The 57,671-nt window shown below is 51.1% G+C and carries 38 protein-coding genes (1 of these 38 running past the window's edge); 16 read left to right on the top strand and 22 right to left on the bottom strand.

Annotated features, from left to right (window positions below; all coding sequences use genetic code 11):
- Together ACFSW8_RS07675 and ACFSW8_RS07670 are read right to left on the bottom strand one after the other, a co-directional pair.
- A protein-coding gene (locus ACFSW8_RS07675) for a cadherin domain-containing protein (protein ID WP_377088213.1) crosses the window boundary here: on the bottom strand, positions 1 to 9,433 show its 5' portion. It extends 1,319 nt beyond the left edge of the window; only the first 9,433 of its 10,752 coding nucleotides appear in the window; the start codon lies at positions 9,431 to 9,433; its stop codon lies off the left edge, out of view.
- Between the two features lie 644 nt (positions 9,434 to 10,077).
- Positions 10,078 to 11,358 (bottom strand): dipeptidase, encoded by a 1,281-nt coding sequence (locus tag ACFSW8_RS07670; RefSeq protein WP_377177879.1) that lies wholly within the window; start codon positions 11,356 to 11,358, stop codon positions 10,078 to 10,080.
- A 159-nt stretch (positions 11,359 to 11,517) separates the two neighbouring features.
- On the opposite strand from ACFSW8_RS07670, the gene ACFSW8_RS07665 reads away from it, so the two are divergent.
- Complete coding sequence (locus tag ACFSW8_RS07665; protein WP_377088212.1) at positions 11,518 to 13,014, top strand: DUF1254 domain-containing protein; 1,497 nt, start codon at positions 11,518 to 11,520, stop codon at positions 13,012 to 13,014.
- 26 nt (positions 13,015 to 13,040) lie between these two features.
- Positions 13,041 to 14,546: a DUF1254 domain-containing protein gene (locus tag ACFSW8_RS07660; protein ID WP_377088211.1), complete on the top strand. Its 1,506-nt coding sequence runs from the start codon at positions 13,041 to 13,043 to the stop codon at positions 14,544 to 14,546.
- 19 nt (positions 14,547 to 14,565) lie between these two features.
- Here ACFSW8_RS07660 and ACFSW8_RS07655 read toward each other — a convergent pair whose 3' ends face one another.
- From ACFSW8_RS07655 to ACFSW8_RS07645, 3 genes are all read right to left on the bottom strand, one after another.
- Positions 14,566 to 15,786 carry a carbohydrate porin gene (locus tag ACFSW8_RS07655; RefSeq protein ID WP_377088210.1) on the bottom strand — a complete coding sequence of 407 codons (1,221 nt, stop codon included), beginning with the start codon at positions 15,784 to 15,786 and terminating at the stop codon, positions 14,566 to 14,568.
- A gap of 137 nt (positions 15,787 to 15,923) precedes the next feature.
- Positions 15,924 to 17,318: a metal-dependent hydrolase family protein gene (locus ACFSW8_RS07650; RefSeq protein ID WP_377091418.1), complete on the bottom strand. Its 1,395-nt coding sequence runs from the start codon at positions 17,316 to 17,318 to the stop codon at positions 15,924 to 15,926.
- Between the two features lie 140 nt (positions 17,319 to 17,458).
- A complete protein-coding gene (locus tag ACFSW8_RS07645) occupies positions 17,459 to 18,397 on the bottom strand; it encodes a L,D-transpeptidase family protein (protein ID WP_417750630.1) in 939 nt (312 codons plus the stop codon).
- Positions 18,398 to 18,568: 171 nt separating this feature from the next.
- Here ACFSW8_RS07645 and ACFSW8_RS07640 point away from each other — a divergent pair, with 171 nt between their 5' ends.
- On the top strand, positions 18,569 to 19,375 hold the full coding sequence (locus ACFSW8_RS07640; RefSeq protein WP_377177875.1) for a PEP-CTERM sorting domain-containing protein: 807 nt from the start codon (positions 18,569 to 18,571) through the stop codon (positions 19,373 to 19,375).
- A gap of 49 nt (positions 19,376 to 19,424) precedes the next feature.
- Positions 19,425 to 20,414 (top strand): L,D-transpeptidase family protein, encoded by a 990-nt coding sequence (locus tag ACFSW8_RS07635; RefSeq protein WP_377177873.1) that lies wholly within the window; start codon positions 19,425 to 19,427, stop codon positions 20,412 to 20,414.
- 83 nt (positions 20,415 to 20,497) lie between these two features.
- Here ACFSW8_RS07635 and ACFSW8_RS07630 read toward each other — a convergent pair whose 3' ends face one another.
- Positions 20,498 to 21,847, bottom strand: coding sequence for a sulfatase-like hydrolase/transferase (locus ACFSW8_RS07630; RefSeq protein WP_377177871.1), 1,350 nt, complete (start codon positions 21,845 to 21,847; stop codon positions 20,498 to 20,500).
- Positions 21,848 to 22,021: 174 nt separating this feature from the next.
- Here ACFSW8_RS07630 and ACFSW8_RS07625 point away from each other — a divergent pair, with 174 nt between their 5' ends.
- Complete coding sequence (locus tag ACFSW8_RS07625) at positions 22,022 to 23,368, top strand: sulfatase family protein (RefSeq protein WP_377088198.1); 1,347 nt, start codon at positions 22,022 to 22,024, stop codon at positions 23,366 to 23,368.
- A gap of 270 nt (positions 23,369 to 23,638) precedes the next feature.
- On the opposite strand, the gene ACFSW8_RS07620 is transcribed toward ACFSW8_RS07625, so the two are convergent.
- Positions 23,639 to 24,799 carry a 5-(carboxyamino)imidazole ribonucleotide synthase gene (locus ACFSW8_RS07620; RefSeq protein ID WP_377088194.1) on the bottom strand — a complete coding sequence of 387 codons (1,161 nt, stop codon included), beginning with the start codon at positions 24,797 to 24,799 and terminating at the stop codon, positions 23,639 to 23,641.
- Positions 24,800 to 24,819: 20 nt separating this feature from the next.
- Positions 24,820 to 25,308, bottom strand: coding sequence for a 5-(carboxyamino)imidazole ribonucleotide mutase (purE, locus tag ACFSW8_RS07615; protein ID WP_377088192.1), 489 nt, complete (start codon positions 25,306 to 25,308; stop codon positions 24,820 to 24,822).
- Between the two features lie 166 nt (positions 25,309 to 25,474).
- Here purE and ACFSW8_RS07610 point away from each other — a divergent pair, with 166 nt between their 5' ends.
- The 10 genes from ACFSW8_RS07610 to ACFSW8_RS07565 all read left to right on the top strand — a co-directional run bounded on the left by ACFSW8_RS07610 (position 25,475) and on the right by ACFSW8_RS07565 (position 45,069).
- Positions 25,475 to 25,903: an RNA-binding S4 domain-containing protein gene (locus ACFSW8_RS07610; protein ID WP_377088188.1), complete on the top strand. Its 429-nt coding sequence runs from the start codon at positions 25,475 to 25,477 to the stop codon at positions 25,901 to 25,903.
- A 178-nt stretch (positions 25,904 to 26,081) separates the two neighbouring features.
- Positions 26,082 to 34,799 (top strand): tetratricopeptide repeat protein, encoded by an 8,718-nt coding sequence (locus ACFSW8_RS07605; protein WP_377088185.1) that lies wholly within the window; start codon positions 26,082 to 26,084, stop codon positions 34,797 to 34,799.
- 36 nt (positions 34,800 to 34,835) lie between these two features.
- Positions 34,836 to 36,056 (top strand): UbiA prenyltransferase family protein, encoded by a 1,221-nt coding sequence (locus tag ACFSW8_RS07600; protein ID WP_377088183.1) that lies wholly within the window; start codon positions 34,836 to 34,838, stop codon positions 36,054 to 36,056.
- Positions 36,057 to 36,068: 12 nt separating this feature from the next.
- Positions 36,069 to 36,425 carry a hypothetical protein gene (locus tag ACFSW8_RS07595; protein WP_377088181.1) on the top strand — a complete coding sequence of 119 codons (357 nt, stop codon included), beginning with the start codon at positions 36,069 to 36,071 and terminating at the stop codon, positions 36,423 to 36,425.
- 20 nt (positions 36,426 to 36,445) lie between these two features.
- Positions 36,446 to 37,435: an AAA family ATPase gene (locus ACFSW8_RS07590; protein ID WP_377088179.1), complete on the top strand. Its 990-nt coding sequence runs from the start codon at positions 36,446 to 36,448 to the stop codon at positions 37,433 to 37,435.
- Between the two features lie 222 nt (positions 37,436 to 37,657).
- Positions 37,658 to 38,542: a DUF58 domain-containing protein gene (locus ACFSW8_RS07585; protein WP_377088178.1), complete on the top strand. Its 885-nt coding sequence runs from the start codon at positions 37,658 to 37,660 to the stop codon at positions 38,540 to 38,542.
- A complete protein-coding gene (locus ACFSW8_RS07580) occupies positions 38,539 to 40,326 on the top strand; it encodes a VWA domain-containing protein (RefSeq protein ID WP_377088177.1) in 1,788 nt (595 codons plus the stop codon). The genes ACFSW8_RS07585 and ACFSW8_RS07580 overlap by 4 nt, the downstream gene beginning before the upstream one ends.
- A gap of 12 nt (positions 40,327 to 40,338) precedes the next feature.
- On the top strand, positions 40,339 to 42,846 hold the full coding sequence (locus ACFSW8_RS07575; RefSeq protein WP_377088175.1) for a VWA domain-containing protein: 2,508 nt from the start codon (positions 40,339 to 40,341) through the stop codon (positions 42,844 to 42,846).
- On the top strand, positions 42,843 to 43,565 hold the full coding sequence (locus ACFSW8_RS07570; protein ID WP_377177869.1) for a phosphatase PAP2 family protein: 723 nt from the start codon (positions 42,843 to 42,845) through the stop codon (positions 43,563 to 43,565). The genes ACFSW8_RS07575 and ACFSW8_RS07570 overlap by 4 nt, the downstream gene beginning before the upstream one ends.
- 49 nt (positions 43,566 to 43,614) lie before the next feature.
- Positions 43,615 to 45,069 (top strand): sulfatase family protein, encoded by a 1,455-nt coding sequence (locus ACFSW8_RS07565; RefSeq protein ID WP_377088172.1) that lies wholly within the window; start codon positions 43,615 to 43,617, stop codon positions 45,067 to 45,069.
- Here the strand turns inward: ACFSW8_RS07565 and ACFSW8_RS07560 are convergent.
- From ACFSW8_RS07560 to ACFSW8_RS07530, 7 genes are all read right to left on the bottom strand, one after another.
- On the bottom strand, positions 45,066 to 46,232 hold the full coding sequence (locus ACFSW8_RS07560; protein WP_377177867.1) for a S16 family serine protease: 1,167 nt from the start codon (positions 46,230 to 46,232) through the stop codon (positions 45,066 to 45,068). The genes ACFSW8_RS07565 and ACFSW8_RS07560 overlap by 4 nt on opposite strands.
- Positions 46,233 to 46,438: 206 nt before the next feature.
- Complete coding sequence (locus ACFSW8_RS07555) at positions 46,439 to 46,813, bottom strand: hypothetical protein (protein ID WP_377177865.1); 375 nt, start codon at positions 46,811 to 46,813, stop codon at positions 46,439 to 46,441.
- Positions 46,814 to 46,890: 77 nt separating this feature from the next.
- On the bottom strand, positions 46,891 to 47,583 hold the full coding sequence (locus ACFSW8_RS07550; protein ID WP_377177863.1) for a DUF3299 domain-containing protein: 693 nt from the start codon (positions 47,581 to 47,583) through the stop codon (positions 46,891 to 46,893).
- Positions 47,580 to 48,863 (bottom strand): ABC transporter permease, encoded by a 1,284-nt coding sequence (locus tag ACFSW8_RS07545; RefSeq protein WP_377088161.1) that lies wholly within the window; start codon positions 48,861 to 48,863, stop codon positions 47,580 to 47,582. Before ACFSW8_RS07545 ends, ACFSW8_RS07550 begins: the two co-directional genes overlap by 4 nt.
- A gap of 26 nt (positions 48,864 to 48,889) precedes the next feature.
- Positions 48,890 to 49,564: an ABC transporter ATP-binding protein gene (locus ACFSW8_RS07540; protein ID WP_377088160.1), complete on the bottom strand. Its 675-nt coding sequence runs from the start codon at positions 49,562 to 49,564 to the stop codon at positions 48,890 to 48,892.
- 79 nt (positions 49,565 to 49,643) lie between these two features.
- On the bottom strand, positions 49,644 to 50,360 hold the full coding sequence (locus ACFSW8_RS07535; RefSeq protein WP_377088158.1) for an alpha/beta hydrolase family protein: 717 nt from the start codon (positions 50,358 to 50,360) through the stop codon (positions 49,644 to 49,646).
- A complete protein-coding gene (locus tag ACFSW8_RS07530; RefSeq protein ID WP_377177861.1) occupies positions 50,360 to 51,244 on the bottom strand; it encodes an NAD(P)-dependent oxidoreductase in 885 nt (294 codons plus the stop codon). The genes ACFSW8_RS07535 and ACFSW8_RS07530 overlap by 1 nt, the downstream gene beginning before the upstream one ends.
- An 86-nt stretch (positions 51,245 to 51,330) precedes the next feature.
- Here ACFSW8_RS07530 and ACFSW8_RS07525 point away from each other — a divergent pair, with 86 nt between their 5' ends.
- Positions 51,331 to 51,891, top strand: a complete 561-nt coding sequence (locus ACFSW8_RS07525; protein WP_377088156.1) for a DNA-3-methyladenine glycosylase I — start codon at positions 51,331 to 51,333, stop codon at positions 51,889 to 51,891.
- A 3-nt stretch (positions 51,892 to 51,894) separates the two neighbouring features.
- Here the strand turns inward: ACFSW8_RS07525 and ACFSW8_RS07520 are convergent, their stop codons facing one another.
- The 7 genes from ACFSW8_RS07520 to ACFSW8_RS07490 all read right to left on the bottom strand — a co-directional run bounded on the left by ACFSW8_RS07520 (position 51,895) and on the right by ACFSW8_RS07490 (position 57,550).
- The gene (locus ACFSW8_RS07520) at positions 51,895 to 52,479 is read right to left on the bottom strand and encodes an NAD(P)H-dependent oxidoreductase (RefSeq protein WP_377088155.1); all 585 of its coding nucleotides are present in this window, start codon (positions 52,477 to 52,479) and stop codon (positions 51,895 to 51,897) included.
- Positions 52,480 to 52,579: 100 nt separating this feature from the next.
- Positions 52,580 to 53,797, bottom strand: coding sequence for a BatD family protein (locus ACFSW8_RS07515; RefSeq protein ID WP_377177859.1), 1,218 nt, complete (start codon positions 53,795 to 53,797; stop codon positions 52,580 to 52,582).
- A 140-nt stretch (positions 53,798 to 53,937) separates the two neighbouring features.
- Positions 53,938 to 54,405: a tetratricopeptide repeat protein gene (locus ACFSW8_RS07510; RefSeq protein ID WP_377177857.1), complete on the bottom strand. Its 468-nt coding sequence runs from the start codon at positions 54,403 to 54,405 to the stop codon at positions 53,938 to 53,940.
- 74 nt (positions 54,406 to 54,479) lie between these two features.
- The gene (locus ACFSW8_RS07505; RefSeq protein ID WP_377088146.1) at positions 54,480 to 55,385 is read right to left on the bottom strand and encodes a vWA domain-containing protein; all 906 of its coding nucleotides are present in this window, start codon (positions 55,383 to 55,385) and stop codon (positions 54,480 to 54,482) included.
- On the bottom strand, positions 55,378 to 56,358 hold the full coding sequence (locus ACFSW8_RS07500; RefSeq protein WP_377088144.1) for a VWA domain-containing protein: 981 nt from the start codon (positions 56,356 to 56,358) through the stop codon (positions 55,378 to 55,380). The genes ACFSW8_RS07505 and ACFSW8_RS07500 overlap by 8 nt, the downstream gene beginning before the upstream one ends.
- Positions 56,352 to 56,774, bottom strand: a complete 423-nt coding sequence (locus ACFSW8_RS07495; protein WP_377088142.1) for a DUF4381 domain-containing protein — start codon at positions 56,772 to 56,774, stop codon at positions 56,352 to 56,354. The genes ACFSW8_RS07500 and ACFSW8_RS07495 overlap by 7 nt, the downstream gene beginning before the upstream one ends.
- Before the next feature lie 11 nt (positions 56,775 to 56,785).
- Positions 56,786 to 57,550 (bottom strand): DUF58 domain-containing protein, encoded by a 765-nt coding sequence (locus ACFSW8_RS07490; RefSeq protein ID WP_465269591.1) that lies wholly within the window; start codon positions 57,548 to 57,550, stop codon positions 56,786 to 56,788.
- Positions 57,551 to 57,671: the final 121 nt, after the last annotated feature.

Raw genomic sequence — 57,671 nt, 5'->3', positions numbered from 1 at the left:
TGCCCGCTGTGATTGCGTAGCTGAGGCTATCGCCAGCATCAGGATCGCTCGCACTCACTGTCGCCACAGTAGTACCAAGCGTAGCATCTTCTGCCACACTTCCACTCGTGTCATTGGCAGTTGGCCCTTCATTCACATTCGTGACATTGATCGTGATAGTAGCCGAATCATTGAGTGATGGTACACCATCGTCAGTAACGGTCACAGTCAGAACATATTGGCTAACACTCTCGTAATCCAATGCCGCTGCAGTCGTGATTTCACCACTATTCGCATCAATAGCGAAGTCATTGCTCTCATTGCCCGCCGTTATAGCATAGCTCAGCGTGTCCCCCGCATTCGGATCCGTCGCTGTGACAGTACCGACGCTGGCACCAGAACTCACATCTTCGGAAACCAACAATGTAGCATCGTCAACTACTGGATCAGCATTGGTCGGCTCAACAAATTCACGAATCTTCAACCATTGACCTTGTTCAGCAGTCGCACGGAGACGTACAAACTTCACAGCTGATGCCAAAGTCGCTTGGGCTTCACCACCACTGAAAGTAGCGACGCTAGTCCAATTCGTCCCATCATCAGAGGTTTCCATCACACCGCTAGATAGCGCATCTCCACCATTACTCGGATCTCCAGTGAGTATCTCAAAGACTCCAGGTCCAACAGGCTCAGCATACTCTACAGTGAAGTGGTCATCTACTAGAGCACGTCGACTTGTCCACGCAAAGACAGCTGGGTCGTCATCCAGCGCCCTATCCCATGCAAAGTTAGACCAATAACTCGGGAAGCTCGTGGTAATGCGATAAGCTAAAACATCGATATTTAAGGTAGCACTTGCAGTTCCACCATTGCCGTCATCGACACCCACCGTGAAGGTGTTTGTGCCTATATCACTGCTGCTTGGTGTGCCACTCAGACTACCGTCCGATCCCACAACCAGCCAAGCTGGCCCAGAGATCTTCGAGTAGCTGAGCGTGGTATTCTGATCTACATCACTAGCTGCTCCTGCAAGTGTCTCACCAGAATACGCCTCATTTGCTAACAATGCGCTGCGAGTCATCGGGTCTGATACGAATTCAGGCTCCTCATTGAGGTCGTTCACATCAATCGTGACAATCGCAGTGTCCGTGAGTGATCCATCGCTCACCTCCACGCTTAAGACAAACTGACTCGAAGTTTCGAAGTCTAACTCAGCTGTGCTTGTGATGGCCCCACTTGCCGAATCAAGAGCAAAAAGCCCCGCTTCATTTCCAGCAGTGATGCTATAACTCAAACTTGCCCCAGCATCCGGATCAGTAGCTGAGAGTGTCGTCACCGCTGTTCCAGCAACACCATTTTCATCTACATTCACCACGCTATCAACAAGTACAGGATCCTCATTTACGTCCGTAACATCCACTGTCACCTGAGCCGAATCGCTAAGAGTACCGTCACTCACCGTCACAGTGAGAACATGCTGGCTAACATCTTCATAGTCGAGCTCGTCAGTCGTGCTGACAGCCCCACTGCCGTCAATGGCAAAGAGCCCAGAGCCATTGCCTGCTGTAATCGAGTACGTCAAGCTTGCTCCTGCATCAGGATCACTCGCTCCCACCACTGCAACGACGCTACCAGCTGAACTATTTTCAGCCAAAGAGCCGACAACATCATTCGCAACGGGTGCCTCGTTCACATCCGTAACATTCACTGTTACCTGCGCTGAGTCACTCAAGGCCCCATCAGACACAGTAACCGTAAGAACGTGCTGGCCAGCTGATTCGAAGTCGAGAACTCCCGTGCTCGTCACCTCACCATTGGCTCCAATAGCAAACAAACCAGAGCCATTCCCTGCAGTGATACTAAATCCTAACAACGATCCTGCATCTGGGTCGCTTGCTGCTACAGTAGCAATAAGCTGGCCGCCTGAGAGATTCTCAGCAAGGTCTCCCACTGCATCACTTGCCACAGGCGCTTCATTCACATCTGCCACGTTGACCGTAACACTAGCTTGGTCACTCAACGTCCCATCACTCACTTCCACCGTCAGTACATGCTGACTCGCAGATTCGTGATCCAGTGCACTCGTCGTTGTCAGAGCTCCAGTAGACGCGTCTAAACTGAATGACCCAGAGGCATTGCCACCAACAATCGTGTAGCTCAGCACATCTCCCGCATCTGGGTCAGTTGCAACAAGCGTGCCTACGCTCGCATTCACTGCTCCATTCTCCGCAATTCCAAATGTAACATCATCTAGCTGTGGAGCTGAGTTTGGAGATACGACTTCTAACACTGCTGCATTCAGGATCGACCAGCCACCCGCGCTCGAAACGCTGAGTTCGATCTGGCCACTACCGTCGGTCTGCAAACCACTGAAAACCAAACCTGCATCTTCCAAACTTGCTGCCGCCCAGATATTTCCGCGCGTCTCCACAGTCTGTTGGGTTCCAGCACCATCTGTAACAGTGATGGTTTCTACCACTGCATCTTGCCCACTGAGGAAGTCATAGACTCTCAAGTTGTAGCGTAAGCTGTCATCAAGCCCGCTGAATGTAAGACTAATTGGGTTTGGACTATAGGCGATATCGTCAGCTGCTGTCACATAGTAGCTGTCCGCTGCCGTTCCACCCCAGCTCCCCGCAGCAGGGTCGTCATTCAAGCCATTGACCACTGAGAGCGTGACACTCACTCCATCGCGAGCCTGACCGTCATTGTAATCTAACACATTGCTCACACTTCCAGCAGAGGCCGCAATCGTGTTAAAGTTCGCTGCGGACCCCCCTGAAGTACTCAAGTCTACTGCTATGACATCACCAGCTGCTAGATTAGTAAGGTTCGTGACATCCACTGTCACAGTGGCGGTGTCAGTGAGAGAACCATCACTCACTTCCACCGTAAGTACATGCTGCGCAGCACTCTCATAATCGAGCGGACCAGTAGTGGTGATAACTCCAGTTGCCGGGTCTACAGCAAAAAGACCGGCTCCATTGCCAGCTGTAATGCTGTAGCTGAGGCTAGCTGATTGGTCTGGATCTGTCGCTACTAAGCTAGCAACAACCTGTCCCGCAGCAAGACCCTCGCCTACCACGACTGTCTGACCTGATAAGGCTGGAGCATCATTCGCGTCAGTCACCATGACTGTGACTGTGACACTCGTGGTCAACGACCCGTCGCTTACATCAACTGTCAGTGTGTGCTGCGATGTACTCTCGTAATCTAAACCACCATTCGCAGTTAATGCACCCGTCACAGAATCAATCGCAAACAAGCCACTTTCATTGCCTGCCACTATCGCATAACTCAAGGTATCACCATTGTCATAGTCGAGACCTAACAAGCTCCCTAACGAGCTTCCAGCACCACTATCCTCAGCGATGTTCACCTGGATGTTCTGCGCCACTGGAGCCACATTACCGAGCCAAGCACCGTGGTTCGCAATGATCGTGTTAGCACTTAATGCCGAATCATATGCGGCAAAGGCGTAGACACCATTCTCTGCATCATCCCTGAGGTTGCTTGAGCCCAAAGTCACATTCGCCCCTGCAAAGGCTGGCACCTGCCCTAGTGTCCCCACATGCACTCCGTTGTAGTACAGTCGAGTCTGCCCTTGCTGGCTATCAACCACTGCAACTACATGCGTTAAGGCTCCATATGGAGTGGCGACACTTTGACCAACCTCCGCTGAGAAGGACCAATCGGAATAACCAAAGCGCGTGATTCCCATCACCCCGCGGTTGTTCCATTGCTCAAACTTCAGCCCCCAGCCATTGCCTGCGAGTAAGTCGACACCACTCTGCCCAAGGTCTTCTCCATTCACGAAGAACTCGAGCGTGTAATCACCACTCAGACCAGTCAAATCAACACCGCGTGTCGCATTCCCCGCAAGAGGCTGAATACTACTATGGTCAAGACTGGCATGGCCTGCGATAGCTTGCTGCCACGCTTGCGCTCGTCCTGAAATCAGCGGGTGAGTGTGCACTAACAATTCCTGAGCATTAGTCAGACCATCCTGGTCCGTATCCTCACTGCCCACAGCTGCTAGGTTGCCAATGTAGGTTTGCTCCCACCAGTCTTCAAGACCGTCAGCATCACTGTCATCAAGCGGCTCGAAATATTCACTCGCTATCAGAGTCTTGTCTAACCCACCAGGTCCAGACCAGCCCATCGCCAAGTGATCGCCTCCGCCTCCCTCTTTATGTAGAGCTTCAAAATAATATTTTTGCCCAGCAATGAGGCTCACAGCCGCACTGCTCGTTGCATTGAAGTTCAACTCAGAGGTATACCCATTAAGCTGCACAATACTCACCGCATTCGCTGCATCGGTATCCGTACTCAGTAAAAACTGACCATGGTCATCCGATGCGATGTGGAAGACATAGTCACCATCCTCAGGTACGGTAAGATAACCTCGAACTCGACGACCAAACTCATTTCCGTTACTTGGGAAATGGAAACCATTGCTCGCCACCAAACTCCGCGATGTTGGACTGTCAGGGTAGTTTGCGGACCCTGTTAAATCGGCGATCGTGTTTCCTGGAATTTCAGCAAAGTAATCTTCCGCTAAAATCCCCTGTAGACCAACATTGATCGTGATCGTCGTACTAGCAGACTTCGCTGGAGTACCATTATCGGTAGCCTGCAGCACAAGACTGTAGGACGCTTGACGCTGAGCATCCATCACGACATTCGGGCTCAATGCCCCACTAGCAGGGTCAATGCTCCAATCACCAGATGTATTACCACTGAGGATTTCCCATGTGTAAGACTCATTCGGGTCGTTACTCGCTCCCAAACTTGGCTGATAGAAGCTGGCTCCCACAACTGCCGTCTCACTAATCGCAACCGTTTCAGCAACTAAATCTGGCGCGCGATTTTCATCCTCTAAGGTCAATTGCACTGAGAACTTCTGGATGTGATTCACCCCATCACTGACTTCAATGATCAAAGTTCCCGCAGAGTACTGGCTATCCACCACTGGCAAATCGCCAATGATGCTGAGCTTCCCATCCGAGGCTAGACTTAAGCTGCTCGCATACCGTCGATTGATCAGATCATCGTGAACGGTGAAGGTGAGAGCATCTCCATCTACATCAGTCACATACTGAGCAAGATCAGCCACCACTGTATTCGCTGGTGTCAACTCAGGCACAACCACCTCTAGAACTCCAGGAACCTCAGGTGCTCTGTTAGCAACATCCACTTGGAAACTAATGTCCGTGCTATTGCCATTCCCATCAGTCGCCCGCACAGTCACCACAGAGCTACCACTCGCGCCAGCAAGTGTGCTCAAACTGAAGTTTGCAGGGTCAGCAATCGCACCAGTCTGATCACCGTCGAAGATCGCAGCGTTAGAAACAGAAACAACCTCATAGCTCATCGCATTGTCAGCCGTCTCGCCATCTTGGAAAGCTGCATAGAGGTCAACACTCTGCCCGCCTCCAGCTGTACCAAGATCCAGATCTGCAATACCGTAGCCCTCAGGCCCAGTACTTCCAGAGTCATAGTCGACCACAAAATCGCGTACCGTCTTGTTCCAGCCATCATCACTTGTCAGACGCAATACATAACTGCCATTGCTCGCTAAGGTCACATTGGTGTGCAACGCCGATGCATCCGCAAAACTCGCCGCACCTGGACCTGAGACCTGAGACCAAGCCGTTTGCGTACTATGATCCTTTTCTCCCCATACCCAACATTCATTAATGCGTACCGCCTTGTCACCAGAGGCATTCGTCAAGCCCGCTGGCAATGCCACACGCACACGCTTGGCTAGTGTGTTAGCCGGAATCGCATCAAATAAATGCGCCGTGTTGCCATCTAAACTCACCTGCCAAGTCTGGGTCCCCGCAGCATCATATGCCGTCACGGTACCGCCACTCATGGCTGTCTCTAAATGCAACCTCACCTGAGAGAGTGGTGTCTCTTGATCTAAGGTCAACTCCCACCAATTCCCATCAGTAGTCGTGTCAGTACGCGACCCATTGATCCCACCACGCAGCTTATCTATCGCTTTGTAGGCATCAAAATCGCTGTTAGGAGTCGTCGATTGACTTGGTGTTCCCATGACTGTCAAATCCACGTCTTGACCGCGATACCCCATCACACGCACCTCCCATAAGGCCAATGTGTTGAGCGCCGATGGCTTCTCAATGCGCACATAACGTACAGTCTGCTCACCAGCTATGGAAACCGGTATGCGATGCGCAAAATGGTGCTCACTTTTTGGTAATAGCTTCTGTGACTGGATTTCACTTCTGTCAGATCCTAACAACTTTGCCACAAGGCCATATCGCCCGTAGTCGGACCCTTCCAATGCACTCAAAGCTAAATGCACGTCTACCCACTGGACAGGCACCTCAGCACCTAAGTCCAACTCCCACCATGCCTCACTGCCCTTGTTTCCAAACTCAGCATTCTGGTTACCATAATACTGTGTAAAAGCATGATACTCAGACGGAGTCACAAGACTCTGAGCCTCGGCATTATTCCCGTCCGATCGCGTCGCCGTACCCGCTGGAGCAAGATCAATAAGCCCAACAAATTTATCATCACTCACCGCGCTCACAAGCTCACTTGTGTTCCAACTCCCTTGATTCCATCCACTCAGTTGACGGTGGTTGACTGTCGCCCACGGACCACGTTCTTCCCCAAGGTTCTTCTTAAGGGGATCCGCCTCTACTATCACCCACTTCTCTACCGTCTTGGTATGGCCATTGTCGCTTGCGTTGAGACGTAAACGGTATCTTCCTGGGCTGTCAAAGAAGGCCACCGCATTCTCAGAATTCCCCCCTTCAAAGCTCACATTGGCTCCCTCAGGTTGGTTGACAACTTCCCACTGGAGAGTCGATACTCCAGTAAAATCCCCACCACTTGCCGGAATCTTTACTGACTCTAACACGACACCGTGGTCCTGACGCACACGTGTGTATGGCCGTGCAGGACGCACCACATCAGCAATCCCCACCAAGACCCTCGCGGTCCCGTTGAGCACTCTCCCATCGACATCCTTAGCAGTATAACTGATAACGGCGTATCCACTTGCACCAGCTGCAGGCTCAAAACGTAAGAAACCATTCGGCTCATTTCCGGTCGTGCCATCTGGGTAAATGTGAAAAACCTTTTCCAACTCCAGACTCCCCATGCTAGGGGTATCTAAGCTTGCCGAAGTGAGCACATAAGACCTTGCAAAATCGGTCTGCTTCTCAGTCGCAGTATCTAGCGATTGTTTGACCACTGTGCTGATATTCCACTCATTGCGGAGCTGGCCAGTGACCACATCATTCACCAAGGGGTTAAATCGTAGTAACCTCCCACCATCACTCTGCACAAGATCATCAACCGCCTGAATGTTAGGGCTGCTGTAGTTGACCGTGACTTCTTGCTCAGTCCCTCCAATATTCAATGTGAATTGCTCAGAACCAGTAGCATCAGCATGAGCACGTAAAAGTAATCGATTACCTGTCACGAAGATATTCGCCATGCTTGGCGTATCCACCACACTTAGGTTGGATCCAAATAGGGTCCACTGATCCTGTCCCGCTGCAATGTCTACGGTGTTCGGAACACTGGATGGCGTTCCAACAGTAATGGCAATGGGAGCCCTTGAAAGCCATCCTCGGTCGTTGTTTCCAACAGATCCACGCAAGGTATAGTTAAAGTGCACCACACCTTCAAAACCAGCACTCGGAGTAAACCGTAGCTTCTTACCCATGTCGGTGATCTCCAAAGTTCCAGCTCCTGCAGGTACCATGCGAGATACCTCTTCAATCACAATGTTCTCATTGTAATAAGGACTCCCTGGAGTCGCTCTGTCATCATTGCCTCTCGGGTCAAATTCCACCATGGTGTCGACCGCTGTCACGACCGTGTCGTCATTCGCAAAAGGAGTCTCTGCTGGGTGACGCAACTTGTTACTGCCATTGGCCGTGCGTAACCCAGTGTCACTCTCACCATCTACCTGCCCATGCTCTTTCACTCCTCGTGTGCGTAGCTGCGCACGACCAGAAAATTCACGCCATAGCTGATGAGCTGTGATTGGCTTCGAATACGGCCCAGGTGTTAAATAACTCCAGAAGTGAGCTGGACCACCACCTGGCCCCATCAAATCCCCACCATCAGAGTGGCCCATACTCAAAACATGGCCTAATTCGTGGGCCGCACCCACCGTCCAACTTGATATATTGAAGGAATTACCCGCAGCTGCACCGCCACCTCCCCAACCATAAAAGTTTCCGTGCGCCACCAGTGACTCAGATCCATTACGCCAAGAACTCATGATCGTCCCCTTGTCTGGCCCACCGTCATTCTCACGGCGTATCATCAACTCACCCACTAACATCTTAGTGGCCATGTTGCGCTCATAGATCTCATCAATTTCCTCAAAGGTGATCAACAAACGCGTCAACATCGATGCAATATCCGCGTCTGTCGGGTTTTCCTTATCTCCCGGTAGCAAGTCAGGCCCAGTCTGCGCCCAGTACTGGAACTCCATCAATGATTCATGATACTTCTCACCAAAAGGAATAGGGTCCGCAGCCTTCGTTCCTATACCCGTCAACGGGTCAATTCCAGGTGTCGTGTTAATCGCCTGGTAACTCTCACCAGGTGCAATGCCTAAGCCCGCAACCACACTATCTATCTCGACCCATTGGTCAAAGCGTGCTGCCAATTCTGGATCGAGTGGCTGAACTTTAGCCATCGCTTCTTCCATCCCTACCGCCTCATTGCTATGCGACGGATGGCCACATCCTGCACAGTCACAAACCCCAAAGGCTTCCTTGTGTAAAGCCTCCGGCTCATAGCGCATCTCAATCGCCCCAGTAGCCGGATTGTTGCGTAACAATATTCTATCGCGACCCGCATTACGCATCGCAAGAGTGTACTGCTCACCGACCACTGACATGCTCACCGCCTTCGCATCAAAACTCGCCAGCAGCTCAGATGGACGCATGCCAGATGCACCCATCGCAGCCGCTTCTTCACCCTCAACACGCACGACTCCCTCAACTCCCTCTGCAATCACGACTTTGTCGCTCGCAACAATACCGCCAAACACATGCACCCCATCACTCGGATCTAAAAAGACACTGCCGTCAGCGAGCCGAATCTTTGCCTCTTTTGAAAATACTTTCTTGGGACTCAACAATAAGGTCCTCTGAACTCCGGCCACCTTCAATTCTAGCGGCCTCCCATCCTTCACGGCATCGATCAACGCCTGAGTCTCAGTCTCTACCTGATGCGCAGTCTCCTGCACTTCGGTTAACTCAGGTTCCTGTGCCTTCGCCTCAATGTGACGAATCAATCGATCTACAGCTTCTGCATTCTGATCCTGCTTTACAATCTGATGAGCCCCATTCGGCTGCTCAACATTCTGAATAGGGCGATACGTAGATACACCATATCCTATCAACGATAGCACGGCCATTCCGCCGCCCCATACGAGGTGGTTCTTTTTCATTGTGTGGTAGTCTTTTTGTGGGTTTTACAAATCTATCCCCCCCACTTCTTCAAACATCTGTTCATCTCTAGGAATCATCTCCCCGTTGAAAATCAGCGTGTTCTAACATGAAGCTAGGTATGAAATAAATTCATTGCACCTTATCCACAGCTAAAATCGAAAATATCTTAACAAAGAATTGCTAAAAAAATTTCTCAACAATCATACTCCCCTTCCTCATCCCCCCAGCAATATGGATTTCCCTAACTTCTCTCGTGCGAAAAAAATTCCCTGCCACCACTCACAAAATACTACCCAGCCCTAGCGCTCACCCACCTTAAATCAAAAAGTCCACACGATCACATGCGACAGACTGTTGAAAAACTTCAACGAGGTTTCGACACCAATCCCAGAGTGGCAAAACCAACTCTGGGGAGTTGCAAAAATCGACTAGAAGTCTGAAAGGCTTCAGGCTTAAAAATAATTTAGATAGCTAGACCTCAACACCTTTGTCGTTGAGATCTGTATATATAAGACTAGCCCCAGGCTTGTCTCCTGCAGCTCGCCTCTTGAGCTTGAGAAGCGAATCCCGTTCGGGTTCCCAAAGCGCTCACTTTATCAACATATATGCTACATGAATACATGTGAGCCTACCATCGATTGATCTATTTCTGTGTTAGAGCGGATCCACTGAGCGGGTCATGCGGATCCCCTTGAACCTCATGCTTGAGCTTCTCTAACTGCTTAGCACGCAGCGCTGCCCCCTTCTTACGCTCTTCATCTGGCAAACCTTCCCACACCTTATGGTACACACGCATCTTGTTGCCGCCGTAGATCTTCGCAAGGTCCTCGTTAGAGTACCCACGTTTCCACAGCTCATCTGTCACAGCTGCGAGAATCTTAGCGAGCTCACCACAATCAGTCGCTCCTTTGTTGAAAGCATTAACCATATAACCACCATCATCATAAGCAGCCGCATTCTTTTTCACAAAGTCGAGAGTAGGCTTCGTCGTGAACATGTCATCCGAAGCAATCCCCACATGGTCTACACCAATCAGCTTCACATAGTAGTCGATCATGTCAGCACATTGCTGCGGAGTGATATCATCAGGCCAAATACCATCCATCATCCACTCGGTAAATGTCGGTGACACAAAGCCGCCAGACTTGGCTGCGCGCTTTGCTTCTTCATCAGAAATGTTGCGATAACAACCGCGCTCCGTCGCATTCTTCTCATTCTTATACAGACCAGTCGGTAACGAATGCGTGTACACAAATGGAACACCAGGGTGCTTTTCCTCCATGTACTCGATAATATCCATGCAGGTCTTCGGCCCGGTGTGACTGAGATCTACTAGAATACCGTACTTCACTAACTCATCGATGATCTGCTTGCCCCAAGCAGTGAGACCAATCTTTGTCCCATTATATTCAGCTAGACCTCCTGAACCCGCCCTGAACACATCATTGTAGGTCAGAATCATACTCGTAATCCCCAGTTCCTTAAGAATCGGCACCTTCTTTAGATCATTGTTGAGAACCGTAGAGGTTTGCACATTCCACAACACCGCCGTCTTCCCAGTCTTGTGCGCATGCTCGATATCTCTCACTGAGCGAACATAAACATACTGCCCAGGCTGCCCCGCATATGCCTTGCGGAAATTATAAAGCTCATTGAGATATTGCTCCCACGTAAAATTCGTCGCTGCGAGCGTCATGTCGTGCCCCGTAATCCCAGCTGCTCGCGAACGATTGAGATAATCGTGCACCGTCTTCTCCTCTAACCACCCCGCTCCCTTGGGGCTGGCAAAAAAACCAATCACAATCGTGTCTTTCACAAATTGCTTAGCCTTCTCACTCGCTGGCCAGGTCTTCGATTCTTCGCTAGCCGAAGCCACGCCCATCATCAACCCGCAGGCTGCTAGTGTCTTGAGTAATGTTTTCATTAGGTCGAGAGAGTTGGAACGCCGCCCCCCAGCACTGCATTCAATGTCGCGTCAGTGTAACAAGATTTTTTGGATAGGTAAAACCGTAATCAACAGACACCCTACTGTTGCAATCTTTAACTTGATAATAAGTAAAATACTCATAATCTAACACACTCTATGAAACCTACATTTGCTCTCTCTGGTTTACTGGCCTTCTCACTTGTTCAGCTATCGAGTGCCCAAGTAAAACAGGGAGTCCTCGACTCCATATCAACTCCTAACAAAGTTGAAACCTCCATCGGAACCCTCGAGTTCCTCGACGGTGCTCCACTTCCTCAGACAGCGAGGAGGGTTTACGATTACTTAGACACCACACGCGCAATGGACACCTTTCTTAAGGGGATGCCAGCAGCCTCACTCAAGGCTCTCATTGACGGAGCCCACTCCTTAGGTGCTGTGGAGGCAAATGAAGTAATGATTTTTGATAAATTGATGGGTCCCAAATCGCTCTTTCTCACAGGTAACAGTTCCACTGTGTATTGTATTCCTGACCTAGATCTCAAACGCGATGGCCCTACCGTCGTTGAAGTTCCAGATGGTCTTTTAGGTGCAGCTAATGACGCCTGGTTCCGCTTCATCAATAACCTCCCTACTGCAGGAAAATACCTCTATCTTCCACCGGGCTATGACGGTCCAGTGCCTGATGGTTTTGCCGTTTATCGTCCCAAGAGTTACAAAGTTTGGGTCTTCTTACGCTCGTCTGTAAAAAATGGTAATGTCAAAGCTGCTGCTGAGCTTTGTACAAAAAATGTAAAAGTCTACCCACTCTCAAAATTCAAAGACCAACCTGAGATGAAATTCATCAGCGCCTCCGGCAAGGCGTTCAACACCATTCACCCTAACAATAGTGAGTTCTACCACCACCTCAACGAAGTGATCCAATATGAGCCACTAGGAGTCGTCGATGCTGAAACCCGAGGTCTCTTTGCTTCTATCGGTATTCAAAAGGGCAAAAAGTTTACGCCAGACGCTCGTATGAAAAAGATTCTCGCTGACGGTGTCGCACTAGGCAACGCAGCTTCGCGCTCCATCGTCTGGTACCCAAGACACAACAAGAACATGGAAGGTGTACGTGTTTACCCCGACACCAAAAGCGCCTGGATCATGGCGTACACGGATCGCAATGTCTTCTTCAATGGCAAGGATGGTGAAACGATGAACAGCGATGCGCGCGTAATGTTCCACTATCCCTACACTGCCGTCACACCAGCCATGGCCGCACCACGTGAAGGTACTGGATCTGACTACGCCATTACCTACCTCGACTCAAACAAGGCTGTATTTGATGGTTCAAAAAACTACAAACTCACTATCCCTGCTAATCCGCCAGTTGCAAACTTCTGGGCCGTCACCGTCTACGACACCCAAACCCGATCGATGCTACAAACGGATCAGCTATCCCCCACAGTCGGAGGAAATACCGAGGGCCTCAAACAAAATGACGATGGTTCCTTCACCGTATGTTTTGGGCCAAAAGCACCTAAAGGAATGGAAAGTAATTGGGTTCAAACCCTTCCTAACAAAAGCTGGTTCGTCATTCTGCGTATGTACTCTCCACTCAAACCGTGGATTGAACAAACTTGGCGACCAAGTGAAGTCGAGTTAATCAAATAATCAGAGCAGCCTTCTATACAAGCACCATGCAGACGAACAAACCATTCAGCATTAGCATTCTTTGTAGTATTCTCGCAGCAGCCAGCACTTCTGCCTCACCTAAATATGCGGCTGCAGTCCCAGAATCTGTGACCACGCCTGACATCGTGAAAACCGAGGCACTCGGTGAACTCAAGTTCTTCGACGGCATGCCGAGCAAGGAAAGCGTCGAAAAACTCTATGACAACCTTGACCTTACTCGAGGGATCACAGCATTCCTAGACGGTATTCCTGTCGCTGCTATTCAGGCCTTTGTTATGGGCCTTCCTCAAGTAGGCCTTCAACCAAACCAAATTGGCATCAAAGAAAACCTCATGGACGCACGCTCCATCTGGCTCACTCCAAATACCACCACTATCTATGTCACCAGCATCGTTGACACCAGTAAAGGGCCAATCGTGTTAGACGTTCCAGCAGGAGTGTTAGGACTCATGGATGATGCAGCCTTTCAATACGTGGCAGACTTCGGAGCACTGGGACCCGACAAAGGCAAGGGCGGCAAATACCTGCTACTTCCACCCAACTATGATGGGAAAGTGCCAGAGGGTTACTTCATTTTAAAATCCAAGTCTTACATGAACTGGTTTCTCGTACGCCTCACACCTGGCCCAAATGGAGAGACGAAAGAAGTGGTAGAAAAATTCAAAAAGGGAATGAACATCTACCCTCTCAGCGAGACTTCCAATCCACCCAAAGAGACCTTCGTCAACCTCAGTGGCCTCAAGTACAACACAGTTCACGCGAACAACTTCAAGTTTTTCGAAGAAATCAATGCAGCTGTACAACGCGAGCCAGCTACAGCGTTCTCACCAGAACTTGTCGGCACTTTCCGCTCTATTGGCATCGTGAAGGGACAACCCTTCAAGCCTGATGCTCGCATGAAAAAAATCCTCACCGAGGCAGCCGCAATCGGCAACGCCACAGCACGCAGCATCACCTACGCACCTCGTGACCCAGAGGTCTTCTTTTACAAAGATCGTCAGTGGAATTCTCCATTCCAAAGACAAAGCCACGAGTTCATTGTCGACGGTGTGCGCATGCTGGATGACCGCACCTATTTCCACTACATGGCCACAGGCATCACCCCAGCGATGACTTCTCCACCAATTGGAAAGGGCTCTGTCTACTGCATGACTGCTAGGGACAAAAATGGCGACTACCTCGACGGTAGTAAAACCTATAAAATTGAACTACCAGCACCCATTCCCGCAGCAAACTTTTGGTCCTTTATGCTCTATAGCGGTCAAACCCGCTCAATCCTCGAAACAGACCAAAAATCTGGTGGAATCGACTCCAAGAAAAAAGACCTGCTTGTCAACGAGGATGGTAGTGTCACGGTCTGGTTCGGTCCCAAAGCCCCTGCAGGAAAAGAAGCAAACTGGGCTCAAACAAGCCCGGGTAAAAGCTTCAACCTCATGTTCCGCCTCTACGGGCCACTCGAGCCATGGTTCGACAAAAGCTGGAAACCTGGTGACCCTGAAGTCGTGAAATAAGCCTATAGTTGTCTAGCTATCAAAACACAATACGCGCTCTCAAACCACCCAGAAAGATACTGCTATCTTGCGGGTTGAGCGCGGGGTTGATCAAAAATTGAATGTCGGGTGTGAGCGCTATATTCTCTGTGAGCTGGTAACGGTAAAACACCTCAATCGTGTATTGATCGTCTAAATTGGGGCCAAAAGTATTCTCATTAGGCCTCCCCCAGTTGAATGCTGCTCCCAATAAGTCACTGCTTCCATCTGCCTGATAGCCCACACCCGCACTCACAGAGGTTTCTAACAAACTGCCACCATCCTCAGTATACCCAGCGCGCAAGAATGGCATCCAAATGTCGTCCACCCACTTCGTCGCTGAAAAGTTAAGCCCCCAACCGTCCGGGTTCGCTGTCGCCTCAATCTTGTCAGCATGCCAAAATGTGAGGTCGATGTTGTCGAAGTAAGCTCGCTCCTGAGAGGTCGTCCAACCAAGCTCCAAACTTTTGAAGTACTCATTGCGAGAAAAAAAGTAGTCCGCAGATTTGAATGGATCTGTCGGGTCGGCATTGAGATCTGAAATACTCCCGATCGCATACACCTGCTCAGTCAGCCAAAAAGCCGCCATCGCGCCAAAGGTCGCATCGTTAGGCAACGCAATCGCCGAACCACCCGTGCTGAAGGCCAAGTTCGTAAATGCCGTCCACGGATTCGCTAATCCATAAATGTCCACATAGTCAGTGGCATCCAGATACCCAAGCATCGCATTGCCCCGACCATCCGCAAACTTCTGCTTCCAGTACAAGTTCGTCAGACGCAAATTGTTGTCGCTGAAGGGTGCACCAAGAAACCCCACATTCCCCACCGCCAAACTGTAACCCGCAGGCGTCGTATCCACATACCGATGCCGATGCTCTACCTTATAAATCAATCCTCCCTGATTGTTCCCACCACGATCCACCAAGTCCCAGCCCCCATACACCCGGAAGATTCCACTGCCCGCCTCGCTCGGCCCAAAATCATTCGTGCCTCCCAAATAAAAAGCCGAATAATCCGAATTCATAAAAAAGCCCGTCCGCTCCTTAATCTCTTGCTTCTGCGCCTTCCACCTCTCTAATAAATCCTTGCCTGTGTGCGATCCCGCAACAGCATCGTCTTGAATCTGATTCTCTACCGAACCCGGCCCCGTGATGTCATTGTTCGCTGCCGACAGCACCCCAATGCCCACCATACCCAATAATACCTGTATCGTTTGTTTCATACTTCTATGTTGTTAGGCTGGCCCCTGTCCCTATCAGCACAACGCTCAGGACCTACATACCAGCCTTTGTCGAGTTCACCTCCTCATGAGAAAAAAAGGCCACACTCCATAGTGCGGCCTTAAATAAAAACAAATACTTACTTAAGCGTATTCTTATAAATCACCCCGTCCTTCATAATGAGGTTCAGTGTTTCAATTGGTTTATACTCTTCGGGAGCATCAAACCACTTGTCTGTCCCTCCGATTACAGTGATATCTTCTAAAGGGTTACCGTCTACTAACAAAAGATCCGCATATGCCCCTTCTTCAATCACTCCTTGCTTGCCTGCTTGATACGGATTACGTGGACCAGAAAGCGCCAAAAGCTCTCCAGCTGTCGAAGTCATTTGCTTCAATACTTCATAGTTGCTGTCAAAACACTGTGTACGCCACCAGATTTCATAACGACGTGCACGCTCAGCATCTGCAAAGGCTCCAACATAATCAGATGCAAAGACAACCTTCACTTTATGCTTAACTAACTGACGTCCCACATCCTTATATTGCTGAGCTAATTCCTTGATCATGGGAAGCTTGTTCGATGGCATCAATGGATTGCGTGCAAGATCTGGTGAAATACCCCACATTTGCGGGACCACAAAACCACCTTCTTTTGCAATACGCTGCATCGTTTCTTCATTGATGAAGAACGCATGCTCAAAAGACTTTACGCCAGCATCTAATAAACGATTTACCGAACGATCATTAAATACGTGCGCACCTACATAAGTTCCCCAATCTTTCGTTGCTTCAACAATCGCTTTCAACTCAGACAATGAAAACTGCGTGGTGTCAATCGGATCAAAACGAGATGAACCACCACCTCCAGCCATCACCTTGATCTGAGAGGCCCCATTACGTAAGTTGAGGCGCGTCGCTGCCAGCACTTCTGGGACACCATTGGCCACATTGCCTATCCCCATGCGCTCAAAGTTAGAGAGGTCTCCCGCATCTTTGATGGAGAACCCTGCGTCTGCTCTATCACGGAAATCTCCATGCCCAGAAGTTTGAGAGATAAACCCTCCTGATGGATAGATTCGCGGTCCCTTCACAAAACCTTGATCTATACTACGCTGCAAGCCAAATGCCGGCCCACCCATGTCGCGTACAGCCGTGAAGCCATCCATCAAGAAACGCTCTGCAACCCTCCCAGATCGAATTGAAATGTCTACAATGTCCATGTTCTTCTCAACCTCATCAAAATTGGCGTTGATCATCACATGTGCATGACCATCTATCAGACCTGGCATCAATGTTCCACCCTGACCATCAATCACGGTGGCTCCTTCAGGCGCTTTCACATCCTTGCCTACCGACTTAATCAGGTTGTTTTCGATGAGAACCGAGGAACCTTTAGCCAAGGCTTCAGACTTACCATCGAAAATGTTCACATTCTTAATAAGCGTGTAACTCGATTTGACTTCTTCCGCGCTCAGTGCCGTGGTGCAAAATGCTCCGATGGCAACTGCTAGAGATCTAATAGTACGTTTCATTGCTGTGGTGTTAGTATGAGGGAAATGTAAACTAACAATACGACACCACTTCACATTTGTCAGCCCTATTCGCGCGACAAAAAAATACCGAGCCCACACACGGTGAACTCGGTAGCTTCAATTCAGATAAAATCCCCCGACTATTGCTTAGCCTCTGGCTGAATAATACCAAAGTCACGCTTGGACATCGTGCTCGCATTCGAGGACTCACGCGTCGCTAATAGAATAGTCCCAGGCGTAAGAATCCCACGCGTCTTGCTCGTAAATTCAGCTGGGAAGCTGATGTTGTTAGAAATGCTACCTGCAGGATCTCCTGTGACCTTGCCGCCATTTAAGCTAAGCACCGACCAAGATGTCGGCCCGCTGCCTCCCTCTAACTTCATGAATACTCCCTCAGGTGGGTTCGACCCCGGAGCGATACCCATTGGGCTCTGCCCTATCTTGACCCCATTGCGCCATACGTAGGCAGTTCTATCCGCATACGAAAGTAACACGGAGTAAGGACCACTGCGGCTCTTGCCCGGCTCCCAAATCACACGACCCTGTGGGTCTGGAATCGCCTTGTTCGATGACTGACGCGCTTTTGAAGCCATCAAGATATTCGCTGGCTTCTTCGAGTAGGATGGAATGGTTCCCTTCTTGGTGATTGCCACCGTAGACCCATTACGCAAAACCCCATACACCTTCTCAGAAAAGGCATACGGCAACCGAATACAACCACCAGACGCTGGGTAACCCGGAAGCTCGCCTGCGTGCATCGCAATGCCTGTCCATGTCAAACGCTGCATGTAAGGCATCTTCGCCCCCTTGTAGACGTTAGACTCGTGATCGACCTTGCGCTGAAGAATCGTGAAGACCCCAGTCGGAGTCTCTTTCCCTTCGCGGCCGGTACTCACAGTCGAACGTGCAATCTGCACACCATTGCGGTAAACGTAGGCCATTTGGTCGTCGATACTCACTACCATCAACACTGGCCCCGATGGTGAACGCTCAGGATGCCATTCGTACTGACCAGGTGCCAATCGTGTCTGCGTACTCGTCGCACAAGAACTCAGACCACCAGCAACCGCTGCAGCCATCGCCGCCAAGAAAAGAGGTTTCAACAATTTCATCGTCCTGTTTCAAGCATACTGCTCAAAGAATTCAAGAGAAACTAACAGACAGCCCAGTCACAAGCCCTCTTTTAAGTTAACAATTTGACACCTGCTTCCCCTTTTTTCTATCATCCCGTGAACTACCCTCGTGCCCGCATGATGCGCTACTCCCTCTCCACACTAACCCTCCTCGCTCTCCTCTCACCACTCAGCCAGGCTGCTACCGTCACAGCTCTCGGCGCCACAGTCTCGACCTTTGTCTCAGACAACACGCCCACAATCGTGGATGCGACTTTCACGGCGGTCGATCCGACCGACCCCACCTCCCTCCCAGACCCATTTGAGGTGGGACAAACTGCCGACTTCCAAGGCAATGGCGGCAACGCCATCGTCGACGCCAGACTCGATGACCTCAACTACTACATCCCAGATGGTGCGGGCACCATCGGCTACACTGGCACGAATTTTGGCTTCATTGCCGTCCAAGATGACTCGCGCTCACCCAGCCCCAACGCCCAAAAAATCGATATCGCATCCAGCGCCTCCTACTCAATTTCTTTCGAACTCGCACCCGGCGAAACCCGCCTCGCAGCTCTCGACCTGACCTACCGCGTCTTCATCGATAATGACGTCCAAAACAATGCCACCGTCTCATGGGAACTTGTCTCACCATCGAATACCAAACTCGGCATCACCGATTCTATCGACTACATGCAGCCCGTCCCTAATGATCCCTACCAAGAAACTGAAATGATCTCTCAATCAACCATCATCAATCAGGCGGGGATCTATACCTTCAATCTCACCGCCGAAATTCCTGAACAAGAATTCCAAAACTCAAAAAAAGATGTCGTCATCATTCTCGATGACATCAACGTGCGAGTCACCAACATCCCCGAACCGAGTGCTGTGACCATGCTCGCATTGGCCAGTTGTGGCCTCCTCCTGCGCCGTCGCCGATAACACGCATCACTCCTTGCCAAGACCCTCCCCCCTCAGCTATGCTTCGCCCATGCTGGCGAAACCTTTCATTCTCTCTCTCCTCTCAGGGGCTTGCTTCCTCTGCTCTCCCAGCCTCACTCAGGCTGCACAACAACCACTCCAAGCAGGCCAATTCGAATGGGCCCCAGAGCGTGCTCCTAAAGGCCCCGTGCTCGTCGTCGTGAGCCTCGATGACCAAATGGCCTACGTCTACCGCAATGGCGTACAAATCGGCCGATCCACCGTCAGCACCGGCCGTGAAGGCAAAGAAACCCCCACCGGTGTCTTCACCATCCTCCAACGTAAAAAGAAACACGAGTCGAACATCTACAAAGGAGCCAAGATGCCCTACATGCAGCGACTCACTTGGACAGGCATTGCCATGCACGCCGGCAAACTCCCTGGCTACCCAGCATCAGCAGGCTGCATCCGCCTACCCTACGATTTCTCAGAAAAACTCTACAGCACCACCCGCAATGGCTCCACCGTGGTCATCACCGAAAAAGCAGCCACACCCGCAATTTCCAAAAAGCCAGCCTCCATCCTGCTGGAAAGCCGCGGCCCAGCCGACTCCAAGCCCGTTCCCAAAGGCCATGTCGTCTGGGAACCTCAGAAAAGTCCTGAAGGCCCCGTCAACCTCCTCCTCAGCTACGCGGATAAAACCCTCTACGTCTTCCGCAATGGTATCCTCATTGGCCAATCCCCTGCCGCTCTCACCCTCAGCGATGATATGCCACAAGGCATCTTCCTCATGCTCGAAGGCCTAGAAGCTGGAAGCGCCGGCACGGGCCGCCCCGTCCACCCCTGGTCCATGCTCGCCCTCCACGGTGGCTCACCAGATAATGCAGTCGAACGCCTGCGCCAAAGCATCCAACTCCCACAAGGCTTTGGTCAAAATATCCAACAAATCATCGCTCCTGGTACCATACTCCTGGCCACCAATGACCCCAGCACCGAAGCCACCCGCTCAGATGGCCCCATGAATGTCCTCACCCCAGAGGAAAAAAAGACCGCGAATTAATTCCACTTCGCGTCTCAAATACATTGGCGGGTGAGCCGAAACCCACCCGCCAACAACCTACACAATGAAATGTTTCTATGGAGTTATTTTTTCGCCCCTAAAGTAGGCTTCACCATCTCGGCATCCCGGTACTCGATGTTCTTCTTGTAGCGCACCTTGATGAACCCCTTGCCTTCCTGCCACAGCGGCTCTACCAACTCCTTCTCCCAGTCCGTGATCATCTTGCCGAGCTCCTGTACCTTCTCGGGGTGCTGCTTCGCCACATCGTTTAACTCACTCGTGTCATCCCCCATCTTGTACAACATCTCAGGTAAACCCTCACCTCGGATCATCTTCCAGTCACCATGACGAATCGCCGCCTGCTCTAACTTACGCCAGTACAATGTCGCATGCGGATCCCCAGACTTCTCACCCACCAAATAGGGTAATAAATCAACCCCATCTAACTTATTAGGCGTCTCTTTTCCTCCCGCTAACTTGAAACTTGTTGGAAAGATGTCCATTGCCGATGTCAATCCATCAAAACGCTGCCCACCCTTGATCTTGGCTGGCCAATTCACAATGAATGGCACGCGGTGCCCACCTTCAAACTCCACGCCCTTTTTACCATTGAGCGGGTAGTTAGATGCCGACCCTACGGTGCCTCCATTGTCACTGAGAAACCAAATCACCGTATTCTCACGCATCTTATTTTCTTCAAGATATGCGACCAAGCGTCCGATGTTATCATCCATGTTTTGGATCAATGCATGATACGCGTTCCCATTGGCCTTTGCCTTATCCTCTGGAGTCGCTTGCAGAGGTGTGTGAGGCGCTGTGTAGGATAGGAACATAAAGAACGGGTCCTGCTTGTTCGCCTCTATCATCGCAATACCCGCATCGGTCATCCTATCCGTTAAGAACCCCTCAAATGCCACATGCTTTCCATTCTCTTCAATCGAATGGTAGTTGCCAAATTTCTCCTTACCTTCCTTGTAGAAAAAGCCACGTGAGCCCTCTCTCAAGCCCCAAAAACTATCAAAGCCACGCTGCGTCGGGTACATCTCCTCGAGGTTGCCAAGATGCCACTTACCAATCATGTAGGTCTTGTAACCAATAGACTGGAAGGCTTGCCCCATCGTGTACTCACTTGTCACCATTCCTTGCTTCCCACGTGGACAATTCGCCTCGTGACCAAAGCGCTGTTGGTAGCGCCCCGTGATGAACCCTGCCCGCGAAGGGCTACATACGGATGCAGCTGCATGCCCGTCAGTAAAGATCACTCCATTCTTCGCCAGTGCGTCCAAATGCGGCGTCTTCACCACCTCTGACCCCTGAAATCCTAAGTCCCGATACCCCAAGTCATCAGCCATGATGACAATGACATTTGGGCGCTCCGATGCCAGCGCAGTCACGCCAGCCAATAAACATGCAATGAGGGTCGATCTAATCATAATTTGGAAAATAGTAAGGGTGTTCTTTGCCCATCCAGTAACTGCGACACTGGCCGAACTACTTACCAATGTAAGAGCCACTCAGATTATTACATTTTTTCCACAAACCCCACGAATCTCCCCCCAATCTGATCAATTGCCCCCCACCTCCACGTACCCTTCCAATTCACCATCATGTTCCGCTCCACTCTCATCTTCCTAGCCCTCGCTCTGAGCCAACTAGCTCCCGCCCAAAAGCCAAATATCATTCTCATCTTCACCGATGACCAAGGCTACAATGACCTCAGCTGCTTTGGCTCCACCACCATCAAAACCCCACACATCGATACCCTCGCTAAAGAAGGCACCAAACTCACCTCCTTCTATTCCCCCAGCCCAGTCTGCACCCCCTCGCGCGCCGGCCTCCTCACTGGCTGCTACCCGAAACGCGTAGGCCTCGAAAAAGGCGTCCTCTTCCCCTACTCGAAACGTGGCCTCCACCCAGAAGAGGTCACTATCGCCGAAGTCCTCCGCTCCGCAGGCTACGCCACCGCATGCATTGGCAAGTGGCACCTCGGCCACCACCCACCCTTCCTCCCAACCCAACAAGGCTTCGATTACTACTACGGCATCCCCTACTCCAACGACATGGCCCATCCAGATAATCGCGGCAAACCCAAGGGCAACCAAGACAACATCTGGCTCAACCAAAAAACTGCCACCCAGTCCTGGAACACCCCATTGCTAGAAAATGATCGCATCATCGAGCTCCCCGTCGACCAACGCACCATCACCCGCCGCTACACCGACAAAGCCATCGATTTCATTGCCAACAACAAAGAACGCCCCTTCTTCCTCTACATCCCACACAGCATGCCCCACATCCCCCTCTTCGTACCCGAAGATTGCTATGACCCCAACCCACTCAATGCCTATAAAACCGTCATCGAACACATCGATAGCGAAGTCGGCCGACTCGTAAACGCCCTCAAGGCCCAACAACTCACCGAGAACACCATCATCATCTTTACCTCCGATAATGGCCCCTGGCTGCGCTTTGAACACCACGGCGGCTCAGCAAAACCACTGCGCGATGGAAAAGGAACCACATTCGAAGGAGGGCAACGGGTCCCCTGCATCATCTGGGGCCCAAACATCATCCCCGCCAATACCACCAACGACGCCCTCGCCAGCCATATCGACCTCTTCCCCACTCTCGCTTCCCTGGCCGGAGCCGAAATGAAAACCCGCGGCCCTATCGATGGTCTCGACCTCTCAGCCACACTCACCACCTCCGCCCCATCACCCCGCGACACCTTCCTCTACTATTCCAGCCAAGGGAAACTAGAAGGGATCCGCCACGGCTCATGGAAATTCTTGATCAAAAAGAACACCCCCATGCTTTTCAACCTCCATAACGATATCGCCGAAAAACACAACCTCGCCCCCCACATGCCTGACAAATGCCAAATGCTGCGCACCCGTATGCGCAAACTCGACCACACCATCACCAACCAAAAACGACCCGCCGCAAACCTCTAATCATCAGAACTGAATCACAACGATGACATTCGGTAAGATAATCCGATTTACTCTAAAATCGCGAAGCGCAAACTTCACAAGACTCAACCACTCTCCATGCGTCTATTCCGAGTCGAGAGAGGGTATTATACCACTTCATAAACACACAAGGCTCCCCTCTTCACCCTGAGAGAACCCCATCCACCAATCCCAGCACGACCAGAGTCTGTGCTGGGTGATGCCTATAACGATAAACTCAAGCGCTGCCGCCTCAACTGCCTCTCACGGCACTTACTCAACATGCTTGAAAAGCACCCCGCGCAGCTTCTCACTCTCAGAGAGCGCTTCTTCCAAAGTCGCTGCGACAAAGTTCACATGACCTAACTTCCGGCGCCCAGCCTTCCATTCCTTTTCATAGAAATGCCATTTCGCACCAGTGAGAGCCGCGATCTCAGCATCCGCAAATGCATCCTTGTCGCTCTTCCAAATATCACTCAGCAAATTCACCATCACGGTGGTGCCATGCGGCCTCGGATCACCTAAGGGCAACCCACAAATCGCTCGCACATGTTGCTCAAATTGAGAAGTCACACAGCCATCATTCGTCGCATGCCCAGAGTTGTGCGGACGCGGCGCAATCTCATTCACAAGAACTTCGCCATTCTCTAACACAAATAGCTCAACGGCCAAAATGCCAATGTAATCGAGCCCCTGAATCACTTTCTCAGCGAGCACGCGCGCGCGCTCAGCAACAGCTTCATCCACCCGACCAGGTAAAATAGACACATCCAGCACATGATGACGGTGAATGTTCTCAACCAAAGGAAAAGCCTTCACCTCACCAGCGGCATTGCGCGCCACGACTACAGAGCACTCCATAATAAAAGGAATGAACCCCTCTACCACCAAGCGACAACGACCATCCCAGTCGCGCTTACAATGCTCCAGATCTTCTACCGACTTCAGACGCCACTGGCCTTTTCCATCGTATCCATCGCGAGCTGTCTTCGCCACACAATTGCCATCCAGATCGTAAAACGCACTCTCTAGTTGCTCCACCGTGTCCACTACGCGAAACTCCGTCTGCGCAGCATCGATCGATGCCAAAAACCGGCGCTCTAGCTCGCGCGTACCGGTAGTCTCTACCGCCTTCGCATTCGGCCGTAACTCAACCCTCGATCCCACATCTCGCAAAAGCGCCGGCGGCAAACTCTCAGTCTCCACAGTCACCACATCCACCATGCTCAGGAACTTTTCCTTCGCAGCCTCATCATCATACCCACTGTCGATCACCAGATCGACCTCACGGTCCACTGCCGAACTATCCGCCCCACCTGACCATGCCACCACCTTGTAACCCAGTGGCAATGCCGCCTGAGACATCATGCGGGCCAACTGGCCAGAACCAAGAATCCCAATCGTGGAACCCGGAAGAAATACCTGATCAGACATCGTACAAGCCTCCTCGAAATTTAATCCTCTAACTTCATCTCAGCCACCATCTCCACCATCTCCTGACGGTAGGCCTTGAGCTTCGCATTCAACTCAGGATCATTCCCCGCAAGCATGCTCACCGCAAATAAACCAGCATTCGCAGCTCCCGCTGGACCAATCGCAAAAGTCGCCACAGGAATCCCCTTCGGCATCTGAACAATCGAAAGTAACGAGTCCTGACCATTCAAGGCACTCGATTTTACCGGACATCCCAGTACAGGAAGCGTCGTGATCGCCGCTATCATCCCCGGCAAATGCGCTGCACCTCCTGCACCCGCAATAATCACCTCAAACCCATTTTCCTCAGCCTTCTGCGCAAATTCTACCATGCCAAGTGGCGTGCGGTGCGCACTCACCACACTCGCTTCATAGCCAATACCAAACTTGTCCAATGCCTCAGCTGCCAACTTCATCGTTGGCCAGTCCGAGTTGCTTCCCATCACAATTGCTACTTTTTTATCTGCCATTTGTTCTGTGTGCCGTGTTTAGGCCGGCACCCTAGTCACGCCCCACGCGAATTGCACGCCTTTTATCACCCACCACCACTTCCCTTTCTACTCCTCCCACCCCTCAATCCTCCCCCCGCAGATTCAGACTTGGCAAGCCCCTCCCTCCTCTCCCACACTTTACCCCATGAGCGAAGATCTCACCGCTGTACGTATCGATAAATGGCTCTGGGCCGTTCGCCTCTTCAAAACCCGCAGCCTTGCCGCACAAGCTTGTAATGCCGGCAAAGTCAAACGCTCCAATACCTCCATCAAAGCCTCCACTCTCGTCCGCGTCGGCGACCACCTCGATGTCCCCACCCACGACGGCCTCTACAAACGCCATATCGAAGTCACCGCCCTCCTCGATAAACGCGTCAGCGCCCCCATCGCTATGGCCTCCTACACCGACCACACCAGCGAAGACACCCTCAAACAAGCTCAAGAAAAACGCGCCGAAAAACGTGCCAACCGACTCCTCCGTAAAGAGGGCGACCAAGGACGTATGACAAAAAAACAAATGCGCGATTGGAAAAAAGGCCTCCATTCCTACAAAAAACAACAAGGCGAAATCTAATACCTCCTCCCCCCACTCTCTGTCAAAAATGCCTACCACTGCGCATTTTTTACAATTTCCAGCTTGAGCTGACGCACCATTATCCCCAGTGTAACCGCGTCGATTCTATCGTGTCGTTAGAATCCACACACCTTCAGTACTATCTACCACACCTTAAGTCCACTGATCCTTCTACATTATGAAACCCTTCTATTCTCCGCTCGTATTCTCACTTGCCCTTAGCACACTATCAGCAGAAATCACCCCAGGAGATAAAGCCCTCAAGTACCATAAAGCCCTCCAGTCCCGCCCCCTCAATGAACAACTCTTCGACCGCTTCTATGGCGCCTGGATGGAGGAACAAGAACTCGACGCCCTCGGCGCCTACCTCACAGAAAAAACTCAAAAATCCTGGCAAGACTGGACTCTCCTCGCACGCTACCAAATGCGCCGTAGCCTCGACCAAGAAGCCATCACCTCCCTCGGCCACGCCATAGCCAATTCCCCCAACCCCTCCCCGCTCCACCAACTCAGAGCCGAACTCCACTTCCGTAACCTCAATTTCGCTGAGGCCATTAACGACCTCAAAGAAATCAAACTCGACGACGCCGAATCCTCCATCGAAACCACCCGCCTCCTCGGTACCTGCTACCTCAGAGTCGGTAAAGTAGACGAGGCTCTCGCCCTCTGGTCTGAAGCTATCAAATCCAGCGACGTCGGTATCGACTTCGTGGATGCCGCCGCCACAGAAGGTGCCTACGAAAAAGCCATCGAACTCTGCCAAACCCTCATCTCAAAAACCAAGGACCCCTACGAAAAAGTCCGTTTCCAAATCCGCCTCGCCGAACTCCAAGGCCAAGCCAACCAAATCCCCGCCGCACTCGAATCCCTTAAAACCACCCTCAATGACACAGGCAATGCCTCATGGTTAGAATCGGAAATTCTTCGTAAAGCCGACAGCATCTTCGACCGACAAGGTGACCTCACTGGCCAAATCACTTTCTATAGAGAACTCCATTCCTCCCAAAAACACCGCACAAATATCAAACAGCGCTACGCGTTCCTACTCGCCTCTAACGATGAGTGGGATAAAGCTGAATCGCTCTTCGCCGAGCTGCTCCAGTCAGCCCCAGATGCCCTCCAGCTGCGAAAAGACTTTATCGTCCTACTCACCAATTCTGAAAAGTTTGACCGAGCTCTCAAAGAACTCGACCTCCTCATCCAACAACAAGGTGAGTCTGAACCTCTCCTCCTCCAGCGAATCGGCCTCCTCCACCAACTCGATCGCAAAGACGAAATCAAACCACTCATCCAAAAAATTGAAAAACTCGTCGGCTCCGCTGAGTCCGACCAAATCAGAGTCTCACAAATCTACCTGCAAAATGGCCTCAAAGCCGAAGCTGAAACCCTCCTACTCAACCTCTCCCAACAAGACTCCGCTCTGCTCTCACGCGAAGCCCTCGCTAGCTTCTACATCCAAAATGAGCAAAAACAAAAAGCCATCGATATCCTCACCAAAGCCACCCGTGGCGCAGATATCGAAAGCCTCATCCGTATCACCACTAACATCGCTACCGCAGGCGCCCCTGAAAAAGCCTATTCCATTTGCCTTAATAGAAAAAATGACTTCGCCAGCGACCCACGCTACCTCCATACCCTCTGCCAACTAGCTATCAGCTCTAACAATGATGAGCAAGCCCTCCCATTCGGTGAAGACCTCATCCACCTAGCACAACGCCCACAAGAACTCGATGACGCCATCAAAATGGCCTTCAAGCTCATCCAACGCACCGAAAGCAACCAACGCTATATCGAGAAGTTAGAAAGCGCCTCAGAACTCAGCACCCAAGACAAATGCTTGCTCGCCCAACTCTACGCATCAGACAATCAAATCGATAAAGCACGCTCCACCCTCACCCAATCACCTGACCCACTCAGCACCTACTTCTGGGCCGGTCTCCTCGTGAAACATAAATTGGAAGATGAAGCCTGCGCCGTGCTGCTAAAACTCATCGACTCCCCCTCAGGCCGCAATACCGTCTTCCTCAGAAAACTCTGCCAACTCCAAAAAAGTATCGGTGACACAGACGCCGCACTCGACACCATCGCCAAATGGAAAGAAATCGCCCCCAACGATAAAGTCGTCTGGATCTGGGAGTCCGACCTCCTCCAAAACAATGGCGAAACAGGTAAAGCAATCGCCAACCTCCGCAGAGCCATCGCACGCTTCGAAAAAGCCGATGACCTCCACTCCCTCCTCTCAAAATCATACCTCCACGCAGGTATGTACCAAGATGCTCACGAAGTCCTCTGGGATTCCTTCGAAAAAGCAAAAACCGTCGAGTCCAAAATGCATTGGTCCCGAGAACTCGTTAAACTCAACTACGACCTCGCTCGACTCAATGAACTCAAAAACGAGTTCCTCAAACGACGCTCAGGTAATAAAAAAGCCATCTCCCCAGTTCTCGCACTCATCCAAGTCGCTATCAAAGAACAAGACCTCGACGCCGAACGCGAATACACAAAAGAAGCCCTCGCCCTCCAGCCTAACAATGAGAAGCTTCTCCTCAACATCGGCGATATCGAAGAACGCCTCGGCAATAGCGATACCGCCGAAACCTACTACCGACAAGCTTCTGAAATTACCGGAGCTAAAAATGCCCAAAACCAACTCCTCAAGTTTTACTTCCGCTCCGGCCAAGAAGATAAAGCCTTCGCCCTCGTTAAAGCACAAAACCAAAGCTCCGACCCGCGTAAAGCAGAACAACTCGCAGTCGAAATGTTCCGTATCGGCTACCTCGATGCCGCTCTCATCAGCCTCAAAACCCTCGTAGCGAAACACCCTAACGATTGGCGTGCAAAATACCTCTACGCCACCCTCCTCGAAGAAAACGGCCAACTCGATGAAGCCTCCGAACTCTTCATCAACCTCAGCTCCGCCAGCGGGGAACTTCCAGACATCGAAGCCGACAGCTACCCCGTCCGCTCCCCCTGGAGCTCTAGCTACTACCCCGAAGTCCTCACCCTCAGCGACACCATTTACCAATTCCGCAATAACCTCGAAAACTCAAGACACAGCGGCTGGAACGCAAATAATCCTTTCATCAAACTCCCAAGCTCCCCAGATGAAGCACAAAAATATTCCCACACCCACCTCTTCACCATCATGTCATCCATCGGCGCTAGCCCATTGCATGACTCGATCCATAACCACCTCATTAAAGAAAAAGTCCCCGAAGTCGATGTCCTCGCCGAACTCTTCTACCTCAACAAACTCCACGCAAACTCACGCTGGGGCGGCCACAGCATCGACTATAAAAAACTCATTAAAAAATTCCCCGATAGCCCACTACTCATCCTTGCGGATATGCAATCCTTCCAGTCACTCGAGCTCGAGGACGGCATCCGCCTTCTCAAGACTTCCAAGGATAACCCCGATATCGAGTACTACGCCGCATCCCTCCTCTTAACCAAAGAATCCAGCGACGAACAATTTGATCAAGCCCTCAGCCGCGCTAACGCACTCCTATCCCAAAATCACAAGTGCCCCCCTAGCGTCTTTTCAAAACTTTGCTCCCAGTACTCACAACCTGATGAGCACCTCACCGATGAACGCAAAAAGGCCCTCCTAACACTCATCACCCAATGCTACGATAACAACCTCCTTAAAGAACATAACTCACCCTATCAGTCGTCCCACCAACGCTCACTCGCAGCTCTCATCTTTGCTTCACTCGGAGATGAAAAAAGGTTGTTAGAATTCTTTAACCACCCCGACTTCACCGATACACTCAAAGGTAAGAAAAAAAGCTCAGCCTTCGCCTACTACACTTCCAGAAATGACTACAGCTTCCTTCTCTACCAAGACGCCAGCTACTTGAACCAAGCGTCCAAAATTAACCTCGGTATCTTTACTAAAGAGCTCTTCTTAAACGACGACCTCTACCCAAATCTCGATAAAGACACAATCAAATCTACCCTCGAGAAATCCCTCCCACGCGTCGAATCTAAAACCATCGCCGCGGAACTATACACCGCCCTCAACGATTCCAAAAAGGCTCAAGATAAACTCCGTGAGGCCATCGCATCTAACACGTATGAGTCGCCCATCGCTGTAAACACGCTCGCCTACCAACTCGAACAAGACGAACAATACCTCGAATCACTCGAACTCTACATCAAATCTAGAAAATCGGCTGATACCAAATTCGCCAAAGCCGCCACCGACGCCAGAATCATCCAAGTAGCACAAAAATGCGATAAGGCTGACCTCGCCGGCAAAACTAAAATTCTCACCACAGCACTCACCACCTTCCATAATAGCCCCGGCAATAGCTACGTCGCACAACGTACCCAACTAGCTGCTGCCCAACTTGACATCAAGCTGCCGCGTAAGAAACTAAACCAAAAGACCCAAGAAAAACGCGAAACCATTCTTCGCAACATCACCGGTATCTCATACGATAAACTCCACCAACGCTTCACCCCCCTCACCAAATCTGGAAAACAAGATCAAGCCGCACGCCTTGCTGCTCGGCTCTTTATCCACAAAATCCACTCCCATTATCCAGCCAATGGCATGGATGACCTTATCAATGGTATCCAGTCAAATAAACTCGATGACCTCTTCCTCAATCACCTCAAAACCTACACCACATCCAGCTCTATCTGGAATGACACCTACTGTGTCGCACTCCATCTGTTAGGACGTGAAAGCGAAGTCCCTAACACCATCGAGTCGCTCAAAGACCCACGCGCTAACAAAGAATGGAAAGCTCTAAGAACTGCCCTCTCTCTCCATAAAGACAAACCTGAAGAAGCACTCAAGGTCCTCACCACTTCCATTCCAAATAAAGACGTCAGCGTCAGCATCCCCACTCAGACCAAAGTCTCTCCTGACCAATGGTATCTCTGGGCCTCACTCGTCGCTGACTACGCAGAACATCTAGAAAAAACACCCGAAACCGAGCGTGAGCTCATGTGGCTAGTACCCATCCTCAGTGACCTCGCCGAGTCAAAACACTTTAACAATAACAACTACATCCAGTCGGTCTTTGAACAAGATAATGACCGTAAGGAAAAAAATAAAAAACGAGTCGCTGCCGTCACATCCATCTCCAGAGCCCTTCTCAAAAACCAACAAGGCGCCGAAGCCGGTTACATGATCCTCAACCTCCTCGAAAGCGCTGGAAAAATCAGCCCAAACTCAGAATTCGAGTGGATGCACACCGCCCTCAAAGCCGATATCTTCTCCTCTGCAAAAAGCACAGAAGAGGTCTCACCATTTTCATTACACAATATCCGCCACAATTATGCCCGCGGCAAAGCGTCTAACCTCCAAGAAGAACTCTGCAAAAAACTCAAGTCTCACGGAGCCAATGCCGTCCTCCCGCCTTCCCTCATCAAAGAACTCAAAAAATCTGCACCCGATACCGAACAGGCCCTCAGTGACCTCATAAAGCTCTCCAAACTCAGAGGGGAAAAATTCCAAAACCAAAAAGACACACTCAGCAAATCCTGGAAACAATCAAAAACTACCGCACTTTACGAACTCGCTAACAACCTCAATAACCTCGCACCATACACCAAAGAACGCGTCGATAAAGAGTTCGCAGAAATCCTCCCTAAACTCAAAAAAGTGGGCAACTCCGGCTACCGAGATCGCCAAGAACAAATCAAAGCAGCCACCGATATCTTATCAAATAGCTTCCACGATATCTCCAAAGACTTCGCCGCTCTCAAATACAAAGAGATGCTAGAGACCATCCTCGGTGACCGCTCCGAGTGGCCAAAACGTAGTGGTAAACAAAATAGCTCCAACTCCGTCGAGTACACCTGCCGAACCATCTCACAAGCTCTCGCTGAAAATCCTGAGCTCCTCAGCATGATGCTGAAAGCCTCTTGGATCCACGAACTCCCCATCAATAACCATTCCTATGATGCGCGCCGCATGCTCACCGAACGTACCTACAAGGACACTGAGTCATGTATCGCATTCCTCGAAAGACTCGGCCTCGTCGCCGATGCCAAAGACTACTTCCCTCTAACCACTCGCGCCTCAGGCTGGCAAAGCTTCTACACCGTAGAATCTATCGAGGCCCCTCTCAAAGACCTCGACCACTACATCCATAAAAATAAAAAGCACTGGAACGCAGTCATCGAAGCTCTCAAAGAAAATAAAGAAAAGCGCTTCGGCTCACTGCTCACCGCAGCCAGCCTCACCTCCAGCGACAGAGACAAAACTGCCCTCGTCAACCAAGCATTCGAAGAATGCGCAGACGAACTCACCAATCTCCCAGACGCCCAGCTCAGTGCCATCTACACGAACTTCGAAGATGTCATGCCTAATACCGATAGCTGGAAACACCCAAAACTCATCGCTATCGGTAAAAAATTAGCTGCCCAAAATGCCAAAGAGGCACTCACCGCCATGGAAACCATGGCCCAAGAAATAAAAGATGGCAAAACCTTCAGCTCATCAAATCGTAACCTCTACCAAACCGAAAGACGAGCTGCTGACTTCGCTAGAAAAAGCCTCACTGCCTACCCAGAAAAAACTCTCGACTTCGTAAAAGCATACATCCATGGCCACGCTGAATCACTCAAAAATGGCGGCCAATACTCCCGCTATTCCTCATCCAGTGGCGCCCTCTATGCATCCAAGGACCAACTCCTCGAAACCATCATCTACCGTTGGAAAGAAAACAAACAACCCTCTAACAAGATTTTTGAGTTCATCAGCCATATCCATGCCGATGAAAGCATCAGTGAACATGTCCTCTGGACGCCTTCCGCATACAGCTCACTCGAAGACTGTATCGAGATCGAACGCCGCAAACTCCAAAACGCAACCACTGATACAAAGCAAAAGAAAGATTGGGTCTACCTCGACAAGATGGCTCAAGACTTCTCTCAAATGAGCCCCGAGGCTCAATCCATCGCCACCGTCGCCCTGCTCCATGAATTCTATAATAACGGATCATGGAACATCAAAGCCGATCACCCACTCGTCACCGAATGGACAACTAAAGCTGCAGATACCCCCATCTACCAAACACTCCAACTCATCGCGGAATCTAAATGTAAAGGAGCTAAAAAAGACCCATCCACAAAGAACACGCTCCTCCTAGCACACCTCAACGATGCACATGCCCCCACCGATTTCCGCATAATGCTCGCTGCGAAAGCCCTCACATATGACAGCAAGCTTATTCTTAACGAGGACTTCAATCAGGCAGTCATAAAACTCCAACAAAATCACCTCAATGGAAAACGCAGTGCGCGTACCGACATCCAAGAAAGGCTCCTAGAGGCATACACCCGTGCCCATAAAAAGCAGAATAACGCAGCCGCCTGTAAAGCTGTCCTCGATACATGGTTAGAAAAAGTCAAACGACCACTCAGAGGAGAACAAAAACAAGTCTATAATGACCTCTCCACTGCAGCACTGAACATCTCTGTAGCTGGCTCACACCACAACGCCATCAACTGGCTCATCAGTAACTCAGCAGATGGCCTAAGAGGCGACATCCCCGCTATCCTCGCTCTGCTCAAGGAAAATCAGTTCGATGTGGCCAAGCGCCTACTCCCACTCCCCGGCAAATTCTACCGACACTGGAATGGTGGTTCCAACCACCAATACGATGCCCAACTCGAAGCTATCCTTCCTAAGTTCAAAACCGCCCTCGACGACGAGCGAGCTTTCTTCCGCTTCGAATGTGAGCTCCTCTACCTCGAACCAAAACTCGATAAACAAAAAGCAAGCGAAGGCCAAATCACGCGCACAGCTCGCCTGTCCAAACAATTAACCCAACTCAACTCCCTCACAAAAGAAACTCGAGTTGAGGCCCTCGCGTCGCTCTGCCAAGCACACACCGGTATCTCGCTCAATGCCGAGCCTATCAAAAATGAAATCGGCAGAAAAACCTACGCCTTCCTCCTCAACGAACACGCCAAACGCTCCGGTGATCGCTATAAAAAGTGGCTCGTCGATCTCTACCATTTCCATGCCATCCATGAAATGAAGCAAGGGAACCTCAAGCCACTCGAATCTATCGTCGAACTCTATGAGAAAGATCAGGGCGATCACAGCAATCTCCATTATTACGCAAATAATGCCCAAGATGAACTCTCCCACTCCATGTGCTTCGCTCTGGTAGAGTCCGTTCGTAAACAATCACCACACCAGTTAGAAACCCTCCTCCCACTTCTCAAACGACTAGTGCTAGTCACCTTCGAGAAAGATAATACTGATAACCGTAGCCGAACTAGCCCACTCGCATACGCTAAACTCGTCTCCCATAAACTCAATAAACGTCCAGAACTCGACACCTGGGGTAAAAAACTTAGCCCCGAAGGACAAAAAGCATACAAAAAAGTCCTCGAGCTCGCCAACCTTCCCGTCTACATCTCCTGGCCAGTCGAAAATGAAGATTATTGGCTCGAAGACGATAACAAAGCCTACCGAATGGACCTCTTCACCTGGCTCTATGCCAACCCAGAGTCAGCCGAAAGCATGCAGTACAAGTTGCTTTGGGCTGCTAACAACATGGCCGGCCGTGGCCTCACTGAAGCTGAGGTCTTTGAACTCACTAGTGCTGAGTCCACCCACCCCAATGCGAAAAAGTCCATGCTCGTCCACCGCGCTTGGCATTTCTATGAAAAGAAAGACTACGATAAAGCATTAGCCGATTACCATGCCGCTATGGAGTTAATGCAAGATGGCGACAAACGCTGGGATTCGCTCTTTGATGACGCTTCAGTCTACGCTGCTGAAATCTACTTGCTCCAAGAAAATAAAGATAAAGCCATCGAAATTGCCAAAAAACTCAGACTCAAAGGCATCGATCCTAAGGCCAAAAACCGCCGAAACACACTCCTCAAAAAACTCGATTTGCTAGAACAACCAAAATCCTAACTCCCCCCTCTAAAGAATTCTAACTCAGTTGATACTATGAAATTCACTCCCTTCCTAGACCGCGTAGCCAAGCGGCTGAACCTCAGTACCACGCTTAGGTCGCTGATTCTTGCCGCCCTTGGCTTCTCATTGCTGGGCACCCTCTTAGCTTTGATCTACCTCCTGCGTGGCTACTCTGTCCCATGGTTCATCTTTGCAATCTCTGGCACCTTGAGCTTCCTCGTCGCCCTCATTCTTGCCCTCCGCTCATGGGCAAACCACCGCCACGCAGCACACTTTGCAGACAAACACTTTGACCTCAAAAACGGTATTGTCACCTCCCTCCACCTATCCGAGTCCCAAGACTCCCAGCTCAGCTCGATGCAGGAACAATGGACCACTACGCAACTCGCTAGCTGTGACCCTCAAACCATCCCACTGCGTTACTCGAAAAAGCTCGCCGTCCTCGCTCTCCTGCTCACCACCGCCACTGCTTCCATGGCGCTCATCCCCACTTCCCAAGGTGTGCTCGATCGCCAAGCAGATGAAGCTACCACGCTAGACCGATCCGCTGAAGCCATCGACGCCCTCAAAAAAATCGTCGACGACATGGAAAAAGACCTCAGCGACGATGAAGCCAAAGAACTCGACCTCGATACACTCAAAAAACATGTCGACCAACTCGAGGCCACCGGTAACCGCAAAGAAGCCGCAAGACAATTCGCCAGACTCGAACAAAAAGCCCGCGAAATGTCCAAAGAACTCGAACAAAAACGCGACGAAGAAACACTCAAAAAAGCGATCAAAAATCTTAAAAAATCTAGCTCAAAAGAAGCCAAACAAATCGCTAAAGACCTCGAAGATAAAAAACTCAACGACGCAGCCAAAAAACTCAAACAACTCGCCGTCAAAAAACCCACTGGCAAAAAAGCAACAAAAGAACAAATCGCGGCACTCAAAAAACAAATCGAAAAACTGCGATCAGTTTCTAAACAACTCTCCGCAGCTTCCAAATCCTCATCAGGCAATAGCGCAGGCGCTGGTGCCGCTGGTAGCCTCGGGCTCGGCGCAGACATGCAAGCACTCGATGCCCAAGCAAAAGAACTCGCTAACCAACTCAAACAAGTCGAGCTCGAGTTCCAACGCAACCCCAATGCCAACTTCGACGCCTTCAACGCCAAACTCCCCCAATGCAATAATGCACTCAACCAAGTTGCCAATAAATGGATCCGCATGCAGGCCAGACAAAGCGCCAAAAAACGCCTCGACGGCCTCTGAAAGAACCTCTCAATGTGTCAGAAGTTTTCTGACCAACAATCCAATAAACTCGCCCTCAAACCCTGCAACGGCCTCGCTCCAGGTTCCGCCACATCTGAGTCCCGTAAAAAACCAGGCGATGAACTAGAAAATAACGGAGCACTCGAACAACTCTCCGGACAAAAAGGTGGTGGCCCGTCACTCTCAAAAATTGAAGAGGCCGAGTCAGGCTCCGGTGTCTCCGGTAACTACACCACCAAAAAAGCCCAAGACTTCTCACGCCAAATGGAATCCTTCGTCGAACGTGACGATGTCCCTGAAGAACTTAAATCCGGTGTCCGCGAATACTTCAAACGTATCCACGATGCCGACCAATCAACTAACCAATAATCACCTACCCAAAACCTATTATGGAAAACGACGTCACCCACTTCAAAGAAACATTCACCAAAGTTAAAGACGAAGTCTCACGCTTCATCGTCGGACAAAACGAAATCATCGAAGATGTCATGATCAGTATCTGCTGCGGTGGACACGTGTTGTTAGAAGGCGTGCCCGGAGTCGGTAAAACCTCTCTCGTAAACGCCCTATCAAAAGCACTCTCGGTCGACTTTAAACGTATCCAGTTCACTCCCGACCTCCTACCTAGTGATGTTGTCGGCACCCAAGTCCTCGTCGATAAAGGTGACCGCCGTGAGCTCGAGTTCCAACCTGGACCCATCTTCTGTAACCTCTTGCTCGCTGACGAAATCAACCGTGCCACCCCAAAAACTCAGTCTGCATTGTTAGAAACCATGCAGGAAAAAACTGCCACTGTGGCTAATATCACGCACAAACTGCCACTCCCATTCTTCGTAATGGCTACCCAAAACCCAATCGAAAATGATGGCACCTACCCACTTCCTGAAGCCCAGCTCGACCGCTTCTTCTTTAAATTAGAAGTCGCACTCCCAACTCACGACGAATTCTTCGAAATCCTCAATCGTACCGGTGGAAAATCAGTCCCCGAAGTAGAAGCCGTCGCTTCCGGTGAAGATGTCATCCGCATGGGTAACACACTGCGCGAAGTACCCGTCGCTCCAGAAGTACAGTCCTTCCTCGTCAGACTCGTACGCGCCACCCATCCAGAAGACGAAAACTCACCCAAGAGCGTCAAACAATTCGTCCGCAACGGCGCCTCGCCTCGTGCCGGACAAGCCATGCTCTCTGCCGCTCGCGCTAAGGCTCTTCTCGATGGTCGCTTCCATGTCGCTGAAGAAGATGTCAAATCTGTCGCCCGTCAAGCACTGCGCCACCGCATGATCCTCTCTTTCGAGGGGGAAGCCGAAGGTATCAAAACAGACCAACTCATCGACGAAATCGTTGAGCAAGTCAGCTCTAAACAGCCAAGCCTCGTCTAATACCATTGAGTGAGACGGAATGGATGAATGGTCGGAATGAGCTTACTGAACATCAATGCGGAATGAAGGAGTCCCACACGCGCGGGACAACTGAATGACAACGATGATATTACAATAGCTTATCCAATATACTCTAAAATCGCGTAGCGCAAACTTCACAAGACTGAACCACACTCCATTCGTCTATTCCGAATCGAGAGATGGTATAACTTCACCCAACATATGGCTGACTCCAAACATCCATCGCTAACTGATCCCAAGTTTATCAGCCAGCTAGACGCCCTCTACCTGCTCGCACAGCGTATTCTCAAAGGCAACCTCCAAGCTGACCGCCGAACCGAACGCAAAGGCTCAGGAATCGACTTCGCTGACTACTCCGAGTACCAACTCGGTGACGACTACCGTGCCATCGACTGGAAAGTCTATGCGCGTATCGAACAGTTGTTAGTGAAACTCTTCGAGGTCGAAGAAGATACTACAGTCTACGTGATGTTAGATTGCAGCCCCTCCATGCACTCGAAACTAGATGCAGCCAAAAGGCTCGCAGCCAGCCTAGGTTACATCGCCCTCAATAGCCTAGACCGACTCGTCACATACAGCCTATCAGATAAGCTCGAACATATCCTCCAACCTTCACGCGGCAGAGGAAAAACACTGCCATTCCTCCGTGCACTTGAAAACACCAAGAGCACAGGCAACGACACACGCTTTAAACAATGCTGTAAAGCACTCCAGGCGCGCCACCGAAAGCGCGGTATCGTCATCGTCATCTCTGACTTCCTCTTCCCTCACGGCTTTGATGACGGCCTCCGTATCCTCCAAGGCGCCGGACACGACATCTACTGCCTCCAAATCCACGACCCTGCTGACCTCGAATGCCAATGGCTCGGTGACGCCAACCTCGTATGCAGCGAAACAGGTACCACCCAAAAAGTCACTATCACCGAAGCCGAGGCCGCAGCGTATAAAAAAGCCATGGCAGATTGGAACGATTCCCTCAAATCCTATTGCCGAAAAAAGGCCATTGGCCTCACCTCAATCACCACCGAAGACGACTTCGATGTCGTCATCCAAGGCCTACTACGTAAAGGAGGACTCGTCGCATGAACCTCTTAAACCCAGCTTACCTCTGGAGCCTCCTCGCCATCCTCCCACTCGTGGCCGTCTACTTCATGAAGACGAAACCACGCAAGCGAGTCACCAATGCCCTCTTCCTTTGGCAAAAAGTCCTCGAGGAAAAATCTTCGCACTTCTGGTTCAAAAAAATGCGCAACCTTTGGTCACTCCTCCTCATGGCCATCGCCTTCACGCTCGCAGCATTCTCTCTAACGAACCCCCAACTCGGTGATAAAAAAGAATCCCAAGACCTCCTCATCATTCTCGATAGCTCCGTCTCCATGCGCGGAACCAATGAAGGATCAAACCGCTTTGATGCCGCCCGAGATACCATCACCAGCTGGCTCAAATCAGTCGAGGGTGGATCGCGAGTCGCGCTCGCGACTGCCGACTCCCAACTCCACTACCACTGCAACCTCACTAATAACCCCAACGCACTCCTCGAAGCACTCCACACCCTCGAAGCCAGCAGCCTCCCCTTCGACCCACGTGCTTTACATGAATTGTCGTTGTTAGAACACTCTGAAGCCTCCCCCGCTCACTGCCGCGTCCTCTTCGTCACCGATAACGCAGCTCACGCTGAGCAGCTCCCGTCTCAAGTCGAGCTCATCACGCTTACCCAGTCCACCCCTCCCAATGTTGGTATCACTGCAGCCGATATTGCACCACTCAATGACCAGCGTGCCAAACTCTTCTTCACCCTCCAGTCCACCCACCCAGAAGACACCGACGTTGAATTAGAACTTAGCCATAAAGCATCGGGTAGAATCGCGAAACTCATTACCGTCACCATCCCTGCAAACAATTCCCTCAGCGAAGTCGTCGAAATCGATGATGCCGAACCGGGACTCTGGCAACTCGATGTCAGTCACCAAGACAGCTTCCTCGAGGATAACCAAGCAATCCTCGGACTCAACCACTCAAAAGCAATCGGGATCTCTCTCGACTCCCAAAATAACTACTTCTATGCACGCTGCATCCAAGCATTCAGCGACGCGGAAAACCTCCTCGAGGTGCTCGATAACGGCTCCGCTCAAGTCCACGTCGGACAAGGCTCACTACACCAACAGGCACCATCCAGCCTCGTTTTCGCACCCAGCGCTGACTCCCCACACTGGGATATCACTGGTGAAATGCTCGAACACGTCGTCGTCGATGAGCTCGTCAAAGACCACCCACTCACCAAACACCTCAACCTCGACAACATGCACTTCGCAGGTGCCGTCAAAATGGATGCTCCGGACAACGCCGTGGTGATTCTCAGAGAACTCAATGGCACCCCATTGCTCTACGAACACCAACACGAGGATAAGAAAGTCGTCGTGGCAAACTTCCAGCCCTCCCTCGATAATTTCTACCTCTCACCCTGGTTCCCCATCATGGTCCATAATGCCGCTCGCTACCTCGCCGGCCGCGAACAAGAACTCCCCTCCGTTGTCAAAAATGGTGCCAGCGTCACTGTCCCCACTAACTCTAGCCACATCCAACAAACATTCCACGGAAGCCACAGCACCGACGTCGTGAGCAACAATGTCCCAGCCACCCACGCTCTCAATAAACTCGGAGGCTATTCCTATACTACCAGCAACCAAGATTGGCACACTGGCTCAGCTGTCCTCTCCGCCTCAGAGTCAGGCATTCAACCCCAAGCCTCCACCACCCCAGAACAATCCCAACCCTCCAGCGGGTGGCCCATCGCCTGGTGGCTCGTCCTTGCCGCCGCCCTTTTCGCCATCACTGAAGAAGCTTTATACCACCGCCGTAAAGTCGGTTAGACACAATATCTCATGACCTTTGGTAACACCACATCACTCTTCCTCCTACTGCTCCTCATCCCCCTCCTCTGGTTTTGGAGACGCTCACTCGTCGATCAAGTAAGCTGGAAAAAAAACCTCAGCCTCGCCCTCCGAGCCCTCGGGTTCGTCGCCCTCGTCATCGCCCTCTGCAGACCTCATATCAAACAAGATATCGATGACCTCCACGTCGTCTACCTCGTCGATGCCTCACAGTCCATCGACCCACAATCCCTCAAAGAAGCAAGCTCTTGGATCCAACAATCTAACAAAAATAAAAGCTCTAACGATAGCTCTGAAATCTTCTTGTTCGGATCAAAAGTCCGTAAACAAAACGCTGAACAACTTGACGCATTCGTAGAACAAGCCATCGCTGGCACCTCCGAAAGTAACTTCCGCGCATCCACTCCCATCGCGAATGCCCTCAAGGCCATGCGCACCGTGTTCCCTACCGATAAGGCAAAGCGGCTCGTCCTCATGAGTGACGCCAGAAATACCGAAGACCTCAGTGAATCCGCACTCAACATCCTTAAAAAAGAAAATATCGACGTCGTCTTTCACCCACTCTCCCCACTCCAAGATCCAGAAGTTGCTGTCGTCTCGCTCGAACCCTCAACCCAATTCGCCTACCAAGGTGAAATGCTTCGACTCACCGCGAAACTGATCTCCAATGTCGAACAAGCCGTAGAAGCCAGACTCCTTCACCGCGGCATTGTCGTCGCAAAAGAAAAGGTCAACCTCCCTGCCGACTCCGAAACCGAAGTCCACTTCGATACCGAAATGCACACCGCCGGCGCCAGCCAATGGGCCCTCGAAATTATCCCAAAGCAAGATCACTTCACCTCAAATAATTCCGCAAATACCACCATCAAAGTCAAAGGGCTCCCACGCTTCCTCGTCATTCACGAAGATGAAAAACAAATGCGCCCACTCGCCCGCGCTATGAAAAAACAAGGCATCACCCTCGAGCTGCGCGGTGAATATGGAATACCTAATAACTTCAACGAGCTCCTCTCCTATGATGGTCTCATCCTTGCCAACGTTTCCGCCACCTCAATGAGCACCGAGCAGATGCATAACATCAGTCGGTATGTCACTGACTTTGGCGGTGGACTACTCATGTTAGGATCTGAAAATTCCTACGGACTCGGCGGCTACTTTAAATCACCCGTCGAAGATGTTCTGCCACTCACATCCCGCTACGAAAAAGAAAAGCAAAAGCCCAGCCTCGCGATGGTGCTTGTCATCGATAAAAGTGGCTCCATGAGCGGTACCCCCATCGCCATGGCGCGCGCCTCCGCCATCGCAGCCGCTGAACTTCTCAGCCCCAATGACCAAATCGCCGTCCTCGGCTTCGACGGCGCACCTCAGCTCGTCTGCCCACTCACCTCAGCCTCAGACCAGGCCAGCATCACCAATGCCATTAGCTCACTCGCCGCCTCAGGTGGTACCAATCTCTATCCTGCGATGTTAGAAGGTAGAGCCATCCTCCAAGAAGCCACTGCTAAAATTAAGCACATGATCATCCTCTCAGATGGCCAAACCCAAGAAGCAGACTTCCAAACTCTCACCCAAGAAATGGCAAATGAGCAAATGACCGTCTCTACTGTCGCTCTCGGAAGTGGAGCCGCCAAAGACCTTATGCAGCGAATTGCCGCCGAAGGTATGGGCCGTTACTACGAAACCAATGACCCAGAAAAAATGCCGCAAATCTTCACAAAAGAAACGATGAAAGCTTCACGCTCATCGATCAAAGAAGACCTATTTAATTCCATCATCGTCGGCGACCACCCCCTCCTCAATGGCTACGAAAAAAGTGAACTCCCATTCGTCCTTGGCTACGTCATGACACGCCCGAAACCCACAGCCCAAGTCCTCCTAGCAGCTGAAACTGGTGACCCACTCCTCGCCATCTCCCGCTACGGTCTCGGCATCGGTGCCGCTTACACTTCAGACCTCACAGAAAAATGGGGCGGTGAATGGCTCAGCTCCGCCACAGGTGCCCCCTTCTGGGCCCAAACACTTAGAAGTATCGCCAGAAAAGAAGAATCCGCAGGCCTCTCCGCTACCCTCACCCAATCCGGCGACCAACTCACCATTACTGCCAAACGACGTGACCCAAAAGGTGATAGTGTCGAACTCGTCCCCTGGGACCTCAAAGTCACCAATCAAGATGGTAACCCCGTCCCCTTCACTCTCACCCAAACTGGCCTCGGCAATTACTCAGGTACCCTCCCAATCGATGATGCCCAAACCCTCAACATCCGCCTCCACGATAAACTCGCCGAACTTACCAAAACTATCAACTGGCAACGCTCATACCCCAAAGAATACAAACTCACTAACATCACTGATCCATTCATCACCGCACTACCATCCCCATCTGTAAACACCATCTTCGAAACCTCAGCTCCTGCCACCAGCTATTCTAATGCCTCATGGCTCTTCATCTACTTGGCATTCTCACTCTTCCTAGCAGGACTCGTTTTCCGCAGACTATGATCCGTTCATTTTTCTTCACTCTCACTCTCGCTACCTCACTCTCCGCGAGCGAAAACCTCGTGTTCTCAAATACCCAAAATTGGAACCCGAAGTACCTCCAAGCCTCCAAAGAAAATCCCCGCTTTCTTAACCCAAACTGGCAAACCCGATTCCTCCCTACTCCACCCCCGTCTAACACAAGCTCCGAAACCCGTAAGGAGCTCAACAATCTGCTCAAACTTCAGACATTGCGTACCCCCGCGGATACCAAACAGATCAAACAGGAGATCAAACCCTCAGGCCACCAATACCTCAACTACTTCCCACTCAGCCCTGCAGCCAAGTTAGAGAAACCGCATACATACCAACTCCTGCACAACGCGAACCTAGAACTCGCAAAGGTCGTCTTCTACTTCAAAGCACACTTCAACCGAGTCCGCCCATCCTACCTAGAAACCTCCCTCCGTACTTCTATACCAAACCCCAAACATCCAGCCTACCCATCAGGCCATGCCACCCAGGCGATGACCTTCGCTTTGCTGCTCGCTGAACTCCAACCACAGCAAAAAAACGCACTCGTGAAATCTGCCAAATCTATCGCCCATAATAGAGAAATAGCCGGCGTCCATTATGCCTCAGACTCACAAGCTGGATTCACTCTCGCCCAGTCCTTGGTAAAAGAATGGCTGCAAAATCCAGACTTTAAAACACTTATCGCTCACGCCCAAAGCGAGTGGTAAACCCACTTTTTTGTCCAATCCCCCCAGCTCTGGCACTTCATCATAGTATATGAAGCGCTACCTATATCCTCTCTCCAGCTTTCTGCTCAGCCTCCTCCTTCACTCCTTCGGCCATGCCAGCCCGAAGCCCAATATCCTCTGGATCATTGCCGAAGACATGTCCCCCGACCTCTCATGCTACGGTAATCAAGCTATCCACACCCCAAACCTAGACACCCTAGCACACCGTGGCACGCGCTTCGATAACGTCCATGTCACCGCCCCCGCCTGCTCACCAAGCCGCACTGCACTCGCCACAGGAGTCTATCAGACCTCACTGGGTGCCCACCACATGCGCTACAGCGAACCTCTGAAGCCCGTGCTCCCAAGCGCAGTCCTCCCACTCCCCCTCCTGCTCCAACAACAAGGTTACACCACCGGCAATATCAAAGCCGCTTTCGGCGCCGGTACTGGTAAAGATGATTGGCTCTTCAAATGCTCTAAAAACCCATGGAACACCCACAGCTGGAAAACTCTCACATCCAAACCTCCCTTCTTCGGCCAACTCCACATCTCAGAAAGCCACCGCCCCTTCAAACATGTCTCCTCCAATGTTAATTCCTCGAAACTGAACATCCCACCCTACTACCCTAACCACCCCGTCACCCAGCACGATTGGTCAGGATACCTCACAGAAATCCTCAAAACCGACACCATCGTCGGCAAAGTCCTCGCCGAGCTCAAACAACAAAACTTGCTCGAGTCCACCATCGTCGTCTTCCTCTCCGACCACGGCCGACCCATGCTCCGCGCTAAAAATTGGCTCTACGACTCAGGTACCCACATCCCACTCATCATCCATATCCCCAAAGCCTATCAACACAAAGCCCCTCACTACCAACCAGCCACCACTAACAGAAACCTCATCAGCAGCATCGACCTCGTAGCTGAAACCCTCTCTTGGACTAACACACCCTTGCCAACATGGATCCAAGGACGCCGCTTTCTCGATGGCTCACCACCGCGCTCCTTTCTCATCACAGCCATCGATCGCGTTGGCAATATCAATACCTGCAGCCGCGCCATACGCACCCATGATTTCAAATGGATCCAACACTTTAAACCAGCTGGGAATATCCGTGACTCCAGCACCTACTACCGAAGAGCCACACACCCGCTCTACCACCTCCTCCCACCCCTCGCTGAGAAACATCAACTCACCCACCCCCAATCTCAACTCCTCACACCACTCCCCATTCAGGAACTCTACGACCTCAATAAGGACCCAAATGAAATGCACAACCTCGCCACACACCCAAACTACCAATCCCACGCCATTGCCCTACAAAATCAACTCAAGCAATGGATGCTACAATCCAAAGACCTTGGCCAACGCCATGACCCCCCAGCCATTTCCCAATACTTCCAACAATACGGCTACACCCAACAAAAAAAACGCGCCAAACAAATCCAACAACTAAAAGCCGAAGTCCTACGCCAAATCAAATCCCCCCCACAGAACTAGTCTTCCATCAGTTCCTCACGCACTGCTCGATCCTTCAGCAATTCATCACGAGCTGACGTCATCTCCCTAATCGCAGCTCGCAACTCCCGCTCATTCTGCGGCGTCCAAACCTTCTTTCCTCGCACCAACTTCACATGCTCAGCTAAATCAATGTAACTGTCACAATACTCACGCGTGCGTGGATCCACCTTGTGCTTCAGCTTCCTCAAGTCACTGATCAAACTAAACAACACATCGCCACTCCCCCCACTCTCAACAAACTGCTGATTCTTCAACATCTTTGAAAAATCTACCGCTGCCGAATCAATCGCCACAATCGAACCACTCAAGGATAACTTCTTCGGCCCCTGCTTCATCCCATGTTGCAGTAATAACTTCGCCGACACATGATTTGGCATCACATCTAACACCTCTTTGAGCTTCGCCTTGACCTTCCCATTGTATACATACTTTGGGTTCTTCCGGAGTGCCTTCTGCACCGCAGAAAAATCAGCAATCGCCTTCTCAGTCTCAAGCCCACGCTCACCCGCCAATGCATACGCTTGATCAAAATTCTTGATAGAAAAAATCTGAATTGCCGACAAATAACTCGGCCCCTCAATGATATACGCGTCCCGAATCGCAGATACATTCGCCTCAGGAATCGCTACCACCTTACACTTCTTTGATGCCCCTCGCACCTTAGACATCACCCCTCCCACCGGACGCACGGCCCCAGTAGCATTCATGTCGCCCGTCACTGCAAAGTCGTCCGCCAACTCCACTCCCGTGATAATTGACTCTAACATTAATGCTGTCGCCACTGCCGCCGATGGACCATCCTTCGGTGAGTACTGGTCGGCAAAGGCAAACTCTACCCGGTACCCCACAGGCACCTCGTCATGGCGTACATTGATGAATTTCACCACCTCCTTTGTCGCCTTCGACATCAGCTCACCCACATCTTGGTTAAAGGCTACCTCTAAACTCTCCAAACTCGGTTTCTTAATAACAGTCGCATTCATTTGAGAAGCGGTACCTGCATACTCACCATTCCCCAAATCCATCACCAATAAGCCCTTAACCCCCGTCTGCTTCCTCCCCACTTCCGCCGCAGATCCCACCATCTGACCACCAATCATCAGCAATAAAGAGAAAGAAAGTACACAACCAGCTTTGAACATAGGACCTCACCAAATGCCAAAATAATCCCGCCATAGCAATACCAAAGCCACTTCAGCCGTGTCACCCACCACCCGACCTTTACTCAAAAAATAAGGGGAAGCCCCTCCCAAGGCTCCCCCTTTTACTTCACGTACACACCTTGAAGCAAAATCCATTTTTAATGAGAACTTCTCTGACTCGGCACTATGCCGTGCCACCATTGGCTCTAACGCCTGACATAGCTATAGCGATAACTGCTTCTGCTGCCACAGCTGCTACTATAGCGTGGCTTGTAACTCTTCAATGAAGCGTGATTGTAGCGATATGTCTTACAGTCTCTCACCTGACGCGCATGATGATGATGGCCGTGACTGCGCTTACAGCGGTGCGTGACAGGCTGGCGGTAATACCCGTACACCGGATGCCCATGACAGTCGTAATAGCGAACCACACGCTTCGTGTATATCGGACATCCACAACTGGTGTACCCACTCACATAGGTGTAGCTGCTGTGACTCGAACAACTGCGCGCCTCCAATGCCTGAGGTGCAAAAAATGCCGCCAAGGCAAATACAAATACGGGATAAAATAATGTTTTCATAAGCGAATCTCTTTTCTTTAGTTCGCTTACTTCGACGGCACCCCACCCGCCTTTATTCAATCACTCAGAAAAAAATCCTATTTTTTTTCTCCTCCACCTGGCGCCTCATACTTCTCCACTGCCGCCGACTCCATCGCATAACTCATATTAATATCTGCCGTCCCATCCACTAAGAAAAGCTCACGCACTTGCTTCTTGAGTTGCATCTTTCCCGTAATGGTCACCGCCTCAAAGGTCCCCTTCGTCGCAAATGGCTCCGCCACAATAACGTGCACAATCTGATTCGGCGGTGGTGGTGGCGTGTGAATGCATGCCCCCACCCACGGAACCAATAAAAACTCTTTGACCTTCTTACCGTCAAACTCCAACGGCAACACAAAACCTGGTAAACTCACCAACTTCCCATCCAGTTCCTCCACCCCCATATTCGCACGCTTCTTACGTTGCTCCCGAATCTCATCACGCTTCGCCAGCAAACCATCAATGTCGACCTTCTGATCTTTCAGCAGCTTCTCTGAGGCACGCTTCTCCTTTAGCATTTCCTCACTCACTGGCTTACCCGTCTCCTTCGCTCGCTCCTCAAGCATCCGAACGCGCGCCACCATCGATAAGTTCATCAGTTGCTCACTCGTCAAATCCACAAACGGATCATCAAACTCATACGTCGCTTTCATCCCATCCCACTCAATCTTCCTCGCCTCCTCCGCAAAAGCCGAACCAACAAAGAACCCTACACCAACAATGGCTGATAGAAAATGCGCGCGTTTCATAATTTGATAGTCAATCCATCCGCAAGTGACTTGCGATAACCCATCCATGCTGGAAGAAGCGCCGTCATCACACCAGCACAAAAGATCACCCCCATCATCATCCATTCAATCGATGTCGGCGCACTCACCTCAATCCATAGCCCCACTCGCTCCTGAATCACCGGACGGGCCAAGAACATCGCCCCATAAAAAAAAACCAAGCCCACAAGCAAAGATGCCAATGTCACCACCGCCGCTTCTCCTATCACCAAACTCAAAATATGCCTCGGCCGTGCACCCACCGAACGTAAAATCGCCACCTCACGCCTGCGCTCCTTGATGCTCATCATCAAGGCCCCAAACATCGATGCCAAGGATACCGCCAAAACTAAAATCGAAATAACCATTAACACCTTCTCCACAACTCCTACCACCTGCCATAACTCCATCAAAGCCACCCCAGGAAGAACCGCCGTCAACGCCTCACCCTCATGCACGTTGATCGCTCGCTGTAACATCACCGCATCCGCTCGTGACTTCATCCCTACCAAAAATGCCGTAATCTCCGTCGGTGTCAGATCTTCCTCCACACCACCCTCCAAAAGCGCATCAAACGCATCCAAACTCGATGCCGATTTCTTGTGACTCGGATGCTTACAACCCTCATGGTGCACATGCCCCTCCCCACTGTGAAAGTTTTTGTGGATTGCCTCATAACCTTCTAACAAAACATGCACAGTCTGATCTACAGGCGTGCCAGTAGGCTCCAAGATCCCCACCACAGTAAATGGATCCTCGCTATGCTCCACAAAACTAATCGCACCACTCCCATGCGCCAAAATAATCTCCTGACCTAAACCATAACCTAGGCTGCGTGCCACTTCTGCCCCAAGTACCGCATCATACGTGCCCTTCATCCTCTCACCTTCCGCAATCCCTAACGAACGCTTCTGTGCATACTGGTAATGCTCAAAGTAGGCATCACTCGTCCCTAAAACCGTATAGCCCCTATGCGTGTCACCCAATGATAGTGGTATCGTCCACGCAACCTTCGGGTTTCTCTCAATCTTCTTGAATGTCTCCCAACTCACATTGTCCGTCACATTGCCAATGTGAAATACCGAACTCAGTAACAAGGAGACCGACCCCGAACGCGCCCCCACAATCAAATCAGTGCCTGAAATCGTGTTCGTGAACCCGTAGCGCGCCTCACTGCGCATCCGCTCCACACCTAACAACAAAGCCACTCCTAAAGCTAACGACATCACTGTGATCAACACAGAACCCAAACGGTGCCGCATGCTCTTTATCGATAAAGTATACGGACTCACCCCCCCCTCCTCTCCAATTGAATCGCCCTATCAAACCGAGAAGATAACCCAGCATCATGGCTCACAAATACGATGCTGATCCCAGCTTGCTCACATTCCTGGAACATCAATTCAATAAATCCCTCTCCACTCTCGCGGTCTAATGCCGAAGTCGGCTCGTCCGCTAAAATAATCTCAGGCCGACCAATCAAAGCCCTAGCCGCCGCTACTCGTTGTTGCTGGCCAACACTTAGATCAGTCACTTGCCTACCCAAAAACTCCCCCATGCCGAGGTGATCTAACAAACGTTGCGCCTCAGCTTTTGGCTGATCCACACGACTAGCCCTCCGCTTTGAATACCGCAATGGCAATGTCACATTCTCCTCAACCGACAAAAAAGGCACCAAATTGAAGATCTGAAAAATATACCCCACATGGTCCGCCCTAAATCGATCCCTTCCCGCAGCACCCATCTTGCCAATCTCGCGCCCCAGCATCTTCACCTCACCGGATTGAGGGGCCGCCACCCCAGATAACAGACTCAACAACGAGCTCTTACCACACCCACTAGGCCCCCCCACAAAAACCTTCTCACCCCGCGCCACCTCAAATGCGTCAAGCTCCAGCACCACCTCGCGCTCCCACGCAAAGCGAATGTCCTTTAGCTCAATTGCCCAACCATCTGGTTCCATGCTATCAAACGCTACCCAGATACCTTCATTTGGCCAGAAATTTCATGCCCCAGCCAATTTTGCCACATCCCCGTCCCTATCACTTCAAATGCTTTTCAAGCCAAGGAATTACAGCTTGCGCCACCCGATCATAATCGCCTTCAAAACAATGATCCGCTCCATCTAACACAACATGCTCTTTCTTCCCTCGCAACGTGAGATACAGGTCTTCACTATCCTTAGGCAAAACCACATCATCTTGATCACCATGAATCAATAACCACGGACTACGCACATCCCTTGCCGCTGTCAGCGTGTTCCCAATCTGTGTCAAATCATCCACATAGCGCTGGCTGAGTGGATGCGTCTCATCCTCCCACATGCACCCTTCTCCAGGTACCTGATCACCAAATTCCGTCTCGCAAAATGTCTTCGTGTGCACCATCCCCGCCAAAGATACCAATACCTTGATCCGGTCATCCTTTGCTGCCGCTAATGCTCCAACTGCTCCACCCATCGAGTGACCGATATACGCAATGCTCTTGCTGCCCTTCACTTGGTCTAACACAGCATGTAAATCATCCACTTCCTTGCTGATACACATCTCCTCAAAACTCCCCTCAGATGCCCCGCAACCAGAGTACGAAATCCGTAAACACGGCCAGCCAGCCGCCACCAACCGATCGGTAAGCTCGACAATTAAATCCCGATCCTTATCCCCAGTAACTCCATGCCCTAAAACCACCAGCACATCATCCCTGCCAGTCTCATGAAAGGCATGATCAATCTTCTCACCCAAGCGATTGCGAATCTCCATTACGCTCCCCTTCCTTTGAAAGTTAATTCCGCAATGCCAGACTTGTCCAATTCACCAAGACCTTGCCCCACCATCTTTTGATACTGAGCTTCAGTCGCCTCCGATAGCGGCACAGCCACTCCCACTTGCTTCGCCAGATCATTCGCGATCCCACTGTCCTTTGCTGCATGAGCCGCAGAGAAATAACATTCGTGGTCGCGAATCTGCATGTCTTCAGCATCCGTCTCCAAAACCCGTGAGTTAGCACCCGTCTGAGCAAAAATATCCCGCAACATCGTGAGATCTAACCCCAAGGCATCACCCAGACCTAAACCTTCAGCAAGTGCCGCTGTGTTGATATTCATCACCATATTCACCAACGCCTTTACCTTTGCCGCTGAACCTATCGGTCCCACGTGACGTAAGGCCGTAGAAAGAGTCTCCAACAACTCCCTCTGCTCTTCAAAGTCAGCTTCTTCACCTCCAACCATCAAATACAACGTCCCATTGCGAGCCTGAGTGATGCTAGATGCCATCGCTGCCTCCAGCGCCTTCGCTCCCACTGCCTCTGCTGCCTGAGCCACTTCCTCATGGACTTCCGGACTCAGAGTCGCACAGTTGATAAATATCGTTCCCTCAGCATTCGCTAGCAAGGTGTCTCCTTGAATCTTAAAAATGTCACGCATCGCTGAGTCATCCGTTACCACCGTAATAACCACATCCGCTGCCGCTGTGACGGAAGGTAAGTTGCTCGCGCACTGTGCCCCTAATTCCTTGGCAAGCTCCTCAGCTGCTTCGCTGAAAACATCATAGACCACTGCCACATCATACCCTTCATCCTTCAAATGCCGCGCCATGTTCGCTCCCATGCGGCCAACTCCAACAAATCCTATCTTTGGTTTCATAGCGCGAATAAAGCATAGCCAGCACTAATGTAAAGATCACGAGAAATGAACTTCTCACTTCCCTCGTCTGACTACACAATCAGCATATGAAAACCCGCTGCGCTTGGTGCTCTGATGACCCCATTTATGTCGACTACCACGATACCGAATGGGGTGCCCCCTTACACGACGACCAAAGGCTCTTTGAAATGCTCATTCTAGAAGGTGCGCAGGCTGGACTCTCCTGGATCACCGTGCTCAAAAAACGACCCGCCTACCGCAAACTCTTCCACCACTTCGAAATTACCAAAGTCGCCGCCATGACCGATCAACAGCTCGAAACCATCCTGCTCGACCCCTCGATCATCCGCAATAGACTCAAAGTCCTCTCCGCCCGAAGAAATGCACGCGCCGCCATCCAACTCATCGATGAAGTCGGCTCACTCAACCACTACTTCTGGAGCTGGGTCAACCATACACCCATTATCAACCACTGGAAAAACCTCAGTGAGGTCCCCGCATCCACCCCCCTCGCTGAATCCATCAGCAAGGACCTAAAAAAACGAGGCTTCAACTTTGTCGGCCCCACCATCATCTACGCATACATGCAGTCCATCGGCATGATCGACGACCACACCACAGATTGCTTTATCAGAAACCCAACTTAGCTTCTACAAATGAGCTGCTAAGTGCCGCGCATACCGCTCCAAGTCACTCTCAACCTCAGGGTTCTTCATCACATCGTGACAAGAAAACGTCGGTAAGCCCTCCATGCCGAAAAAGCGGAAATTCATGTGCATCGGAAACCACAGGTCGTCCACACTCTTACCCTGAAACAAATACTCATCGGGGTCATTGAACGCTTCTTCCGGTGCATTGAATGTCAGTGAAAGCATATACCGCTTCCCACTCAATGTCCCTCCCCCACCATAATTCTTCTTCGGCGCCTCGTGACTCCGCCCATCGCCATTACATAACTGCCCCATCATCCCCACCGTGTAGACCTCATCCATGTACTTCTTAAATGGCCAGGGCACCCCCATCCAGTTCACGGGAGACTGCACAATGATCACATCCGCCCATTGGTGCTTTTCCACTTCCTGCTCAGCATCCCAACCATCATCTACCTTCACCACCTGAGTCTGATACCCCTTCTCACTAAGCTGCTTGTGCGCGCACTCCACTAATGTCCCATTTAACTTCCCTGGCGAAAATGACGATGCGTGATGCGCGTTGATAATCAATATGTTCTTCATAGCTTCTCAATCTTTGACGGATTCATTCCGCACCAAACACACTACACAATGCATTCAATCCCCGTCAACTCCCCCACACGAATCTATCACAAATCCCTACTCAACTATTCAACGGTGGCAATAACCTCTCCGCACGCTCCCTGCGATGGCGCTGAGACGCCCATACCTTCCTCGCCTCAGACACCACTGCATACAATTCCTCAGTGTGCCCCCAGAGCTGCGTCACATCTCTCCCCCCATCTCCATACCTCTTCAGAAACACATCAAGTCGCGCTACCTGGCTACCGTCAGAGACTCGATCCAGCCAAGCCATCACTGCCCTCTGAGTCGCAGCAACATCGCCCGATCTAGACGCCTGCTCAAAACGCTTAAAATAAGCTTTCTCGCTCTGCTCACGCTCTACTTTCCTCTCCTCTAACCATGCCGAAATCCACTCTCTTCTCCACACCCCCATTCCTAGGATGACACCCACCAAAGCCAATAGCCACCACCCACCTCTACCACTTACCCCGCTCTCCTCAGCCTCGCGATAACCCACCGGACTACCTCCACTCACTGTCACCTTCCGCCCTGCCAATGGCACACTCTCTAACTTCTGCTCCTGCACGTTCCACCAAACCAACTCGATATCAGGAATCACCACCTCACCCGCACCTTCAAAAATGTACGTCACTTCCTCTTGGCGCTCCCCACTCAAGGTCCCCCGGTCACGCTTATCCCTCACTACCGCCTCAGCCGGATACACCCCCAGCCCCTCAATCGCAGGGTACTCAATGGGCTTAAATGCCATCCCCGACACATCACTCGCCGATATCCGAATCGTACGCTTCAGTGACTCCCCCACCTTCAATGCTTTCGCCTCACTCGACCACGTCTGCTCCGCCTTAAAATCTGTCGTACTCACCAGCCAATCGACTCCCTCAGCCCCTGGTGGCACCTTGCTGCGAAACCTAATTTCAGGTAACTTCTCCTGCTTCTCTTGCGCCGCAGACCCACTGCCAAAGGAACTCAGTGAAACCTGCAAAGAAGTCTCAGGAATCACAATTTCCCCACCCACTTGTGGGTAGACCGATAACTCATACCTCTGCCCCGTGTACGACACACCATCAATCTGCTCTTGCGCACGCACACCCTGGCTTTCCGGAGGCAATACATAAGCTCCACCAACCTTGAGTGCCGGCATGTTAGGTATTTGCGCCCAAGAGTCCTTACCTAACACGACCACAGTCAGCTGCACTCTCTGCCCTTGCCACGCCTCCTCTGGCTGCACACTCGCCCGAACAATCACATCATCACCCGCATGAAGTCCCAGCGGCATGCACAACACCACGAACCACCTACTCATCACCCTCTCCCCCCTTTCGCGCATCTTGATACATAAATTTTACCTTTAAAAAATCAGCGGGCTTTGTCTGCACCTTGCGCAACCACACCTCGCGCATCTCAGCGTCGCTCAGCTTACCTCCCTCGACCACCTCCCTCGACCACCTCTTCTCCCGCATCCTCAGATGGATCGTTATTGCCTTGCTCAAAAGTGATTCCATCGGAGCCAATCTTCCCGTCAGTCATATTCCCTCCATCAAAATCGAGTGCCTTCTTTCTCGCCTCAGCGATCGCTCTATTCACCTTCGCATCCTCACCCGCCCCCATACTTATTGCATTATCATACGATCCTATCGCCCCATCATACTTCCCTAACATCATCAAGGCGTTGCCATGATTATAGTGCCCCTCAGCCGTTCTTATTCCCGAGAATACCTTGGCTGCTTGCTTAAAATCTCCCGCTTTAAAATATGCAACCCCTCGCCACATTGGGTCAGCAAAGCCCTCAGCCGCTCTAACATACTCGCCACCGTGAAACGCCGCGTACGCCTTTTGATCAGCAGTTCTCAACGCAAAACCTCCACCAAAAAATAGATGAAGCAATATGATTGCAAGCACTCCGCATAATGCTGTGACTAGCACACGCCTCCCTTTTTCCTTTTTCCTAATATCTCTCACTACTGCCACCCCCTTCTTATCCAAAATCCAGAAAGTAACACAATCACAGGCAAACACAGATACCCCGCATCCTGCCAGATTTCGCTGCCGTCATTCCCCTCCACTGATAACAAAGCACTTCTCGCCACCTTGCTCATGATCTCCACATCCTCCCTACCATCAGTCATCACTTGCACATCCGCTCCCCTCGACCTAGCTGCCTCTTCTAACCCTTTATCCACGGGTGACCGTGCCGGCTGAATCGCCCAAAATTCTACTGGCAATGCCTTGTCCACCTCCGCCAATTCAGCCACCTGTGATGGGTCCACAGCATCTGCCATCACCATCACAGATCCGGGCACCCCAGCCTCCCTCAATAGAACCTCCGCTTGCTTCAAGGCCTCTACCAAAGCATCTCCTTCCGTCGGCATCACCGCCGGACTAAGACCTTCTGCCATGCTGTTGAGAATCTTTCCATCCTTCGTCAATGGCATCACCAAGTGAGCACTCCCACTATACACGATCAATGCATGGCTCGCTCCAGCCCTCGCCTCTATCAAATCCCGCATCTTGAACTTCGCGCGCTCCAACCTCGACGGCTGCACATCCGTCGCCTCCATAGATCCACTCAACTTCATCACCACCACAACTCCCGCCTGCTCCTCCGCAAATGGCGACCCTTGCTTCTGCCATGTTGGCCCCGCCAAACCGATCACACTCAACACCCACACAACCGATAATACATGAATCGGACGCCAACGCTGGCCACCACCTTTCCCTACTTCCAAGTGCTTAAACAAATGCGCATCCATCACCCCCTCCCACGCATTCTTCCCCCCACGCTGGCGAAACATCCCATACAACACAATTGCCACAGGAACGATCGCTAACAAAAACCATGGACGTATGAAATGAAAGTCAGCCATCCCATCCCCCCTTTCTTCGCCACTCCAAAAATTGCCCAAACAGACTTACCAACAAAAATCCAGCCAATGGCCAATGAAACAAATCACGCCTCGGCCGATACGACTCAGACTCCACCTCTCGCGTCCCCATCCTATCAATCTCAGCATAAATCCCCTCTAAACCCTCCCGGTCATCAGCATGAAAATATCTCCCGCCCGTGTTCTCGGCTACCGCATGTAGCGCCTCCTCATCTAACTTTTCTTCTCCCGAAGCCGTCGGATCTCCAACTCCCACCACATGAATCACAATTCCCTTATCACTCGCTATACCCGCAGCCTCAGCCGGTGGCACCTGACTGCCAGTGTCATTGCCATCAGTCAGCCCAATCATCAGTTTGTCCTTATTGCCACTCTGCTCAAACATCGTGATGCCCAACCCAATCGCATCACCAAATGCCGTGCGTGGACCTGCCATCCGCGTCGCCGTCTCATCCAGTAAACGACGACACACCTTCAAATCCTGCGTGAATGGAACCTGCACAAATGCCGCATTGCCAAATACAACTAAGCCCACCCGATCACCATCTCGACGTGTTAAGAAATCATCTAACACTTCTTTTACAGCAGTCAGCCTATCCACTCTATCACCCTTCTTATTCGTGAAGTCCTCAGTTTCCATCGATCCCGAAAGATCAACTAACAGTAGTAAGTCTCGCGTTGGTGTGACTCGTGAAATCGCTGGCTCCACCCACTGAGGTCGGGCTAAAGCAGCCACCAACAAGATCCATAATCCGTAACGCACAATAAGCTGCCACCATGAGACCTCTGAGACAACAGCACCCTCCGCAGGGGTCCCGCCAACCAGTGTGCTCACACGCTGAAACCATGGCACACGCACCGCCTGACGCGTTTCCTTATATGCCGGTAACAAACGACGTAAAACAACTGGAACCACCAGCAATACAAAAAACCACGGATGGAGAAAACTTAACATCTGTGCTTCTTAATCCATTTCTCGGCCTCTCCTCTTAGCCGAGCCTCCGCATCACTATCCTCACATCTAGCTATTTCAGGCATCTCTGCTCCTCCTTCTCTCAAAAAATCCACCCACTCCTCACCGTAGAGAGAAGCCACTCTCTCCCTTCCATAACTCACCATCGCCACCCTCTTCAACACCACCGACACATCCCTCACGGTCACCGCTTCACCTAATAAATCCACCCCTGCTCTCCTGTACGCCTTAGCCCGGTAACTGAGGTAGACAGCCCACCCCACACAAAGAAGAATCCAAGCTGCAATAGCTAGCAAAACAATCGCCCCAGGTGCCAGAGGCAATATTCCAGGAACCTCCGGCATGGAGATGTCCCGCAATTCACTCAAATCATTCGCTGTAGCCATCATCCATTCCATGTGAATCCCATCTATCGAGCAGGCACCCCAAGGTGCTTCCTCACCTGTTCCACCACATCTCCCTCATTACTTATTTCTAATAGCGGTGCGGATAGCTTGCGCATGAAATGCGTGATGCTCTCACGCTCATTCCGATAACTCTCACGCACTTTTTCTCGTATCGACGCCTTATCAAATGGCAACTCAACCTGCAATTTCCCGTCACTCGCCGTTACCCTCTTGCTCTGTGGATTCTCCCGCACTGGGTCAGTGACTAACAAACCAATGACATCATTGTGTTGTGCCATCTTGGCTACTAACTTCTCCGTCGTCTTATCCACCCCAAAAAAATCACTCACAATCACCACTAACATGTCATGAGTCGCCACCTGTAAGGCCTTCTTTAAAGCCTCATTCAAGCTCCCCGGTGACTGTTCTTCCTCAGATTCCACGTTCAGTTGAGCATTGAAATGAACCACAGTATCCAGCACAGCCATCACTCCCTTTTGACTCCGCTGCGGCTTCACCACGCGTATCTCACCATCATTGAATACCACCGCACCAATCCTATCCCCCACGGCATTCGCTCGCCAAGCCGCCAGTGCTGTCGCATGCGCCGCAGTCACAGACTTTAACCTCTCCCTCGTCCCCCAAAACATGTTCATCCTTTGATCACACACCACTATGACAGAACGATCCTTCTCTTCAGTGTACACCCTCACATAGGGCGAGCGCGTGCGCGCTGTCACTTTCCAGTCAATCATACGCACGTCATCCCCAATCAAATACTTCCTCAGTTCCTCAAAATTCAGCCCCCGACCCCGCAGCCTCGATGCATAGCGCCCAGCCAGTACCCATGCGCGTTCACTTAAGGAGCTGTAGTTTATCCATCAGCGACTTACGACTTCTTCGATCCAT

Origin of the sequence: Rubritalea tangerina, from assembly GCF_042683245.1 — a bacterium.
GTDB classification, from domain to species: domain Bacteria; phylum Verrucomicrobiota; class Verrucomicrobiia; order Verrucomicrobiales; family Akkermansiaceae; genus Rubritalea; species Rubritalea tangerina.
Note: the sequence above shows the minus strand (reverse complement) of the source record. Positions and strands in the feature narration are given on the sequence as shown.

Bases quoted from the DNA above. Each gene is read 5' to 3' on its own strand.
- ACFSW8_RS07670 (WP_377177879.1), bottom strand. From the start codon at position 11,358: ATGAAAACATTACTCAAGACACTAGCAGCCTGCGGGTTGATGATGGGC.
- ACFSW8_RS07665 (WP_377088212.1), top strand. From the start codon at position 11,518: ATGAAACCTACATTTGCTCTCTCTGGTTTACTGGCCTTCTCACTTGTT.
- ACFSW8_RS07660 (WP_377088211.1), top strand. From the start codon at position 13,041: ATGCAGACGAACAAACCATTCAGCATTAGCATTCTTTGTAGTATTCTC.
- ACFSW8_RS07655 (WP_377088210.1), bottom strand. From the start codon at position 15,786: ATGAAACAAACGATACAGGTATTATTGGGTATGGTGGGCATTGGGGTG.
- ACFSW8_RS07650 (WP_377091418.1), bottom strand. From the start codon at position 17,318: ATGAAACGTACTATTAGATCTCTAGCAGTTGCCATCGGAGCATTTTGC.
- ACFSW8_RS07645 (WP_417750630.1), bottom strand. From the start codon at position 18,397: ATGGCTGCAGCGGTTGCTGGTGGTCTGAGTTCTTGTGCGACGAGTACG.
- ACFSW8_RS07640 (WP_377177875.1), top strand. From the start codon at position 18,569: ATGATGCGCTACTCCCTCTCCACACTAACCCTCCTCGCTCTCCTCTCA.
- ACFSW8_RS07635 (WP_377177873.1), top strand. From the start codon at position 19,425: ATGCTGGCGAAACCTTTCATTCTCTCTCTCCTCTCAGGGGCTTGCTTC.
- ACFSW8_RS07630 (WP_377177871.1), bottom strand. From the start codon at position 21,847: ATGATTAGATCGACCCTCATTGCATGTTTATTGGCTGGCGTGACTGCG.
- ACFSW8_RS07625 (WP_377088198.1), top strand. From the start codon at position 22,022: ATGTTCCGCTCCACTCTCATCTTCCTAGCCCTCGCTCTGAGCCAACTA.
- ACFSW8_RS07620 (WP_377088194.1), bottom strand. From the start codon at position 24,799: ATGTCTGATCAGGTATTTCTTCCGGGTTCCACGATTGGGATTCTTGGT.
- purE (WP_377088192.1), bottom strand. From the start codon at position 25,308: ATGGCAGATAAAAAAGTAGCAATTGTGATGGGAAGCAACTCGGACTGG.
- ACFSW8_RS07610 (WP_377088188.1), top strand. From the start codon at position 25,475: ATGAGCGAAGATCTCACCGCTGTACGTATCGATAAATGGCTCTGGGCC.
- ACFSW8_RS07605 (WP_377088185.1), top strand. From the start codon at position 26,082: ATGAAACCCTTCTATTCTCCGCTCGTATTCTCACTTGCCCTTAGCACA.
- ACFSW8_RS07600 (WP_377088183.1), top strand. From the start codon at position 34,836: ATGAAATTCACTCCCTTCCTAGACCGCGTAGCCAAGCGGCTGAACCTC.
- ACFSW8_RS07595 (WP_377088181.1), top strand. From the start codon at position 36,069: ATGTGTCAGAAGTTTTCTGACCAACAATCCAATAAACTCGCCCTCAAA.
- ACFSW8_RS07590 (WP_377088179.1), top strand. From the start codon at position 36,446: ATGGAAAACGACGTCACCCACTTCAAAGAAACATTCACCAAAGTTAAA.
- ACFSW8_RS07585 (WP_377088178.1), top strand. From the start codon at position 37,658: ATGGCTGACTCCAAACATCCATCGCTAACTGATCCCAAGTTTATCAGC.
- ACFSW8_RS07580 (WP_377088177.1), top strand. From the start codon at position 38,539: ATGAACCTCTTAAACCCAGCTTACCTCTGGAGCCTCCTCGCCATCCTC.
- ACFSW8_RS07575 (WP_377088175.1), top strand. From the start codon at position 40,339: ATGACCTTTGGTAACACCACATCACTCTTCCTCCTACTGCTCCTCATC.
- ACFSW8_RS07570 (WP_377177869.1), top strand. From the start codon at position 42,843: ATGATCCGTTCATTTTTCTTCACTCTCACTCTCGCTACCTCACTCTCC.
- ACFSW8_RS07565 (WP_377088172.1), top strand. From the start codon at position 43,615: ATGAAGCGCTACCTATATCCTCTCTCCAGCTTTCTGCTCAGCCTCCTC.
- ACFSW8_RS07560 (WP_377177867.1), bottom strand. From the start codon at position 46,232: ATGTTCAAAGCTGGTTGTGTACTTTCTTTCTCTTTATTGCTGATGATT.
- ACFSW8_RS07555 (WP_377177865.1), bottom strand. From the start codon at position 46,813: ATGAAAACATTATTTTATCCCGTATTTGTATTTGCCTTGGCGGCATTT.
- ACFSW8_RS07550 (WP_377177863.1), bottom strand. From the start codon at position 47,583: ATGAAACGCGCGCATTTTCTATCAGCCATTGTTGGTGTAGGGTTCTTT.
- ACFSW8_RS07545 (WP_377088161.1), bottom strand. From the start codon at position 48,863: ATGCGGCACCGTTTGGGTTCTGTGTTGATCACAGTGATGTCGTTAGCT.
- ACFSW8_RS07540 (WP_377088160.1), bottom strand. From the start codon at position 49,564: ATGGAACCAGATGGTTGGGCAATTGAGCTAAAGGACATTCGCTTTGCG.
- ACFSW8_RS07535 (WP_377088158.1), bottom strand. From the start codon at position 50,360: ATGGAGATTCGCAATCGCTTGGGTGAGAAGATTGATCATGCCTTTCAT.
- ACFSW8_RS07530 (WP_377177861.1), bottom strand. From the start codon at position 51,244: ATGAAACCAAAGATAGGATTTGTTGGAGTTGGCCGCATGGGAGCGAAC.
- ACFSW8_RS07525 (WP_377088156.1), top strand. From the start codon at position 51,331: ATGAAAACCCGCTGCGCTTGGTGCTCTGATGACCCCATTTATGTCGAC.
- ACFSW8_RS07520 (WP_377088155.1), bottom strand. From the start codon at position 52,479: ATGAAGAACATATTGATTATCAACGCGCATCACGCATCGTCATTTTCG.
- ACFSW8_RS07515 (WP_377177859.1), bottom strand. From the start codon at position 53,797: ATGCCGCTGGGACTTCATGCGGGTGATGATGTGATTGTTCGGGCGAGT.
- ACFSW8_RS07505 (WP_377088146.1), bottom strand. From the start codon at position 55,385: ATGGCTGACTTTCATTTCATACGTCCATGGTTTTTGTTAGCGATCGTT.
- ACFSW8_RS07500 (WP_377088144.1), bottom strand. From the start codon at position 56,358: ATGTTAAGTTTTCTCCATCCGTGGTTTTTTGTATTGCTGGTGGTTCCA.
- ACFSW8_RS07495 (WP_377088142.1), bottom strand. From the start codon at position 56,774: ATGGAATGGATGATGGCTACAGCGAATGATTTGAGTGAATTGCGGGAC.